Origin of the sequence: Afifella sp. H1R (genome assembly GCF_021462425.1) — a bacterium.
GTDB lineage: Bacteria > Pseudomonadota > Alphaproteobacteria > Rhizobiales > Afifellaceae > Afifella > Afifella aestuarii.
The window spans coordinates 57672-115342 of sequence record NZ_JAKEDY010000003.1; the positions used below are offsets into that span (position 1 = coordinate 57672).

The 57671-nt window shown below is 62.3% G+C and carries 47 protein-coding genes and 2 tRNA genes (1 of these 49 only partly in view); 28 read left to right on the forward strand and 21 right to left on the reverse strand.

Translation table 11 applies throughout. From position 1 onward, the window contains the following. From L0F51_RS17300 to L0F51_RS17325, 6 genes are all read left to right on the forward strand, one after another. On the forward strand, positions 1 to 690 hold the 3' portion of the coding sequence (locus tag L0F51_RS17300; RefSeq protein ID WP_234630438.1) for an ABC transporter ATP-binding protein. Its footprint begins 417 nt before the window's first position; the window shows 690 of its 1107 coding nt (coding positions 418–1107); its start codon lies off the left edge, out of view; its stop codon occupies positions 688 to 690. Continuing rightward, on the forward strand, positions 683 to 2497 hold the full coding sequence (locus L0F51_RS17305) for an ABC transporter permease subunit (protein WP_234630439.1): 1815 nt from the start codon (positions 683 to 685) through the stop codon (positions 2495 to 2497). Before L0F51_RS17300 ends, L0F51_RS17305 begins: the two co-directional genes overlap by 8 nt. A 111-nt stretch (positions 2498 to 2608) precedes the next feature. Then, positions 2609 to 3919 (forward strand): FAD-binding oxidoreductase, encoded by a 1311-nt coding sequence (locus L0F51_RS17310; protein WP_234630440.1) that lies wholly within the window; start codon positions 2609 to 2611, stop codon positions 3917 to 3919. Then, entirely contained in the window at positions 3916 to 4920 is a 1005-nt protein-coding gene (locus tag L0F51_RS17315) for an ornithine cyclodeaminase family protein (protein ID WP_234630441.1), read from the forward strand. Before L0F51_RS17310 ends, L0F51_RS17315 begins: the two co-directional genes overlap by 4 nt. Before the next feature lie 162 nt (positions 4921 to 5082). Beyond that, complete coding sequence (locus L0F51_RS17320) at positions 5083 to 6585, forward strand: aldehyde dehydrogenase family protein (RefSeq protein ID WP_234630442.1); 1503 nt, start codon at positions 5083 to 5085, stop codon at positions 6583 to 6585. A gap of 217 nt (positions 6586 to 6802) precedes the next feature. Then, entirely contained in the window at positions 6803 to 7810 is a 1008-nt protein-coding gene (locus L0F51_RS17325) for a DUF6625 family protein (RefSeq protein ID WP_234630443.1), read from the forward strand. A gap of 260 nt (positions 7811 to 8070) precedes the next feature. Here L0F51_RS17325 and L0F51_RS17330 read toward each other — a convergent pair. Then, positions 8071 to 8147, reverse strand: a tRNA-Pro gene (locus L0F51_RS17330). A 192-nt stretch (positions 8148 to 8339) separates the two neighbouring features. Between L0F51_RS17330 and L0F51_RS17335 the strand changes: the two genes are divergently transcribed. Beyond that, positions 8340 to 8414: transfer RNA gene (locus L0F51_RS17335), tRNA-Gln, on the forward strand. 141 nt (positions 8415 to 8555) lie between these two features. Continuing rightward, complete coding sequence (locus tag L0F51_RS17340; protein ID WP_234630444.1) at positions 8556 to 9512, forward strand: polysaccharide lyase; 957 nt, start codon at positions 8556 to 8558, stop codon at positions 9510 to 9512. Between the two features lie 19 nt (positions 9513 to 9531). On the opposite strand, the gene L0F51_RS17345 is transcribed toward L0F51_RS17340, so the two are convergent. Genes L0F51_RS17345 through L0F51_RS17370 form a run of 6 tightly spaced genes read right to left on the reverse strand, consistent with a single transcriptional unit; the run spans position 9532 to position 15975 of the window. Then, complete coding sequence (locus L0F51_RS17345) at positions 9532 to 10620, reverse strand: Stf0 family sulfotransferase (RefSeq protein ID WP_234630445.1); 1089 nt, start codon at positions 10618 to 10620, stop codon at positions 9532 to 9534. Beyond that, positions 10613 to 11392, reverse strand: coding sequence for a polysaccharide deacetylase family protein (locus L0F51_RS17350; RefSeq protein ID WP_234630446.1), 780 nt, complete (start codon positions 11390 to 11392; stop codon positions 10613 to 10615). Before L0F51_RS17350 ends, L0F51_RS17345 begins: the two co-directional genes overlap by 8 nt. Beyond that, entirely contained in the window at positions 11392 to 12534 is a 1143-nt protein-coding gene (locus tag L0F51_RS17355; RefSeq protein WP_234630447.1) for a glycosyltransferase family protein, read from the reverse strand. Before L0F51_RS17355 ends, L0F51_RS17350 begins: the two co-directional genes overlap by 1 nt. Then, positions 12534 to 13622, reverse strand: coding sequence for a glycosyltransferase family 4 protein (locus tag L0F51_RS17360; protein ID WP_234630448.1), 1089 nt, complete (start codon positions 13620 to 13622; stop codon positions 12534 to 12536). Before L0F51_RS17360 ends, L0F51_RS17355 begins: the two co-directional genes overlap by 1 nt. After that, positions 13619 to 14872, reverse strand: coding sequence for a glycosyltransferase family 4 protein (locus tag L0F51_RS17365; RefSeq protein WP_234630449.1), 1254 nt, complete (start codon positions 14870 to 14872; stop codon positions 13619 to 13621). Before L0F51_RS17365 ends, L0F51_RS17360 begins: the two co-directional genes overlap by 4 nt. Positions 14873 to 14895: 23 nt before the next feature. Further along, entirely contained in the window at positions 14896 to 15975 is a 1080-nt protein-coding gene (locus tag L0F51_RS17370) for a glycosyltransferase family protein (RefSeq protein WP_370642457.1), read from the reverse strand. Positions 15976 to 16500: 525 nt separating this feature from the next. Here L0F51_RS17370 and L0F51_RS17375 point away from each other — a divergent pair. The 10 genes from L0F51_RS17375 (at position 16501) to L0F51_RS17420 (ending at position 29937) form a co-directional block, all read left to right on the forward strand. Then, a complete protein-coding gene (locus L0F51_RS17375; RefSeq protein WP_234630451.1) occupies positions 16501 to 18417 on the forward strand; it encodes an ABC transporter ATP-binding protein in 1917 nt (638 codons plus the stop codon). Between the two features lie 92 nt (positions 18418 to 18509). Then, complete coding sequence (locus tag L0F51_RS17380) at positions 18510 to 20375, forward strand: ABC transporter substrate-binding protein (protein ID WP_234630452.1); 1866 nt, start codon at positions 18510 to 18512, stop codon at positions 20373 to 20375. A gap of 33 nt (positions 20376 to 20408) precedes the next feature. Next, positions 20409 to 21434 carry an ABC transporter permease gene (locus tag L0F51_RS17385; RefSeq protein ID WP_234630453.1) on the forward strand — a complete coding sequence of 342 codons (1026 nt, stop codon included), beginning with the start codon at positions 20409 to 20411 and terminating at the stop codon, positions 21432 to 21434. Next, positions 21431 to 22606 carry an ABC transporter permease gene (locus tag L0F51_RS17390; protein WP_234630454.1) on the forward strand — a complete coding sequence of 392 codons (1176 nt, stop codon included), beginning with the start codon at positions 21431 to 21433 and terminating at the stop codon, positions 22604 to 22606. Before L0F51_RS17385 ends, L0F51_RS17390 begins: the two co-directional genes overlap by 4 nt. Before the next feature lie 34 nt (positions 22607 to 22640). Then, on the forward strand, positions 22641 to 25310 hold the full coding sequence (locus L0F51_RS17395) for an ABC transporter ATP-binding protein (protein ID WP_234630455.1): 2670 nt from the start codon (positions 22641 to 22643) through the stop codon (positions 25308 to 25310). 16 nt (positions 25311 to 25326) lie between these two features. After that, positions 25327 to 25791, forward strand: a complete 465-nt coding sequence (locus L0F51_RS17400) for a Crp/Fnr family transcriptional regulator (protein ID WP_128292497.1) — start codon at positions 25327 to 25329, stop codon at positions 25789 to 25791. 2 nt (positions 25792 to 25793) lie between these two features. Then, a complete protein-coding gene (locus tag L0F51_RS17405; protein WP_234630456.1) occupies positions 25794 to 26648 on the forward strand; it encodes an MBL fold metallo-hydrolase in 855 nt (284 codons plus the stop codon). A 164-nt stretch (positions 26649 to 26812) separates the two neighbouring features. Next, entirely contained in the window at positions 26813 to 28009 is a 1197-nt protein-coding gene (locus L0F51_RS20220) for an adenylate/guanylate cyclase domain-containing protein (RefSeq protein ID WP_234630457.1), read from the forward strand. Positions 28010 to 28170: 161 nt separating this feature from the next. After that, positions 28171 to 28914, forward strand: a complete 744-nt coding sequence (locus L0F51_RS17415) for an SDR family oxidoreductase (RefSeq protein WP_234630458.1) — start codon at positions 28171 to 28173, stop codon at positions 28912 to 28914. A gap of 15 nt (positions 28915 to 28929) precedes the next feature. Next, positions 28930 to 29937, forward strand: coding sequence for an asparaginase (locus tag L0F51_RS17420; protein ID WP_234630459.1), 1008 nt, complete (start codon positions 28930 to 28932; stop codon positions 29935 to 29937). A gap of 330 nt (positions 29938 to 30267) precedes the next feature. On the opposite strand, the gene meaB is transcribed toward L0F51_RS17420, so the two are convergent. Then, the gene (meaB, locus tag L0F51_RS17425) at positions 30268 to 31254 is read right to left on the reverse strand and encodes a methylmalonyl Co-A mutase-associated GTPase MeaB (RefSeq protein ID WP_234630802.1); all 987 of its coding nucleotides are present in this window, start codon (positions 31252 to 31254) and stop codon (positions 30268 to 30270) included. Between the two features lie 58 nt (positions 31255 to 31312). After that, complete coding sequence (locus L0F51_RS17430) at positions 31313 to 31639, reverse strand: heavy metal-binding domain-containing protein (RefSeq protein ID WP_234630803.1); 327 nt, start codon at positions 31637 to 31639, stop codon at positions 31313 to 31315. Positions 31640 to 31876: 237 nt separating this feature from the next. Here L0F51_RS17430 and L0F51_RS17435 point away from each other — a divergent pair, with 237 nt between their 5' ends. The 3 genes from L0F51_RS17435 to L0F51_RS17445 all read left to right on the forward strand — a co-directional run bounded on the left by L0F51_RS17435 (position 31877) and on the right by L0F51_RS17445 (position 33798). Next, on the forward strand, positions 31877 to 32587 hold the full coding sequence (locus L0F51_RS17435) for a hypothetical protein (RefSeq protein WP_234630460.1): 711 nt from the start codon (positions 31877 to 31879) through the stop codon (positions 32585 to 32587). 133 nt (positions 32588 to 32720) lie between these two features. Next, complete coding sequence (locus L0F51_RS17440) at positions 32721 to 33410, forward strand: hypothetical protein (RefSeq protein ID WP_234630461.1); 690 nt, start codon at positions 32721 to 32723, stop codon at positions 33408 to 33410. Positions 33411 to 33459: 49 nt separating this feature from the next. Continuing rightward, positions 33460 to 33798: a hypothetical protein gene (locus tag L0F51_RS17445; RefSeq protein WP_234630462.1), complete on the forward strand. Its 339-nt coding sequence runs from the start codon at positions 33460 to 33462 to the stop codon at positions 33796 to 33798. 68 nt (positions 33799 to 33866) lie between these two features. Here the strand turns inward: L0F51_RS17445 and L0F51_RS17450 are convergent, their stop codons facing one another. From L0F51_RS17450 to L0F51_RS17475, 6 genes are all read right to left on the reverse strand, one after another. Continuing rightward, positions 33867 to 35144, reverse strand: coding sequence for an AGE family epimerase/isomerase (locus L0F51_RS17450; RefSeq protein WP_234630463.1), 1278 nt, complete (start codon positions 35142 to 35144; stop codon positions 33867 to 33869). After that, positions 35137 to 35997, reverse strand: coding sequence for a glucose 1-dehydrogenase (locus L0F51_RS17455; protein ID WP_234630464.1), 861 nt, complete (start codon positions 35995 to 35997; stop codon positions 35137 to 35139). The genes L0F51_RS17450 and L0F51_RS17455 overlap by 8 nt, the downstream gene beginning before the upstream one ends. Before the next feature lie 181 nt (positions 35998 to 36178). Next, the gene (gene scpA / locus L0F51_RS17460; protein ID WP_234630465.1) at positions 36179 to 38344 is read right to left on the reverse strand and encodes a methylmalonyl-CoA mutase; all 2166 of its coding nucleotides are present in this window, start codon (positions 38342 to 38344) and stop codon (positions 36179 to 36181) included. Then, positions 38341 to 39831, reverse strand: coding sequence for a methylmalonyl-CoA mutase family protein (locus L0F51_RS17465; protein WP_234630466.1), 1491 nt, complete (start codon positions 39829 to 39831; stop codon positions 38341 to 38343). The genes scpA and L0F51_RS17465 overlap by 4 nt, the downstream gene beginning before the upstream one ends. A 266-nt stretch (positions 39832 to 40097) precedes the next feature. Beyond that, positions 40098 to 40508 (reverse strand): DUF4332 domain-containing protein, encoded by a 411-nt coding sequence (locus L0F51_RS17470; RefSeq protein WP_307152890.1) that lies wholly within the window; start codon positions 40506 to 40508, stop codon positions 40098 to 40100. Between the two features lie 189 nt (positions 40509 to 40697). Beyond that, positions 40698 to 41162, reverse strand: coding sequence for a DUF2267 domain-containing protein (locus tag L0F51_RS17475; RefSeq protein WP_255701523.1), 465 nt, complete (start codon positions 41160 to 41162; stop codon positions 40698 to 40700). A gap of 146 nt (positions 41163 to 41308) precedes the next feature. Between L0F51_RS17475 and L0F51_RS17480 the strand changes: the two genes are divergently transcribed. After that, entirely contained in the window at positions 41309 to 42679 is a 1371-nt protein-coding gene (locus L0F51_RS17480) for a hypothetical protein (RefSeq protein WP_234630468.1), read from the forward strand. 814 nt (positions 42680 to 43493) lie between these two features. Here the strand turns inward: L0F51_RS17480 and L0F51_RS17485 are convergent. Continuing rightward, complete coding sequence (locus tag L0F51_RS17485; protein WP_234630469.1) at positions 43494 to 45053, reverse strand: DUF1963 domain-containing protein; 1560 nt, start codon at positions 45051 to 45053, stop codon at positions 43494 to 43496. Positions 45054 to 45354: 301 nt separating this feature from the next. Here L0F51_RS17485 and L0F51_RS17490 point away from each other — a divergent pair, with 301 nt between their 5' ends. From L0F51_RS17490 to L0F51_RS17510, 5 genes are all read left to right on the forward strand, one after another. Beyond that, on the forward strand, positions 45355 to 46077 hold the full coding sequence (locus tag L0F51_RS17490) for a glutaredoxin (RefSeq protein WP_234630805.1): 723 nt from the start codon (positions 45355 to 45357) through the stop codon (positions 46075 to 46077). Positions 46078 to 46234: 157 nt separating this feature from the next. After that, positions 46235 to 47629: a dipeptidase gene (locus L0F51_RS17495; protein ID WP_234630470.1), complete on the forward strand. Its 1395-nt coding sequence runs from the start codon at positions 46235 to 46237 to the stop codon at positions 47627 to 47629. A gap of 12 nt (positions 47630 to 47641) precedes the next feature. Then, complete coding sequence (locus tag L0F51_RS17500; protein WP_234630471.1) at positions 47642 to 48223, forward strand: TIGR00730 family Rossman fold protein; 582 nt, start codon at positions 47642 to 47644, stop codon at positions 48221 to 48223. Positions 48224 to 48239: 16 nt separating this feature from the next. After that, positions 48240 to 48476 carry a DUF1413 domain-containing protein gene (locus L0F51_RS17505; RefSeq protein ID WP_234630472.1) on the forward strand — a complete coding sequence of 79 codons (237 nt, stop codon included), beginning with the start codon at positions 48240 to 48242 and terminating at the stop codon, positions 48474 to 48476. Beyond that, positions 48473 to 49039 (forward strand): DUF1284 domain-containing protein, encoded by a 567-nt coding sequence (locus L0F51_RS17510; protein WP_234630473.1) that lies wholly within the window; start codon positions 48473 to 48475, stop codon positions 49037 to 49039. The genes L0F51_RS17505 and L0F51_RS17510 overlap by 4 nt, the downstream gene beginning before the upstream one ends. Before the next feature lie 116 nt (positions 49040 to 49155). Here L0F51_RS17510 and L0F51_RS17515 read toward each other — a convergent pair whose 3' ends face one another. From L0F51_RS17515 to L0F51_RS17535, 5 genes are all read right to left on the reverse strand, one after another. Further along, positions 49156 to 50442 carry a hypothetical protein gene (locus L0F51_RS17515; protein WP_234630474.1) on the reverse strand — a complete coding sequence of 429 codons (1287 nt, stop codon included), beginning with the start codon at positions 50440 to 50442 and terminating at the stop codon, positions 49156 to 49158. 15 nt (positions 50443 to 50457) lie between these two features. After that, on the reverse strand, positions 50458 to 51924 hold the full coding sequence (locus tag L0F51_RS17520; protein ID WP_234630475.1) for an RES family NAD+ phosphorylase: 1467 nt from the start codon (positions 51922 to 51924) through the stop codon (positions 50458 to 50460). A gap of 1007 nt (positions 51925 to 52931) precedes the next feature. Further along, entirely contained in the window at positions 52932 to 55181 is a 2250-nt protein-coding gene (locus tag L0F51_RS17525) for a xanthine dehydrogenase family protein molybdopterin-binding subunit (protein ID WP_234630476.1), read from the reverse strand. Next, entirely contained in the window at positions 55174 to 56262 is a 1089-nt protein-coding gene (locus L0F51_RS17530; RefSeq protein WP_234630477.1) for a xanthine dehydrogenase family protein subunit M, read from the reverse strand. The genes L0F51_RS17525 and L0F51_RS17530 overlap by 8 nt, the downstream gene beginning before the upstream one ends. Continuing rightward, positions 56259 to 56753, reverse strand: coding sequence for a (2Fe-2S)-binding protein (locus tag L0F51_RS17535; protein WP_234630478.1), 495 nt, complete (start codon positions 56751 to 56753; stop codon positions 56259 to 56261). The genes L0F51_RS17530 and L0F51_RS17535 overlap by 4 nt, the downstream gene beginning before the upstream one ends. A 184-nt stretch (positions 56754 to 56937) precedes the next feature. Between L0F51_RS17535 and L0F51_RS17540 the strand changes: the two genes are divergently transcribed. Beyond that, positions 56938 to 57516, forward strand: coding sequence for a TetR/AcrR family transcriptional regulator (locus L0F51_RS17540; RefSeq protein ID WP_234630479.1), 579 nt, complete (start codon positions 56938 to 56940; stop codon positions 57514 to 57516). The last annotated feature ends 155 nt before the right edge of the window (positions 57517 to 57671 follow it).

Consider the following 57671-nt stretch of genomic DNA (forward strand, 5'->3'; position numbering starts at 1 on the left):
CGTTATCCACGCCAGCTCTCGGGTGGCCAGCAGCAGCGTATCGCGCTCGCCCGCGCCCTCGTCTACGAGCCGTCGATCGTCCTCATGGATGAACCGCTCGGCGCGCTCGACAAGAAGCTGCGCGAACAGCTCCAATACGAAATCAAGCGTCTGCACGAGCGTCTCGGTCTCGCCATGCTGTACGTGACGCATGATCAGGAAGAGGCGCTCGTGATGTCCGATCGCATCTGTCTGATGCGGCAGGGCAGGATCGAGCAGATCGGCACGCCTGAAGAACTCTATTTCCGCCCGAAGACGCGTTTTGCTGCGGACTTCCTTGGCGAATCGAACCTTCTCCAGGGCGAGGTGACCGGCCGTGGGGAACGCGACTGCGCGGTCGTGCTTGCCGACGGCAGCACGGTGAGCGGTCCCACCACCACGGAGCTGAGTGTCGGCGATAAGGCCGTCGTGATGATCCGCCCCGAAGCCATCCGCATCAATGCTGCAGAGCCAGGCGCCAATTCCGTCACCGCCACCTTCATCGAGGCCGTCATGACCGGCGGGACGACGAAGTGCTTTTTCGAGGGCCATCAGGGGCAGCAGCTCAAAGCTCAGATCCTCACCGGCCAGTCGCGCGACGGCCTTGCCCCCAACAAGGAAGCGGTTCTTTCCTGGGAACCCGAATCCTGCGTGGTGCTGGCCCATGACTGACATGTCCAGCTCTGCGGCGCCGGCGCCCGCGCGTCCGCTTGGCCGAGCGCTTGCGACGTTGCGCGGCAGCTGGCCTCTGATCCCGGCGGCCCTCTTTCTTGCCGTCGCCTTCGTCTATCCGGTGGCGCTGTTGCTTGGACGCAGCTTCGTCGGCTCCGATGGCGGGCTCAGTGCGGAAAACTATGCCCGCCTCGGCGAATCCACCGTCGTTGTCCGGGTGATGCTCATCACCTTCAAGATTGCCGGCTGGACGACCCTCTTTGCCATCATCGCCGGCTATCCGATCGCCTATCTGCTCGCGACTTTGCCTCCCAGCCGGCGCAATCTCCTGGCGATCTTCGTTCTGATGCCGTTCTGGACGAGTTTCCTCGTCAGAACCTTTGCCTGGATCGTGCTTCTCGGGCGCAACGGTGCGCTCAATCAGCTGCTTCAGGCGCTCGGCGTCAGCGATCCGCCGTCTTTTCTCTACCAATTCTCCGGTGTCATGATCGGCATGGTGCATGCGCTGATGCCGCTTTGCGTGCTCACCATGCTGTCCGTCATGGAGAATATCGACAAGCGTCTCACCGATGCGGCGGGAACGCTCGGCGCTCGGCCGGCCGCGGCCTTCTGGCGGATCTATTTTCCCCTCTCTCTGCCGGGCGCTGCCGCAGGCGGGCTTCTCGTCTTCATCACCTCGCTCGGTTTCTTCATCACTCCGGCGCTCCTCGGCAGCGAGCGCGAGACCGTTATCGTCCAGCTCGTCATTTTCCAGATCAAGGAGATGCTGAATTGGGGCTTCGCCGGTGCGATCGCGATCATGCTTCTCGTCGTCGCGCTCGTCATCTTCTACATCTATGACCGGCTCGTCGGCCTTTCGACGCTTTCGGGCGGCGATGTGCGCGGGAGTTCCTCGTCGCGCAATCCGCTCTCCTGGCTCGGTTCGAAGGTTGGCAATCTTCTCCTGACCGTGATCTCGGAGATATCCGACGTCATCGGCCGCGCTCTGGGCGCTCTCGTGCCGGTTCGGCCGGACCGCAAGCCGTGCCGAATTGGCGGCAAGGTCTTACGCCTCGTCGCGCTCGCCGGTATCGCCTTTCTCGCCGTTCCGGCCTTCTTCGTCGTCCCGGTCTCGTTCAGCGAATCTCAGTTCCTCAGCTGGCCACCGAAAGGCTTTTCGCTGCAATGGTATCGCGAGGTCCTCGACAATCCCCTGTGGATCGGTGCGGCCTGGCGCTCCTTCGTCGTCGCGTTCAGCGTCGCCGTGGTGGCCCTCATCCTCGGCGTTCCGGCGGCCTTCTATTTGGTCCGGCGCGCCCGCCGCACGACAGCCATCATGGCCTTCCTAATCTCGCCACTGATCATGCCGCACATCATTATCGCGGTGGCGCTCTTCTATCTCTTCGCCCAGATCGGTCTCGTCGGGACGACCATCGGCCTCATCATCGGGCATACGGTCCTGGCCATTCCCTATGTCGTCGTCACGGTCGTGGCGGTTCTCAAGAACTACGACATCCGGCTCGATCAGGCCGCCTCGACACTCGGGGCGAACGGCGTGCGCACCTTCCTCAACGTGACCTTCCCGCTGATCCGTTCGGGGCTCATCGCCGCGTTCATGTTCGCGTTCATCATCTCCTTCGACGAGCTGACGATCTCGCTGTTCGTGACGGGCGGGCAGGTCACCACCTTGCCGAAGCAGATGTGGGACGATGCGCTTCTGCGTGTCAGCCCGGCGCTCGCGGCCGTCGCCACACTCATCCTCGCCTTCATGACTGCGGTGATCCTCGGCTCGGAGATCCTGCGCAGGCGCGGCGTTGCCAAACAATAGGGGAGACGGTGGGACGGTGATGGACGTGAGGTTGCCGCCATATCGCGAGCCGACGGCCTCCCACGTCGCCGTCCCGCGCGATTGTCGTCATGCTATCGAGGACGAACGGCAGTGACATCGTCCGATGCAAGTGTCGCCTCGCAGGGTCCGACAGAGAAGCCGCTCCGCACCGTCGTGATCGGTGCCGGTATCGTCGGCATTTTCTGCGCCCTGGAGCTCCAGAAGGCCGGTCACGATGTGATCCTCCTCGATCGTGGCCCTCCGGGGGGCGATCAGGCGGCCTCCTATGGCAACGGCGCGTGGCTCAGTCCGGCCTCGATCATGCCGATGTCGGTTCCAGGCCTGTGGCGAGACGTGCCGGGCTATCTTGCCGATCCGTCCGGCCCCTTCGTCATCCGCTGGCGCCACTTGCCGTCGCTTCTGCCATGGCTTGTCCGCTTCCTGCGCGCAGGAAGCAGCTGGCGGAAGGTCGAGATCTGTGCCGCGCATCGTTACCGCCTGTGCCGCAGGACGGTGGACTGGCACCTGAAATGGGCGCGGTCGGCCGGCATCGAGCATCTCATCGCCCACGAGGGGGTCTGGTTCCTCTATCGCGACCGTTCCGACATCGAGCGCGAGGCGCGAGAATGGAAGATGCGCAAGGAGCTCGGTGTCCGCTTCAGCGAACATGATCGCGCGGCGCTGATCGAGCGGGAGCCGGCGCTGTCGGAGGAGTATAACTTCGGGATTAGGGTCGATGAGGGGGCCTTCCTCCGCGACACGCGCAGCTATTGCGAAGGCCTTGTGGCGCATTTCTGCGCCGAGGGCGGCCGTCACGTCCGCAGCGCCGCTCGCAGCTTCGAGACGACGCATGGCCGTCTCACACATGTGGTGACGGGCGATGGACGCATTGCCTGCGACCGCGCGGTCATTGCCGCCGGCGCCTGGTCGGCCGAACTCGCGCGCCAGGCGGGCGACAATGTTCCGCTCGTCTCTGAACGCGGCTATCATGTGGTCCTGCCCGGGGTCATCGGCCATCCGCCGATGTCGGTCATGCCGGCCGACGGAAAGATGGCGGTGACGCCGACGGACCGTGGCCTGCGCATCGCAGGACAGGTCGAGCTTGCCTCGCTCGATGCCCCGCCGGACTGGCGCCGTGCCGACATCCTCCTCGCCTTCGGCAAGAAGCTGTTTCCCGGGCTCCACGGTGTGCAGTCTCCCGATCGCGTGGAGCGCTGGATGGGTCACCGACCGTCGACACCGGACGGCCTTCCTTCGATCGGCGCGGCATCGGCCTGCGCCGATATCGTGCACGCTTTCGGTCATGGGCATTCCGGTATGATCCAGGCGCCCGTGACGGCGCAGATCGTCTCGCGTTTCCTGACAGCCGGCGTGGTCTCCCCGGAGGATGCGGCTTTCTCTCCCCGGAGATTTGCCGCGTGAATGAAGCCCCCCGATTTCTGGGCGAGGCCGAGATCAGGGCGCTCGCCATCACGCCGGATGAAGCTCGGCGCGCCGTTGCCGACACCTTCCGGGCGGCCAGCGAAGACCGCGCCGTGAGGGCACCCAAGACGGCGCTCACGCTTGCCCCCGGGCACGGCTTCCAGGCGATGGCAGCGGCTTCGGCATCCACCGGCCTCGCTGTCGTGAAATGGACGGGCATCGCGACGGTGCCTCCGGGCGGCGAGGGGCCCGGTATCAACAGCCTCATCATCGCCAGCGATTATGACACCGGCAAGCCGATCGCCGTCCTCGACGGCAACGAGATCACGCTTATCCGCACGGCGGCGCTCTCTGCCGTCGCGGGCGCGTATCTCGCCCCGCCCGGCGCCCGCACGCTCGGCATGATCGGTTGCGGCCTGCAGGCCCACCAGCATCTCGCAGCCCTTTGCGCTCTCCGGCCTGGTCTCGATCATCTTCTCGCCTTCAGTCGAAGCGAGGCGTCAGCCGCGCGCCTCGCAAAGGCCGCGGAGGCGCGCGGTCTTGCCGGCGAGGTCGTGTCTTCGCCGCAGGATCTGCTCAAGCGCGCCGATATCGTCGTCTCGATGGTGCCGGCCTCGCCGGAGCTGGTGCCGTTCCTTGATGCGCGCGTCCTGAAACGTGACTGCTTCGTGTCCGCTGTCGATCTGGGCCGCGCCTGGCTGCCCGAGAGTTTTGCCGCTTTCGATGTTCTGGCGACCGACGATCTGGCGCAGGGCACGCATCCTTGGGACGTGAACGGGCGCGAGATCGACACGGCGGAGTTCGCCACCGACCTTCTGGCGTTGTGTCGGGAAACTGCGGTCCGGGAGGCGACAAGTCCTGCGACACGCGGCCGCCGGCTCTTCTGCTTCAAGGGGTCGTCCCTGGCCGACCTCGCCCTGAGCGCGCTGGTCGTAGAGAGGGCGTGGCCCGGCATCATCGCCAGTCACGCCAGATTTGCAGAGGTTTCCAAAGGAACATGAGGACTTGCGGCACTGTCCTGGAGGGGTGGACCGCCGATCGTTTCAGTCTGGCCAAAGCTTTCGCCCCCTGACGGCTCTTGCCCTTGGCAAGCGGGCATGTCGTAAGGAGGCATGGCCACTGCATTGCCCGATCACATCAAGAACACGCGGAGAATTCATTTCATGACGTATCAGACGCTTCTCGACGCTTGCGGGCTCTCGGCCGGGCAGACGTCCTCGGGCTCGCTCGTCGTTACCACGCCGGTTGACGGATCGGAGATCGCGCGCCTCGAAACCCACGCCCCCGGCGATGTCGAGGCAATGGTCGCGACAGCGAAGGCAGCATTCAAGGCCTGGCGGGACGTGCCCGCGCCGCGCCGTGGCGAGCTTGTTCGTCTCCTTGGCGAAGAGCTGCGTACTGCCAAGGAGGACTTCGGACGCCTGGTCGCGCTCGAATGCGGCAAAATCTATCAGGAAGGCCTCGGTGAAGTGCAGGAGATGATCGACATCTGCGACTTCGCTGTCGGCCTGTCGCGGCAGCTCTATGGCCTGACGATCGCATCAGAGCGTCCCGGACATTCGATGCGCGAGACCTGGCATCCGGCCGGCCCTTGCGCCGTGATCACTGCCTTCAACTTTCCGGTTGCGCCTTGGGCATGGAATGCCGCGCTCGCGCTGGTCTGCGGCGATCCGATCCTTTGGAAGCCCTCGGAGAAGACGCCCCTGACGGCGCTTGCCACGCAACGGATCTTTGAGCGTGCGCTCGCCCGTTTCGGCGATGCACCGGAGGGGCTGCTGCAGGTCGTCATCGGCGACGCGGCAGCCGGCAATGTGCTGGTGGAAAGCCCTGACGTGGCCGTGGTCTCGGCCACGGGGTCGGTGCGTATGGGCCGGGCTGTCGGGCCGAAGGTCGCTGCTCGCTTCGGCAAGCTCATCCTCGAGCTTGGCGGCAACAACGCCATGATTGTCGGCCCGTCCGCCGATCTCGAGCTCGCCGTGCGGGCCATCGTCTTTGCCGCGGTCGGCACGGCCGGCCAACGCTGCACCTCGCTCCGGCGGTTGATCGTCCACGAGGATGTCTACGACAAGCTCGTGCCGCGTCTGGCCGAGGTCTATGCCAAGCTGCCGATCGGCGATCCCTTGGCGGATGGAACGCTCGTCGGGCCGTTGATCGACGGTGCGGCGGCGGAGATGATGGACAAGGCGCTCAAGGCGGCCGCCGCCGATGGCGGCACCGTGCATGGCGGTGGCCGGGCGCTTGTCGATACCTATCCAGACGCGGCCTACGTACATCCGGCGATTGTCGAAATGCCGGCGCAGACCGACATCGTCCGCGAGGAGACTTTCGCGCCGATCCTCTACTGCATGAAGTATCGCGAACTCGACGAGGCGATCGCGATCCAGAACGACGTCTCCCAGGGCCTGTCCTCGTGCATCTTTACGACCGATCTGCGCGAGGCGGAGCGTTTCCTATCGGCGGCGGGCTCCGATTGCGGCATCGCCAATGTCAATATCGGCCCCTCGGGTGCAGAGATCGGCGGTGCCTTCGGCGGTGAAAAGGATACCGGCGGCGGCCGCGAGTCGGGTTCCGATGCCTGGAAGGGCTACATGCGGCGCGCCACCAATACGATCAATTATTCCAACGCCTTGCCGCTCGCTCAGGGCGTCTCGTTCGATATCGATTGATCAGCTTTTCGGCCAGCGGCGGTTTTCCCCGCCGCTGCCGATTGGTACCATTTACCTCAAAGTTGCGAGAGGCTTGCCGGCAATCAGAAGAAGGCGGATGGTGAGCGTGTGACGTGCCCTAGAAGGTTGCGGCACGTGAGGGCCAAAGATGTCCTACCATCCCCATATAGACGCGTTTAGTCCGGCCGAGGCGTTGCCGGTTTCCTCCGAGAAGCCGATGATCCTCATTCCTTTCCTCGGCAAACTGTCCGATTTCGCATTGCTTTCTCTGCGAATGCTGGGATGCAGCGCCGACCGGGCCGACATCGTCCTTCTTTCCGATCAGCCTTCACCGACTATTGAAGGTATCTCTCATGTCGATTTTCGTTCGGCCTTCGCGCCGGCGAACCCGCTTGGCATCTCCTATGACGCCTTGCTCGCTTATCCTTACAAGATCTGCGACCTGAAGCCTTTCTTGAATCTCATTTTCCCGCAGGTGGTCGGAGCCGCGCGCCGCTGGGGTTGGGCCGACATCGATTGTCTTTATTCGCGCCGTATTCTGGAGCCCCTGTCCGCGCGAGCGTCGAATGGTCCGCCCAGCATCTTCGGTCAGTTCGGCCATTTCCTCGTAGGTGAGTCCGACGCTTTCGACGTTACGCAGGCGGTGTTTCTCGAAGCGGATCGGCGCGAGCCGAGCTTTGCGATGTTCGACCCGCACCGGCACCTCGCGCTCGATGAGTTTCTCTTCCTTCATGTCGTGCTTACGGAATTGGAGAAGAGCGGCCTGATCGCCTGGGAACGACGTTTTCCGATATCGATCGGCGATGTTGAGCCCTTCCACCGTTTGCCGGTGGTCGGCGGTCAGAGATTTGCGAGCTTCCATGTCGAAGAAGGGCGGCTCTTCGGTCGACCTCTCGACGGCGAAGACGTGGAGTTCGACTATATCCACGTGCAGAAACGACGCGTGGAGATCGACAGGAACCTCGGGCCAGACGATGCGATGCTTTTCTATCCTGAGGCTGACGGCTGCATGCGGCTTGCGCGCGCCAGCGCCTCCACAGCCGTTTCAGCGGCACCTGATGCGCTTGCAGATCTTCGTTTCTTCCTGAAGTGCAACAGCAAGCGGCTGCGCCAGCGCTTTGCCAATCACGGTTTCGGCCCGCGTCCGCATTTGACCGCGGAAGGTGTGCGGTCGATCGTTCAGGAATTGCGCCATCATATTCCGGACGTAAAAGCTGCCGCTTGAACGATCTGGCGCGGTCGAATGCGTCGCAACCGACAGCGTCCTGCCGGATCGGGAGTCCCCGAATCGGCTGCAGCCGGCTCACCCGCTCGGCCGGCCGATAGGATCCGAATCAAAACTGCGATTCGCACCTTGAGCGGCGGTTCTGTCAGGGCTTGGGAGAAGAGACGTCGCGGTCTGGATCTTTGGCCCAGACTGGGCCGGCAGTATAGGCCGGCTAAAGCTAAGGGGCCGCGATCCCGCCCCAAAGCCTCGGGATAAAATGGTCGGAGTGGCAGGATTCGAACCTGCGACCCCCTCGTCCCGAACGAGGTGCGCTACCAGGCTGCGCTACACTCCGCCAAAGCGGGGTGGCTTATAGCCTTGCACCGCTTCAGCTTCAAGCCATCTTCTTAATGTCATGCAATGGATTTCGCATAAGAGGCCTGCAGCTATGTCGCAGGCTGCTTCGCAGGCTCTTGATGGGCTCGGCATGTTGCCCAATTTCGTCAAAGCCCTTATAGGCGCATTCACTGCTCTCGCGAGCGTGCATTGGGGCGTAGCCAAGCGGTAAGGCAGCGGCTTTTGGTGCCGCCATTCGCAGGTTCGAATCCTGCCGCCCCAGCCAATTCCCTCATGTTTCGTAGTCCTGCTGGTCGCTTTCCCCGAATCGGTCGCGGCCGGCTGTGGGTGGCAACCGCCCGCAGAGCTTGGATTGCGTGCGCAAACCGTGACCGGTAAGGCCTTGTGGGGATCCCTGCCTCTGGTGATGAGACCGATGCGCTTTTTCCTGCCGCTCCTTTTTGCCGGCCTTTGGTTCTCTCTCTTTGCATCCGCCGGACAGGCGAAAATGCTGCGAGAGGATTTCGAAAGCGGCGAACTCGATCCCGCCGTTCTCTATTACAAAGACAATTTCGAGCAGCGGGCCGGCAGCTACCGCTTCGTGCCGGGGGAGGGGCGGGACGGCTCGACCGCGATCGAGCTCACACTTGAGGAGCATTGTCCGCCACAGGCGGAAGATTGCAGCGAGCGTGCCGAATTGTGGGAATCGAAGAGCGCCCATCTGCCGTACGGAACGCCCGTCTGGTACCGCTTTTCGGTGCGTTTCGTCGGTCCCCGCCCGGACGGTGATCACCGGCACGTCCTGGCGCAATGGAAGCGTACGATCCCGAAGGGCGTCCCCGGCAATTCGAGCCCCTTCCTGGCTCTGAGACTGCGCGACGGGAAGCTCTTCTTCACCGTCGAGACCGAATTGCTGAAGCCGCTGCTTTCCGCTGACGGGACCAGGATCTCCCCGTGCCAGCCGGGCGAAATGGAGGTCTGGAACCGACCCTATGATGGTCAAAGCCGTGGCTGGGTGATTGCGGAGGGTGGCGATCGACCTGCCCGCCACGAAGAGTATGATGCCTGCACGGACGAGATCCATCTGACCCGTTTTGTGCCGACCTTGCCCGAAGCGGAGGATGGCTGGTTCGATATCATCGCTTTCACACGCGCCGGGCCCGACGGTGACGGCCGCATCGAACTCTTCGTCAACGGCGAGCGGGTGGCGCAGGTGACAGGCCGCATCGGCCATCACCATCTCGGTCCGAATCAGTATTTTAAATTTGGCCCCTACCGCGATGCCGGCGACGGCACGTGGTCGCTCTTATTCGATGATTTCGCGCGCAGCGAGAAATGCACCGATATGCTGGCGGAGGAGATTTGCCGCGAGCTCGGCTTGTGAGAACGCACAGCTGGCGGGTCTACGAGGAGGGCGTCTCAAGACCGAACTCTGCACGAAAGCGGCGTGCCATATCGTCGTTCACTTCGTCGCCGAGCCGCTGGTAGCGTGTTGGTGAAATCCGCAACGTGGGTGCCGTCGCACCCCCAAGAAAGCTGAAGATCTCGGCAATGCGTTCTTCCGGTGCTGCGAGAACGTCCTCGTAGACGACATTGAGTGCTGGCCTTCCTGTCCTGAAAAGCCAGTCGTCGATGGTGGCTTCGGCGGCGCTGTGCCGGCGATAGGAGGCGAGGATGCGCTGATAGTCGTAGGTGACGGCCTCTTTCGCCTCGCTGTAGGCGGCCATCGCTTCGCTGTTGCGCACATGCCAGACCTTTGTCGCTTCCGCGATATATTCCGACACCGCCTGGGCCACACGATCACGCCGACGAAAGCGGATGAAGCGCGTCTTCGCGGCAAGGCGCTGGACCACGGCCCGTTCGCTGGCATCGAGAAGCGGAGCAAGCGAAATGGCGAAATCGTCGATGACCTTTGTCCCGAAGACCCCGTTTTTCTGCTCCTGCCGCACAAGAAGGGCGAGCCAGCGGCCGAGATCCACCCCAAAGCGGCTTCGGTGACGTGCCATGAAAACGATCAGCGGGCGCAGATGCTCGGTGGGCCGACCGAGCCGTCCCGTTTCGCGCAGGAGATTGACGAACCAGGTGGAGCCAGTGCGGGGCCCGCAGATAACGGCATAGAGCCGGCTGGGCTCCGGCTCGCTGAGGATGCCGGTGTCGTCGGCAAGGGGATCGGTATGTGCCGCTGCTCTGAGAGCCGCATCGCCGATGAAGCCGGCGACGATCGTATCCGGAAACCGACCTGTCAGGCGATGTTTCAGACCTGCTTCATCATCGCACGAGACAGCGATGATCTGGCAGGGATGGCGAGCGGAGGCCGATGATCCTTCCTCGAGAAGAAGGGCGGCATGGGCACCGTTGCGGTAGCCTTTCAGGAATTCGGCACATGTGGGATCTGCCGCGATGCGAACATCTCCGGCATCCTGAAAACGCTGCAAGAGGCCGAGCTTCTTGACGGCGCGAAACAACTCCCGCGGGCTTGGCGGTTCACCCATGGGTCGTTGGGCATCCCGGCTCGCGGAGCGCGAAAAGCTCCTGAAGAGGTGGAAAGGCCGCGCCGGGATGATTTGCGAGGAGCGTCAGCAATTCGCGGGAGAAGGCCCAGCAGGCTTCGTCATGGGCGAGATGGTGAGTGAGCACGCCGATCGGTTCGCTGGCGCCTGCGAGCCGCCGCTCCGCCTCCTGAGTGAGAAGGCGGTAGGCCGCCTCTCGGCCGATGAAGCCGCGCGTGTGCCGCCATTCGATGATGTCGAGATGAGTGTTGCATTCCCCGCACGCGCCCTTCGTCGCACCAAATCGCGACAGACCCTGGATCCCGAGCGCAGTCAGCCCCTCCACAACGGGACGCGAGACGTTGTTCCATGGCGGCACAAAGACGGGGAGGAGCCTGCCGTCGAAAAGCTGCAGCAACCGCGTGCGACCGGTTTTGACATCGGCGAGACAATTCGTCAGCGGGCGTGAGAGCGGAAATTCCGACTTCTTTTCGCCTTCCTGCGCATGATTCCTGTGCGCCAGTCCGTGTTGCAGGATGGCGATATGGGGCTCGCGTGCGAGCCGGTCGACGAGCGCCGGGCGGGCGCCGTCCGGGATCACCGCGAGGCCGAGCGGTGGACGCCTGGCCTCGTCGAGCTCGCCGAAAAGCCCCGCCAGTCTGTCGAGCTCGGGCGTCGGTTCGGTGGCATCGTCGTCGCGCCACCAGAAGGAAAGCGCCCTTCCGGTCTCCGCCGCCGCGTCCAATCGCGCGCAAAACCGCTCCGCTTCTTCCATCACGATCCTCTTTTCGCCGCCGCGATCAAAAGCTTGGCGGTTTTTTGGGCGCCATCCAGCGAAAACGGCACAGCCATCGGTCTAAGCTGCATCGCCTGGTCCACTGCCCGGGCGAGGTTCTCCGCAGAAAGAGCTTCTTCTGGCACGACGACGGCAAGCCCATTGATGGCAAATAGGTCTGCACGCTGCGTTTGCTCGGTTTCAGATCCGGCCGCGAATGGAACGAAGAGCGCGGGCACCTTGGCCTGCAAGATGTCGACGGCGGTGTTGTAGCCAGCCTGGCTCACCGACAGCCGCGCACGTTTCAGGAGATCTGGAAAGTCACGCCTTGCTCGCTCCACAACGATGCCCGGCGGGGCAGCCTTCGCAAGAGCGGCAAAATCTGCGGAGCTTAGATGGGGACCAGCAAGCACCCGCCAAAGGCATGTGGCTGCATTGGAGCTATGCAGGCGCGCTGAAAGCGCAGCCCGCAGGATGGCTTGTCCCACCGCTCCACCTCCGCAAGAGACGATGACCTCGCCTTCCCCATCACCATCCGGTGCGGGCACGGTGGAACTGGAATTGACATAGCCCGTGTAGGTGACGAGCGGCGCGAGCCTTTCCGCTTCCCCGAAACTATGTTCCAGCCGCACGAGCTGCGGATCGGAATGGATCAGGAGCTTGTCATAACAGGCGAGGGCAAGATCGGCCATCGCCCTTTCTTTGTCGGCCGGCTTGCGCACCAGGATGTCACGAACCGAAGCGGCGATGATGGGTTGCCGGGGCTTCCCCCGTAACTTCTGAAGAAATGGGACGAGCTCTGTCCGAAAGGCGCGCCTTGCGAGCGGGAATGCCTCCGTCACCACGATGTCGGGATCGATCCGATCGGCGAGCGCGAGAAGGATGTCGCGTCGCCTTTGCCAGAAGGCATCATCCACCTTGCGGCCATTGTCATCGATGATGGCGCTGAAGGCCGGATCGGATGCCCGTGCCGCCGGTAAAGTCGTGACCTCGATGCCCTGTGTATCGACGGAGCCTGGCAGAGACGCCCCGGTTACGAGCGTGACGGCGACGCCTTCTTCACGAAGTGCGCGCGCGATCGCGCCAGCGCGGACCGCATGCCCGACGCCCAGAAGATGCTGAACCCAGATCAGCGCCCGCATCAGGCGGTCTCGCGGGCGGTGGCACCCGCTCGCGCGATGAGGGAGGACAATCCTGCCATGCCCGCCTCGAGGCTGTGCTTTTCGGCCGCGATCAGCCGACCCGCCGCGCCCATCCGCGCCCGCAGCCCAGGATCAGCGAGCCGGGAAAGCGCCGCCGCCACGTTCTGCGGCTCTTGCGGCTCGACGAGAAAGCCGTTCACACCGTCCTGCACCAGATCCGGCACGCCGCCGCCACGGCCTCCAATGATAGGAAGGCCGCTTGCCATCGCTTCCAGGAACACAAAGCCGAGTGGCTCTTTGCGAGCGGGCCACACGAAAACATCAGCCGCCGCGTAAAGAGCGGGCATCGCGTCGGGCGCGACCGCGCCGACGAAGCGTGTTTTGGCTTTCGGGAAGAGCGGTTCGAGCGTGGACCGTTCTGGGCCGTCCCCCACGGCGGTCAACGTCCAGTCTGCCTCCTCCCATGCCGCCAGTGCTCTGGCGAGGGCCTGGTATGTGGAGGCCTTGCTGCCTTCCCGCATCATGCCGACAGCAAGGAGCCGGAGAGATCCAGAATGCGGCTTGCTTTCGACGCGCAGAAACGGACTAAGCTCCATGAAGGGCGCGAGATGGGTAAGCCGCGCCGGCGGCACGATTTTGCGAAGTCCTGCAAGATCTTCAGACTGGATCGCCGCGACCATGTCGGCTTTCGCAAGCGCCGCCTCCGCAGCCGCAGCCCCCTCGCGCCAGGGGCCAGAACGCTGCTTTTCCGCGAAGCTTGCCTCGATCACGACATAGGGGATTCTGAGTCCTGCGCTGATCTCAGGTCCGAGCCAATCCGGCGCCTTGTGATAAAGGTGATAGGTAAGCCAAAGATCCGGAGGTGCGGTTTCGAGCCGGCCACGCACCGCCGCCCGTTCCGCCTCTGCGGCATGCGCGAGCGCGGTCTGTTCTTCAGGATTGCGGCACCAGCTGCGGAAGCGAGAAACCACCTCGACCTCGTGCCCAAGAGCCCTGAGAGCGGCAAGAATGGCGCGGGCAAAGGTTCTGTCACCGGATGCAACAGGATGGTCCGGAGGTTTCATCGGCGCGTAGAAAGCAATCTTCATCTGGCGCTCGCGGCAGATGCTTCTTGATCCTCCTGATCGCCAATCAAAGAAGACCGCAGCATCGCTGCCACCTTGTCGATCCCTGGCGTTGCGGCAAAATCGGAATGTGCTCGGCGGAAGGCCGCAAGACCAAGATGCCGTCGGAAGTCTCCGTCGCCCATCAAGGCTGTGATCGCTGCCGCAAGCTCCTCCGTGTCGCGTTGCGCCACGAGCCGGCCGGTGACGCCATCGTCGATGAATTCCGGGATCGCCGAGACACGGGTTGCGATGATCGGCAAGGCGAAGGCGGCCGCCTCCAGAATCACATTCGGCAGGCCGTCGCGATCGCCATCCGCGGTCACGCGTGACGGCAGGACGAACAGATCGGCCTGATCCAAGGCTGCGAGAACGGCGGCGCGCGGCTGCGGTCCGCGAAACTCGATACGTCCTGAAAGCCCAAGCCGTTCGGCTTGTGCCTTGAGTGGTGCAATCAGTGCGCCGCCGCCGATATGGACGAGCCGCCACCGGGGCTCCGCAGGCAGACGTGAAAGCGCCGTGAGAAGATCGTCGAAGCCTTTCTTCTCGACGGCTCGACCGACGGTGATGAGCGTGAAGCAGCTAGCGTCCGAAGGCTCACGGCGCGGCTCTTTGGGAAAGCGGGAAAAGTCGAGACCGTGATAGACGAGCTCGATCTTCTCGGGATCGTCCGTCAGGCTTCGAAGATACTGAAGATTCGCCTCGGTGCAGGTGACGCCCCATGCGGCGCTCGCGAGTTTGTCGGCGAGCTCCGCTGGTGGTGTTGTCCAGATATCCTTGGCGTGGGCCGAAAACGACCAGCCGATGCCCGTCATCAGGCTTGCATAGCGCACGACCGAAGCGGGGGTGTGCAGGAAGTGGCAGTGCATCCACCCGATATCATCTGGCATTTCTGCAGCAAGCACAGCCGCCTGTCCGAAGCGGCGCTGACGGTTGGCTGTCGGATCGCGGGCGAAGTCCTTCGCGAACTCAGCTTTTGCCGCTTCAAAACCCGGAAGCTTCTCCACCTTCCGCCGTGCCTGTGACACCCGTTTCGGATCGTCTTTGAGATATTCCGGAAGATAATAGCGCTCGGCTTCGATTTCGCGGTGGATGTCGTGTTCATAAGGATCGGTGGGATGGCGCAGCGAGACGATGCGTTGCGCGATGCCGCGCCGCTCCAGCCCTCGGATCTCCTGGGCGATGAAAGTCTCCGACAGGCGCGGATAGCCTTTGAGGATTGTCGCGACGCGCATTTTGAACCCGCGAGAAGCCTTGCTCACGGCAGGCTGCGCTTGAGGGCAGGGGCTTCCAGAAAGGGCGTGAGCAATTCGCGGATCGTCTCCCACCCATCGAGCAGGCCCGGAACGAAATGCTGCGATGGCAATGGTCGCTCTGGCAAATCCGCAAGCGCTTCGGTGATGGCGCTCACATCCGGGTAGTCGTCGATCGGCAGATGCGTGCACAGGCCGAGCTTCTCCGCCTGTTCGGCTCGGATCGCCTGCTCGCGCCTCGGAACGACACGTGGGATGAGAAGCGTCGGCTTGTCGAAGGAAAGAGCCTCGCAAAACGTGTTGTAGCCGCCCATGCCGACCAGGGCGACGGCATCGTTGATGAGTGGTTCGAGTTGCGGCGTAAAGCGCATCGTCTTGACGTTGCGTAGCGATTGTGCCCGCTCGAAGAACCCCAGCTGATCGTTATGCGCCATGAAAGGTCCGAGCACGATCAATGCGGGAAAGAGCGGCCGCTCCTGCGCCTCATAGGCGCGCAGCACCCAATCGACGAGCTCAATGCCGTCCGCTCCGCCGCCCGGTGTGACGAGGATGAAGGGATCGCCGTCGAAAGGCTGCGGATGGTTCGGATCGTGCCGCGGCAGTTGGCGCCGCAGATAGCCCGTGAAGACGATTTTGTCACGGACAGCGTCACTGATGGGCAGCCCGGCGAGTGGGTCATAGATGGAAGGCAGGCCATAGACCCAGATATCGTCATAGAGGTCGCTGAGGGCCCGGTAGGAATCCTTGCGCGCCCATTCCTGAGCGAGGATCTCCTGATCGTCGAGCACATCGCGGAGACCGAGTATCAGGCGCGTTCCCTGCCTCTTCAGGAGAGACAGCGTCGGCCGTACTTCGCCTCTCAATCCGTAGGGCTCTTTATCGACGATAAAAATGTCCGGTCGATAGATGGAGGCGGTATGCTCGATGATCGATGAGCGCAGCGACAACGTCTCGTCGATGTCGATCTTCGGATTAAGGGAGGTGTATTCGCCGTTCCTGAGCTTGATAACGCCCGGAACCCGAACGAAATCGACGCGCGAGCGGTACTCGAAGCTGCCGATGATCGGTGATCCCGACAGGATCATCACCGATGCATGTTCGAAATTCTCGACAATCGCCTCGGCGAGTCCCTGGCATCGCCGGAGATGACCCAGCCCAAATGTATCGTGGCTATAGATAAGAACGCGTGATTTCTGTGTCATGCCGCTGCCGAGCCCGCCGTACACGAAAGGGCATGACCATTCCCCAGTACCAACTTGCCCCGGAGAAAGGTATCGCGCCCGTTCTTGTCCAACAAGAGAGGGGGGGAAGGGCTGATTGCCCCGGCGCCTTGAAGCCTTCATTGGCCGCGCATGGCAAGCAAAAAGCAGCGCTGGCTTCATGATGATCGCCTGCAAGGCGAGTGAGAGCCCGTCGCCGGACGGCTTTCTATAGCGATCTTTGAGTGCGGAACCGGCTGGCTTTGCGGCGAAGTGGAGCCGATTTCCGGGCAGTTGGCCACGGCCGGGCTCTGCCGTTCTGGCATTTCTCTCCAGAGGCTCTTGCGTAGCCGTCTTGAAGCGCAGCGAAAGCGCTTGCCTGCCATTGAGGGCTCCGCCAAGCTATGAACCGTGGACGATGTAAAGGCTCCTCACTCTCCGTCGTTGCGTCTCGATGCGGCTCCCCGCCCGGTGCTCGAGATCACCGATCTCGTGGTGGAATTCGCCGGCGACGAGGGTCGCACACGCGCTGTCGATGGCGTCTCTTTGAAAGTGCCCGGGGGCTCCACGGTTGCTCTCGTCGGGGAATCCGGTTCCGGAAAGACCGTGATTTCGCAGGCGATTCTGGGAATAATGCCGCAAAAGGGCCGTATCGCAGGCGGGCGGATCGTCTTCACTGACCCCCGCGATGGCATCAGCGTGGATCTTGCGGTCAAGGACCCGCGCAGCCCTAAGATGCGAGCGATCCGCGGCGATCGTATCTCCATCATTTTTCAGGAGCCTATGACGGCGCTGTCGCCGCTTCACACGATCGGTGACCAGCTGGGTGAAGTGGTGCGGTTGCATCGTGGCGCCGGCCGGGCGGAAGCGCGGGCGCTGTCGGCCGAAATGCTGAGGCTCGTTCGCTTTCCGGATCCGAAGCGGGCATTGTCTGCGTATCCTTTCGAGCTCTCCGGAGGCCTCCGCCAACGCGCCGTCATTGCCATGGCTCTGATGTGCCGGCCGGCGCTCTTGATCGCCGACGAACCCACGACCGCGCTCGACGTCACCATCCAAGCCGAGGTTTTGAACCTCATCTGCACGGTGCAGGCCGAGCTCGACATGGCGGTGCTTCTGATCACGCATGATTTCGGCGTCGTCGCCAATATCGCCGACTATGTGGCGGTCATCTATCGCGGCCGCATCATGGAAACGGGGGCGAGCGAAACCGTCTTGCGTGCGCCAGAGCATCCCTATCTGCGTTCACTCCTGCGCGCTGTTCCCCGTTTCGATATGGGGCCGGAGGAGCGCCTTCAGCCCATCCGCCCGATTGAGGCCCAGCCGGCCACGTTTCTACACCGTCCCGCACAGGACAAGCGGGCGCGTGGCAACGAGCCGTTGCTTGAATTGCGCAAGCTCAGCAAAGTCTATCGGCTGCGCAAGATGGGAGACGCGCTGACCCTAACGGTGCGGGCGGTCGATCGGCTCGACCTGACCGTGAAATGCGGCGAATGTCTCGGTCTCGTCGGGCAGTCCGGCTCGGGCAAAACGACCACGGCGAAGCTCGTCCTGGGGGCCGAAACACCCGACGAAGGGCACGTGCTTTACCGCCTCGGCGGTGAGATGCGCGATCTGGCGCATCTTTCTAAAGCGGAACGCTTCGCCTTTCGTCGCAAAGTACAGATCATCTTCCAGGATCCCTTTTCCTCGCTCAGCCCGCGCATGACGGTGCGCGAGATCCTGACGGAGCCGTTCGCCATCCATGGCATCGGCACGGCGGCTGAGCGATACGAGCGGGTGAAGGAGCTTGTGCGCATGGTGGGGCTGAGCGTCAGCCACCTCCGGCGCTATCCGCATTCTTTTTCCGGCGGGCAGCGCCAGCGGATCGGTATCGCTCGGGCATTGGCGCTCTCTCCGGAACTTCTCCTTTGCGACGAGCCGGTCTCGGCGCTGGATGTCTCGGTGCAGGCGCAGATCCTCAATCTTCTGAAGGATCTGAAGTCCGAGCTGGGTCTCACGTTTCTGTTTGTCAGTCACAATCTCGCGGTCGTCGATTATATCGCCGATCGGGTGGCGGTCATGTGCGCCGGTCGCGTCGTGGAGGTCGCCGACAAGAAAGCGATCGTCGAGGATGCGCGTCACCCCTATACGCAGGCATTGTTGACCGCGATCCCGACGCCGAGCCTGGATCACAAGCTCGATTTCTCTGCTCTGGTGGAAAACGGCGCAAGCGAGCCGTCCTGCTGGCCAGAGCCCTACAGGCTTCTCCCCGGTATGGAACCGCGCCTGCGCGAGGTCGCGCCCGGCCATCTCGTCTGCCTTCCTGAATCCCACGATAAGGCCGCCTGATGCGCGTCCTTAGTTTTCTTTTGGTTGTTGTTTTTGCCGCGGCTTTTGTCGCTCCGGCTCATGCGCAGCCGCCGTTGATCGAGACGGAGACGTTGAGCAACACACATGACCCGGCGACGCTGCCTCCGATCGAAGAGCGCGTACCGGAGGAGCCTCTCGTCTATGATGACTTTCCCGAAGGCGGCGGGCCCGGTCGCCATGGCGGTGAACTCAAAACGATCATCACGCGGTCCAAGGATGTGCGGCTGGCCAATGTCTGGGGCTATGCCCGTCTCGTCATCTTCGATCGAAACCTAAACCTCGTGCCGGACATCCTGAAATCCGTGGATATCGAAGGTGATCGCATCTTCACCTTCCATCTCAGGAAGGGTCACAAATGGTCTGACGGGCATCCGTTCACGGCCGAGGACTTCCGCTATTATTTCGAGGATATCGCATCCAATCCGGAGCTGATGCCGACGGGACTTCCGAGCTTTCTCCTGGTCGACGGCAAGGGGCCGCGCTTTGAGGTGCTGGATCCGCTGACCGTGCGCTATTCCTGGGATGGCCCCAATCCCGGATTTCTGCAGAACCTCGCCAAAGCACGGCCGCCCTTCATTTATCGTCCGGCGCATTTCCTGAAGAAATGGCATGGGCGCTATGGGAATAAGGCATTCATCGAGAGCGAGATGGCACGCGACCGCAAAAGGAGTTGGGCGGCCGAACACAATCTCATGGACGATATGTACGGCAACGAGCATACCGGGATGCCGACCTTGCAGCCGTGGGTTATCCAACCCAGCTCAGGTCGCCGCTTCATTCTCGTCCGCAATCCCTACTATCACCGCATTGATCGCAACGGACGCCAGCTTCCCTATATCGATCGCGTCGTAATGGATGTCGCCGACGCACGCCTCGTCGCTGCGAAGGTGCATGCGGGCGAAGCGGACTTGCAGGCGCGCGGCCTGAGTTTTTCAGACATTACCGTGTTGAAAGACGGAGAGCAGGAGCGCCGTTATCAAACGTTGTTTTGGCCTGATGCTCGAGCTGCGCGGATCGCGCTCTATCCAAATCTCAATGTCGAAGACGAAGCTTGGCGAAAACTCTTTCGCGATGTGCGCTTCCGTCATGCGCTTTCGCTCGGAATCGACCGTGAGCTCATCAATCGTGTTCTTTTCTTCGGCCTCGCTGAACCTTCCAACAATTCCGTCACACCGCTGAGCCCGCTCTTTCGACCGCCCTATCGCAGTGCCTGGACCGAGTATGAGCCTAAGCGGGCGGAAGCTCTCCTCGAGGATATCGGGCTTACCGAGCTCCGCGGCGATGGCATTCGCATGCTGCCAGATGGACGGCCCCTGCAGATCATCGTGGAAACGGCGGGAGAGAGCCCGGAGATCGTCGACGCTCTGGAGCTCATCCGCGAGACATGGCGCGAGATCGGTGTCGATCTCGTCATCAAACCGTCTGAGCGTGACAACATCCGCCGTCGTGCCAATGCCGGGCTCGTGCAGATGATAGCCGATGCCGGCTTCGACAATGGCATTCCGACAGCTGACATGCCGCCTGACGATTTTGCGCCGGTCTCTTACGAAAGCTTCATCTGGCCCGCCTGGGGCGAGTATTATGCGCATCGTGGCGCCAAGGGAGAGCCGGTCGACTATCCACCCGCGAGCGAGCTCCTGAAACTCTATGATGCCTGGCAGCACACGGTGACGCTGCAGGAACGCCAAATGATCTGGAGGCAGATTCTGGAGATTCATGCCGCGGAGACGTTCTCCATCGGTATTGTCGCCGATGTTTTTCAGCCTGTCGTACGCTCCAACTATCTGCGGAATGTGCCTCCCGCCGGCATCTATGGCTGGGATCCCGGCGCCCAGTTCGGTCTTCACCGCATGGATGCGTTCTGGTTCGACGACAAGCCGAAGATGGTGGATGCGCCCCTCTTCGGCAGGACGAAAAGCCTTGCGTCAGGTGAGTGAAGCTCGCTTGATCGTCTGCGAGAGGAGGGGCTGATGCTGCGCTATATGCTCCGCCGCCTCCTGGGTATGATCCCGACGCTGTTCGTCATTTCGTTTCTGATCTTCTTGATCATCGAGTTGCCGCCGGGCGACTACCTCACCAATCAGATCGCCGCCTTGCGCGCTGCCGGCGAGGGGGCGAGTGCCGATAAGATCGCCTTCCTTCGAACCGAATTTGCGCTCGATCGCCCGTTTCTCGAGCGCTATTTCATCTGGATCGGCCTCTGGCCGGGCCCCACGGGCTTCTCCGGTCTTCTGCAAGGTGATTGGGGCTGGTCGTTTGAATATAACGCTCCTGTCGAGACTGTTATCGGCCCGGCCTTGCCGCTCACCATTATCTTGAATTTCGCGACGATCCTTTTCGTCTATGCGGTGTCGCTGCCGATCGGCGTCTATTCAGCCATGAAGCAATATTCATTCGGAGATTATTTTTTCACGTTTCTTGGCTATATCGGCCTTGCGACGCCTAATTTTCTCTTGGGGCTCGTTCTTCTCTACTATTTCAATGTCTGGTTCGGCATGTCGATCGGCGGCCTCATGGATCCCGTGTATGTCGACGCGCCGTGGTCACTCGCCAAGGTCGGCTCACTGCTGTCGCATCTGATCGTGCCGACAATCGTCATTGGCACGGCCGGCACCGCCGGGATGATCCGACGGCTGCGGGCGAATCTTCTCGATGAACTCGACAAGCAATATGTGCAGACCGCTCGTGCCAAGGGCCTGTCGGAGGAACGCCTGGTCGCGAAATATCCGCTCAGGATGGCGCTCAACCCCTTTGTCGCCGATATCGGCAATCTCATTCCTTCACTCGTCTCCGGCTCGGTGATCGTCTCCGTGGTGCTCAATCTGCCCACCGTCGGGCCGATCCTCCTCGATGCGCTGCAGTCACAGGACCAGTTCCTGGCAGGCTTTATCCTTCTCTTCGTCGCGATCCTCACTTTGATCGGCATGCTCGTCTCTGACCTCCTGCTCGCCGTGCTCGATCCCAGGATTCGGCTTGGCGGGACCGCCCGCAAATGAAGAAGCGGCCATCTTCCGAGGGTGAAGTCTTTCCGCGCTACGTCGATCAGGCGCCCTTTGATCCGTCTGTGGCCGAAGTTCTGACGCGCGAACAGGAGCGGTTTTATGCGGCCTCCGCGGCCCGCATCATGTGGTGGAAGTTCCGCCGCCACCGCCTCGCCGTCTTCGCAAGCCTCGTTCTCTTTATCTTTTATCTGACGGTGCCCTTCGCGGAGGTGATCGCGCCTTATGCGCCCAATGAGCGGCATGTCGATTATCTCTATGCTCCGCCCCAGGGTGTGCAGCTCTTTCACGACGGACGGCTCATCGGCCCCTATGTCCATCCCTATATCGCCAATGTCGATCTTGATCGTCTGCGTTGGGAATACACCCGCGCTCCAGAGGAAGTGCAGAAGCTGCGCTTCTTCTGCCAGGGCGAACCTTACCGTTTCTGGGGCCTGTTTCCTGCGCGCTTTCATCTCGTTTGCCCGCCGGTGGGCGGAACGCTCTTCCTCGCCGGCACCGACCGCCTCGGACGCGACGTCTTCTCGGGTCTCGTCTATGGCGCCCGCATCTCTCTGACCGTCGGGCTCGTCGGCGTTGCGATCTCTATGCTGTTCGGCGTCGTGATCGGCGGAGCCGCTGGCTATTTCGGCGGCTGGGTCGATGCCGCAGCCCAGCGCGTGATCGAAATTCTTCGCTCCCTACCGGAGCTTCCGCTGTGGATGGCTCTGTCCGCGGCGCTCCCCGTCACCTGGAGCCCGATCTTCATTTATTTCGGCATTACCATCATTCTGGGGCTTCTCGACTGGCCGGGCCTGGCGCGCGCCGTGCGCTCGAAACTCCTGGCATTGCGCGAGGAGGAATATGCCAAGGCGGCAGTTCTCATGGGCGCCTCGCCCACCCGCGTCATCGGCCGCCATCTCGTCCCGGGCTTCATGAGCCATTTGATCGCGAGCGCCACTTTGTCGATCCCGTCGATGATCTTGGGCGAGACGGCTCTCTCCTTTCTCAATCTGGGACTGCGACGCCCGATCATCTCCTGGGGGGTGATGCTCAACGAGGCGCAGTCCGTGACGATCATCACCGTTTATCCATGGCTGGTTGCACCCGTAGTACCGGTGATCATCGTCGTGCTAGCATTCTCCTTCTTTGGAGATGGTTTGCGGGATGCGGCGGACCCATACAAATAGCCCTGGGCCGGACGCGGCAAAGCGGGAGAGAAGCGTGCGGGACGGCGGGCTCGACCGTAATTTCTTTCGCTATATTTGGCGCTACTCCAGGCGTCAGCAGCTCGTCATTCTAGCGATCACGCTGGTTTCTTTCCCGATCCTCTATGTCACGCTGGAGCTTCCCAAGACGATCGTCAATCAGGCGATCGGCGGCAAGGACTTCCCGAAGATCGTCTTCGGGAGAGAGTTTGATCAGATCGAATATCTGATCCTTCTCTCCTTCGGCTTTCTCTTCGCCGTCGGTCTCAACGGCGTCGTTAAGTACGTGATGAACGTCTATAAGGGGCTCGTCGGCGAGCGCACCTTGAGACGCCTGCGCTATCAGCTCTTCGAGCGTGTTCTGCGTTTTCGTCTGCCGCACTTCTCGCGTGCGTCGTCGGGTGAGATCATCGCCATGATCGCTTCTGAGGTGCAGCCGCTCGGCGGCTTCATTGCAGATGCCATCGCCGTGCCGATCTTTCAGGGCGGCACGCTCCTCGTCTATCTCTTCTTCATCTTCATGCAGGACCCGCTGCTTGGTGCTGCGGCTGTCTCACTCTACCCGTTCCAGGGCTGGCTCATTCCGCGCTTGCAGAAGCGTGTGAACATGCTGGCACGCGAGCGCGTACGCAATCTGCGAGAATTGTCGGAGGATGTCGGAGCTTCTATCGCCGGCATCCGCGATATCCATGCCAACAACACGGCCGCGTACCATCTCGCCGAATTCACCAATCGGCTGCAGAGAAATTTCGACATCCGCTACGAGATATTCAAGCGGAAGTTCATGATCAAGTTCATCAACAATCTGATGAATCAGATCACTCCCTTTTTTTTCTATGCCGTCGGAGGATATCTGGTCATCAAAGGGCAGATCTCCTTCGGCGCGCTTGTCGCCGTGCTCGCGGCTTATAAGGATCTTGCATCTCCGTGGAAGGAGCTTCTCGATTATTATCAGAATTTTGCCGATACCCAGGTGAAGTATGTCGCCGTCGTCGAGCAGTTTGATCCGCCCGACCTTTACCCGGTGGAGCGTCTGCACGCCGACCCGGAACTCGATTTTTCAGCTGCGCAAAGCCTCGTTCTCACCCATGTCTCCTATTCGGGTGAGGGAGTCGGGCAGGAAGTGAACGACGTTTCGGCGGAAATTCCGCTCGGTGAAAAGCTCGCGGTGCTCGGTTCTGAAGCGAGCGGTCGCACACAGCTTCTGATGATGATGGCGGGCCTTCTGTCGCCCACCGCAGGGCGAATCGAGATTGGTGGATATAACCTTGAGACGCTGCCTCAATCTGTGCTCGGCCGGCGCGTCGCCTATGCCTCGGCGCATCCGTACATTCTCAATGAGACGATCCGCTTCAATCTGGTTTATGGGCTCCTGCATCGCCCGATCGCGCCGTCCGATGGTGTCGACGAGGCCCTTCTGAGAGCTCGTCTTACCGAAGCCGAACTGACCGGTAACGCATCCTACGAGTATCTGAGCTCATGGGAAGATCTGGCCGAAGCGGGGGTCGGTTCGGTGGAAGAACTCGACCACCGCATCATTGAGAACATCGAAGCCTTCGGCATGAGCGACGAGGTTTATCGCCTCGGCCTCCAGGCGCGTTTGCCGGAGGCGCTCGGCGAGGAGGCCCGCGAGCGTATTCTTTCGGCTCGCAACATGATCGCGGAGAAAGTGATGGCGGGTGGGGCCAAAGCGGATTTCGTCGAGTTTTGGCGCGAAGACAGCTTCAATCGCAGTGCCACACTGGCGGAGAATCTGCTCTTCGGAGTGCCGCGCGACCCTGACGTGACGACCCGCGAGTTGGCGGACGTCCCGGCCTTTCGCGAGGCTGTAAGAGAGGCGGGGCTCGAGGATGTTTTGGTGGCTGCGGGCCGTGATCTTGCCGCCGCCATGGTGGAGCTCTTTTCGAACGTCAGCGGACAGAGCGATGCTCTGGCGAATTACTCCTTCATTCCGATGGACGAGTTACCGGAAGTCGCGCCGGTTCTGCGGCGGGCTAAAGATGGGATCGGCCGTTTAAAGCCGCGCGACCGCGCCCGACTGTTGGGTTACGCGCTGCAACTTGTCCCGGCGAAGCATCGGCTAGGTATCGTCACTCCTGAACTTGAGGCTCGCGTTGTCTCCGCCCGCCCTGACCTCGTGAGAGCGCTGCGGCGCAAAGCGCCCGGTGTCTTCCATTTCTTCTCGCGAGAATCCTTCAACGAGGCTCTGACGGTGGAACAGAACCTCCTCTTCGGGCACTTGCGCGCCGATCGCAGGAAAAGTCGTGAACAGGCGGAAGCTGTCATTGCCGACGCTGTCGAGCGTTTCGAGCTCCGTCCTCCTATTCTGCGGGCGGGGCTTGATTTCCGCGTCGGTATCGGCGGATCGCGTCTGTCTTCGCTGCAGCGGGTCAAAATCGGATTGCTGCGCGGGTTGATGCGTCGTCCGGAGATCCTCGTTGTCGACGATCTTTTCAAAGGCAATGGCGAGGAGGGCGAAGATGCGCGCCTGGGCAAGCTCTTGCAGATGATGGAAGGTCGCACGGTGATTGTCGGAATGACGGGAATGTCCCTCTTAGATCAATTCGATCATTGCCTTAGCTTGCGTGGTGGCGCAATTCTTGCCGATGAGCGGCCTCCGTCACGCTCTCGGTCAGGAACCCGCGGCCGGAACGAAGACGATCCAGATGCGGTCGCTGCCGAATGATGAGGAACGCGCGGTCATGAGCATGGACGAGGAAGTCAGGGCCCTTTCGCGGGTGCCGATTTTCGCTAACGTCGATGTCGCGAAATTGAAGCTTCTCGCTTTTATCAGCGAGCGCGTGGTCTTCCACCCCGGAGAGGTCTTGTGCCGGCAGGGCGAGGAAGGCGACACGGCGTTCATCATCCTGTCCGGGGATTGTGACGTGCTCGTCGATACCGGTCAGGGGCGGAAGAAAATTGCCGAGCTTGGCAGCACGGACATTGTCGGCGAGATTGCCGTCTTGTTTGAGGTGCCGCGCACGGCGACGGTTGTCGCGACGCACACGACCGAGGCCCTGGCTTTGTCGCGCGATCAGATGTTCTCGCTGCTTCGGGAATTTCCCGATGTGGCCTTCGATATCATGCGTGTGCTCGCCCATCGCCTGGAGCGCACGACGCAGGATCTCGCAGAACTGAGGGGGCGGCTGGCAGGCGAAGCGGTGTAAAAATGGAAAACCATACGGGGCTTTCGATCCGTTTCTGGGGCGTGCGGGGCTCTTACGTGGTGCCGGGCGCCAAGACCGTGCGCTATGGCGGCAATACGTCATGCATGGAAATCAAGGCAGGCGGGCAAAGCCTCGTTGTCGATTGTGGGAGCGGTGTGCACGACCTCGGCGAAGCTTTCCTGAGGGAGGGAAAACGTCGAACGACCGTGCTTTTTACCCATACCCACCTCGATCACATTTGCGGTCTGCCTTTTTTCAGACCGGCATACTGCAGGGATTTCGAGGTCCGTTTCGTGGCGGGTCATCTTCTCGCGGATATCAAGCTTCGTGACATCTTTGAACGCTTGATGGATCCCGTGCTCTTCCCGGTTCAGCCGGTCGTCTTCAAAGATTGCGCGTTTCACGATCTGAGTGTTGGAGAGGAATTGGTTTTCGCGGACGGCCTGCGTGTGACCAGTGAGTGTCTCAATCACCCGGGGGGTGCGCTGGGTTACCGCTTCGACTATCGCGGCTCTTCCATCGCCATCATCACCGATCATGAACACGGCGACCAAAGCAAGGACGAGGCCGTGGAGCGTTTCGTCCGCGGCTGCGATATCATGGTCTACGATGCCACATACACGACCGCGGAGTACCGCGACCACGTTGGTTGGGGGCATTCCACCTGGCAGGAGGGGGTGGCGCTTGCGCGCCGAGCCGGAGTCTCCCGGCCCGTGATGTTTCATCACCATCCAGAGCGCTCGGATGACGCTCTTGACCTTCTGCGTGCGCAGATGCGGAAGGTTTATCCGGCTGCAGAAATCGCCTGCGAAGGCATGGTGCTCCATGCTGGGGAGGTGACGGCGCCGGTTGCATGAGCCGAACAACGAAGGCACTCCCGCCTGGCCTCAAACGGCGGATCGACGAACTCGATGAACGAGCCGAGATCCGCATTGGCTGGGCGCAGCTGGCTCTCATCGTCTTTTTCGGTTCGGCTTACGCTTTTCTGCCCCGTGCGGAAGGCTCGGCAGGCTTCAACTTCGTGCCATACGCCCTTGCTGCCTACGCCGTGTTCACGGTCCTCCGGCTTGGTTTGGCTTACCGGCGCCGGCTTGGAACTTGGCTGATCGTCGCCTCGATCGTCTTTGATGTGGCGCTCCTAACGGCAATTATCTTCTCGTATCATGTTCAATATGACGAACCCGCGGCCTTCGTGCTCAAGTCGCCGACAGTTCTCTATTTCTTCCTTTTTATCGCACTGCGAGCGCTGCGCTTTGATCCGACCTTTCTTATCTTGACGGGGGCACTTGCGGTCGCAAGCTGGGTGTCTCTCGTCATCTATGCGATCTATTTTGACCCGGATTTCGCGGGGATCACCCGCAATTACGTGGAATACACCAATGGCTCGAAAGTTCTCGTGGGGGCCGAGCTCGACAAAATCATCGTCATCTCCGCCACCACCTTCCTGCTCGCCTATGTCTTGATGCGCTCGCGCGCACTTCTCGTTTCGGCGGTTCGCGACCACGTGATTGCCGGCAATCTTTCTCGCTTCTTCGCTCCGGAGATTGCCCGCAATGTTGGTGAACAGGAGCCGACGGAACTCGTGTCGGGCGTAGCAACGACGCGCGATATCGCTGCACTCTTTATCGATATTCGCGGCTTCACCGCCCTGGCGGAGGCAATGCAGCCCTCAGACGTGATGGCGCTTCTGACCGGCTACCAGAGTGCGATGGCGACCGTTATTGGTCGCTTTAACGGCCATATCGACAAATATCTGGGTGACGGCATTCTGGCGACTTTCGGTGCGGTGGATGTTTCTCCATGTTACGCCGCCGATGCGCTTCACGCTGCATTTGGCGTCTATGCCGCGGTCGATGCCTTGAATGAAGAGATGGTAAGGGAGGGGCGTGCTGTTCGCCTGCGGGTCGGCTGTGCAGTTGCCGCCGGATCCGCTCTTGTCGGCGTTGTTGGTGGTGCGGAGCGGCTTGAACACACCGTCATCGGCGTGCCGGTCAATCTGGCGGCCAAACTGGAAGATGCCAATCGCGTCGAGGGCACTGCCGGCCTTACCACAAGATCGACGCTCAAACTCGCCAAGCGCCAGGGCTTCGTGACGCCGCAACGCCTTGAGCTCCGCAGAAAGCGACAAGTTGCCGGCCTATCGGGGAGCGTCGACCTAATCGTTCTGAAGAGCGCTCCGATGAGGGCAGAGACGGCCCCGATCAGGGCTTTATCGTAAAGGGGAACGGCCTCTCGCATGCCGCAACTCCGCTGGGAACCTCACTTGTCTGCCGAATAGCGGCGCTTTAACCTCAGATGCATGAGCTGGTGGTTGGCGGCACTAATGAAAGAATGGTCGGAATCGAGCGGACGAGAGGCGCTTCCGCCTGGAGACAGGCTGTGAGCGGCCATGTCGTTGTGGCTGGAGGTGCCTCGGGCATTGGGCTCGCAACCGCCCGACTTCTCGCTCACAGCGGCTTCCAAGTCAGCGTGCTTGATGCCAGCCGCGATTCCCTTGCCGGGGCCGATGCCGAACTCCGGGGCGGAGATGCCCTTCTTCTGGAAGCCGATATCACCGACGAAGACGCTGTCGAGGAGGCGTTGGACGAGGCGGAGGAGACTTTTGGCCCACCGGTGGGACTTGTCAACTCGGCCGGATTTGCCCGCGACCTTTCCTTTGAAGCGACTGATGCGGAAGGTTTTCGCGAGGCACTCGAAATCAATCTCACGGGGTCTTTCATAACCGCCAAGGCCGTCGTGTTGCGCATGGTCGATGGGGGAGCGGTCGTCAATGTCTCCTCGGTGTCTGGACTGCGGGGCTTCCCTGGACGCATCGCCGATGCCGCAGCCAAGGGCGGCCTTATTGCGATGACGCAGGCGATGGCGGCAGAACTTGGCCCCAAAGGTATTCGCGTCAACGCCGTTGCTGCCGGTGCCATCGATACGCCTCATGTCCATCATTTGCACGATGCAGAGATGCGCAGATTGTGGCGCGACCACATTCCTCAGCGCCGCTACGGGGAGCCTGCAGAGGTCGCGGCAGCCGTCCACTTTCTGTTGTCGGAGGCGGGCGGCTACATCAACGGCCATGTCCTTTGTGTCGACGGCGGCTTTCTGGCTGCTGGTATTCTGCGTCCCGATTAGGCCGTGAGCTGAACTATGGAAGATCCCATTCTCGTTGAAGTGACGCGCGGCGGGCGCGTCGAAAGCCGTCACCGTGGTGCATTCGTGGTGTGTGATGCGCAGGGAAGCATGCGCGCCTGCGCTGGTGATGTCGAGCAGGCTGTGTTTCCGCGCTCGGCGGTGAAGGCGCTGCAAGCCTTGCCGTTGGTGGAGACGGGGGCGGCAGATGCCTATGGCTTCGGGCCAGCGGAGCTGGCGCTTGCTCAGGCCTCACATGGTGGAGAGCCCGCCCATGTGGCGCTCGCCCGCGCCATGCTGGACCGCTGCGGCCTGACGGAGGCGGCGCTTTTGTGCGGTCCGCAATGGCCGAGCCACGAGGAATCGATGCTGCATCTCGCCGCAAGCGGCGGCATGCCGAGCCCCCTTCACAACAATTGCTCTGGCAAACATGCCGGCATGCTTGCAGTCGCTGTCGGTTGTGGCTTTGACCCCGCCGGATACGTGGAGCCTGATCATCCTGTTCAGCGTCTTGTCCGCGAAGCCTTGGAAGGCGTGACGGGCGTCGCCCATCCCGTAGAGCGGTCGGGCATCGATGGCTGTTCGTTGCCGACCTATGCCGTGCCTTTGCGCGCCCTCGCGCATGGCTTTGCCCGTTTCGGCACCGGTGCAGGTCTGTCGCCCGAGCGCGCCGCCGCGGCCCAGGCGCTCTTTGCCGCCGCCACCGAGCATCCCTGGTACGTCGCCGGGACCGGCCGTTTCTGTACTCTTTCCATGCAGGCACTCGGCGGGCGTGCGCTCGTCAAGACAGGCGCCGAAGGCGTCTTCTGCGCGGCTTTGCCCGAAGTCGGCCTCGGTATCGCTCTCAAGGTCGATGACGGTGCGACACGCGCCTCAGAAGCCGTGATGGCGGAGATTCTGGCCCGCCTCGTGCCGGAATGTGCGGCCTCATTCGCACCTTGGCGTCCTCGAGAGCTCGTCAATCGCCGCTTGATTCCAACGGGCCATGTGGGCGTGATCGAAGAAGCTTTCGTCGGTCTCAGCTGAGCCGCTTTTCCGCTCCGCGGGATATCTCAAAATGCCGGGCGTCGCGGAAGATCGTCGGCGTCTGCCAGTTCTTCGGCGACTGCACACCCTCTTGCGCTGGGGCGATCGGACCACGCAATTCCGCCGGCGCCTCACCGTGCGGTCCGGGCAAGAGAGTCGCGGGAAGGACTGCGAGGGCTGTGAGGAGCAGCCGGTGAGAGAAAGACGGCTTTTTCATCCGCGCGATCATGGCCCAAGATGTCCCGCGCCAGTCACTTTTGGTTAAGATAAAGTTAATGCAAGGCCGCAAGTTCGCGACGTTGCCTGTGTGCTCGGAGCTTGAGGAGAATCTCATCGCAGCAGGCGCGCCATCGCCTCTTCGGCCGCGGCGGCCGCGCTCTGTCCGCCTCCTCTGACCGTATCTTCGAGTCTTGTGATCTCGTCTTCGAAGCCCGCCAGGACACGTTCGCGGATGCGCTCGTCGAGAATGGCGTGAAACCAAATCACGGCCTGCCGCCTGCGCCGCGCGGCGAGGCTGCCGGTTGTCTCACCTTGTTTGCAGAAGCTGTTGATCGTCTGCCAGAGTTCGTCGAGCCCTTCATTGGCAAGCCCCGAAATTGCCAGTACCGGAACAACCCAGCCATCCGGCCTTGCCCCGAGAATGCGCAAAGCCGACTGCAGATCGCCGGCCGCCTCGCGGGCGCGCGCGGCATTTGTTCCCTCCGCCTTGTTGACGGCAAGGATGTCGGCAATCTCTACGACGCCCTTCTTCAGCCCTTGCAATTCGTCACCCGAGCCGGGCAGGGCGAGAGCCACGAAGACATCGACCATGTCGGCCACGGTCGTTTCTGACTGGCCGACGCCCACTGTCTCCACAATGATGACGTCAAACCCAGCTGCCTCGCAGACGAGCATGGCTTCGCGCGTGCGGGCCGCAACGCCGCCGAGTGTGCCGCCGGTCGGTGAGGGACGGATGAAAGCGTTCGTGTCCTGCGCCAGCCGGCCCATGCGGGTCTTGTCGCCGAGAATCGAGCCACCGGTGCGCGTCGAGGTCGGATCGACGGCAAGGACGGCGACCTTGTGGCCCGCTGCGGTCAGATTGCTGCCGAAAGTGTCGATGAGGGTCGACTTTCCGGCGCCCGGTGAGCCCGTCATGCCGATGCGGATACTGCGCCCGGTTTTTGGCCGGAGTTCTTCGATGAGCAGGGCTGCCTCGCGACGATGGTCCTCACGCCGAGATTCTACAAGCGTGATGGCGCGCCCGAGTGCCCGCCGTTCGCCGGCAACGACGGCCTGTGCAAGAGTTTTGATCGCCTCGGTCTGGTTCTTGTGCCCCATGGTGCTGTGGTAGCTGCCGGGCAGACATGGGTCCATGCCCTCGCGGATGTCTTACCCGTTACTCCACCAAAACCGCGGTGCCGGAGGCCGAGACCATCATCATGCCGCCGCGATCGCCGGTTGAAATTGTTTCATAGTCGATGTCGACGCCGATGATCGCATTGCTGCCGAGTGCCCGGGCTTCCGCCTGCATTTCGGCAAGCGCTGTTTCGCGCGCTTCGCGCAGAGCGTTCTCGTATGCTCCGGCACGTCCGCCGACAATGTCGCGGATGCCGGCAAAGAAGTCACGAAAGACGTTTGTTCCAAGGATGGCTTCGCCGGTAACGACTCCGAAATATTCGCGGATGCGACGGCCCTCGATTGTGGGCGTGGTGGTGACGAGCATATCGGGCTCCTTCAAGCGATGACCGCAATCTGCCGTAAGCGCTGCCAGCTGAGAAGCCCGAGTTTCCCTGGTGTGGGCAGGTGACCGGGATTCGTTCCAATTCAGAGTGTCGTCGAAAGACAACGTTCACGCTTGCAAATGCTGTGTCTATGCAATCATAAATTGCAATAGTAGCCTAAGAACGTCGCCTGGGAGATGCGGCGACCACAGGTTCGGACCTGTAAAACGGAGGATAAAATGGCTGAATATTCAATCACTGTTGAAATGGACCAGAATACCGTCAAGGCCCTTAAGGATTCCGGGTACTATATGTATGGCTTCAAAGCTGTGCGCGGGCAATCCTCAGGCATGCCGACGGTCTGGTTCTCGAGTCAGAACTTCCTCACCGACACAACGCTGACCTGGGAGGAGAACTACCAGGCCTATATCTCGAACGATCAAATCGAATCGAACGTCGTGATCCACGCCTCGGCTAAAGCCGACATCGATCTCGGCCAGACGATGAATGTCGACAATGTCGGCAATGTCAGCGTGACCGGCGAGGGGACGGCCGGCGCGATCTCGATCATGAACAATTCGACGACGCAGTACACCTGCGGCATGTCTCAGCAGAACCCGAGTGGCGACTATACGACCCTGTGCGCCTTCCCGCTCTATGGCAATGGCCTCGATCTGATCGTGCCGATCGAGACGGTGCTGCTCATGTTCGCCACCAAGCCGGTCAAGACCGCGACGGTGATTGCCCAGGCCTTCGCACAGGGCGCTCTGATCGACCTGACCGGTGTGAGCTCCCGCTCGCTGACCTTCGACATCAACAAGGGCTGGGATGCGTCGAGCGCGACGTGGATGAAGAAGATCGCAGCCAACAGCCCCCTGCAGCCTCTCCTGATCCTCCCCCAGGTCAGCGAGAGCAAGGCCGCCAGACGGCTGGTTGCAGCTGCCGCTTGAGCTTCTGTGGCATTTCGCGACAGCTTGGCGGACTGCGATCGGGAGGGGGCGATTGCGCCCCTTCCTTTTTCTCCTGCGAAGCTGAGATTCTCGCCTGGTTGCCAGGTGCCGGGCTTTCTAAGCGGATAATGGCATGGCCTCGCGTAACGTCACCATCGAACTCGATAACGCGACGCTCTCCCAGCTGAGCAAGCAGGGTGCCCGGCTTTACGTGCTCCGTGCCGTGACCTCGGCCGATAGAACCGGCCAACCCACGGTCTGGTACACGAATTCGACGCTTCTCGCGTCCAACTACGTCAGCTGGGACGCGACCTATGAAGCCTATATCTCGACCGATCCACTGACCGCCTACGAGGTGGTTCGTCCCCAATCGAAAACCAAGATCGCGCCCTCGCAGGTGGCGGTCATCTCGGAGCCGGGCACGCTCACCACCCAGACCGGCGATCTTGAGGGGCGGTTCCAGATCGAGAATTCGAGCAAGACGGCCTACACTTGCGGCATCATCGGGGATTCCGCTGTCGGCGGCAATTATTGCGCCTTTCACGTCACTGTCGGTGGCCTCGTTGTCATCACGCCGACCGACAAAGTGTTCTTCATGTTTGCGTCTCAGAAGTTCGATGTCGGGACGATCATCTTGCAATCGTTTGGTGCAGGAATCATTGTCGATGTACCTGCTGGAAATACAAATCTGAATTTCAATATTAACTCGGGATGGAGTGCGGATACGTCTACAAACTTCGAGTTGGTCGCTGCCGGAGAAAAACTTCAAGAAAAGTTAATCATTCCAAGTCAGATGATATTTGCTAGTCAGATGCAGAATTAAAGTATAGATGAAAAAATTATTGTCACATAGGAGAAATAGAATATATTGGATGTTGCAAGTTAACTTGCAGGATGAAGGAGATGCGGAAATGAAAAAACATGTTGTTTCCGGCTTTGCCGCTCTCGCGATGTTGGCCGCGATGGCTGCGCCAGCGGTTTCCAGCGAGACTCAAACCAACGGTTCGACACAGGTGGTAACGGAAGCGTTGAAGAAGCTCGCCCAGGCCGACGATGCGAGTGCCTGCGCCAACATCCCGACGAGCGAACTCGGCCGGTGCACGCTCGACAATCCGCCGGAGGTCCTCAACAACCTCAATTGCCCGGCCTGTTGTGCGCACCGCAATGCGCTGACGTGGATCTCTGCCAACCACAACGTGGCCTGCCAATGAGATAGGCGGCTGAGCACGGCTGTTTCGCTGCTTGAAAAACGGAGGCGGCGGCATCTGCGTCGCCGCTTCTACTCTTGCCCAAATCTGTCCACTTGCTGCGCGAGCGCGACAGCGATGCTCGGCGTTGCGGGCAGGAGGGGCGTCAGCGTTGCCTGATACGCGTGATAGAGATCCGGCTTGCCTTCGTAGATGCGCTCGCTGTCGCGCCCTTCGGCATCGACTTCGTTGAGCCATCCACCGCGTTCGCGGTCAATCATGGCAAGGTCGATATAATCCCAAAGACGCCGGTACCATTCGCCATAGATTTTTCGCCCCGTCCGCTTGAAGAGCGTGGCCGCGGCAGTGATCGCTTCCGCGTGCACCCAATGAGCGCGTTCGGGGACGCTGGGCCTGCCGTTCCAATCGAGCGTGTAGACGAGGCCTGGCCGTTCATCGGCCGCCCATCCGAGATGCATCGCGGTCTCAAACAGAGCAATGGCATCCTCCAGGAGCCAGCTGGGCGGTGTCTCTCCATGGGCTAGAAGTGCTGCTTCCAGCTTGAGAAGCAGATGCGACCATTCCAGAGAATGTCCCGGCGTCGTGCCATAGGGGCGGAGATCGTCTTCCGGTTTGTCGCGATTGTAATCGCGCAAGATCTGCCAGTTTCGGTCGAAATGCTCTGGAATGCAGTAATCATTGGCGCGTGCATGGTCGTGGATCAGGCGTTCGGCGATGCGAAGCCCGCGCTCGCGCCATTTCGGTGCATCGAGGGCGTCCGCAAGCGCGAGGCACATTTCCAGGGAGTGCATGTTGCTGTTGGCGCCGCGATAGTCCTCTTCGTTGCTCCAGTCTGAGGCGAAGCTCTCTCGCATCGCGCCTTCCGCGTCATCCCAGAAATGCGTCTCGATCACGTCGATCGCCTCTTCGAGCAGCTCCTTTGCAGCCGGTCGCTTTGCGACGAACGCTGTTGAGGCTGCGAGCGCCACAAAGGCATGCGCGTAGGCCTGCTTGCGTCTCGGGGCGCCAGCATCCGGGTCCCGCAGCCACCAGCCGCCGTTTTCGCCGTCACGTAACGGCCCCGATGCGAGCGAAGCCAAGCCGTGATCGACGAGCGGAATGCATCCGGGAAGGCCTTGCAGCATGCCGAGCCCATAAGAATGCACCATGCGCGCGGTCACGATGGTTTCGGCGACCGGCTTATCCGGAAGGCGTCCATCGAGATCGAGCGCAGCAAAGCCGTGGGCGACAAGCGACGGCTTGGAAAAGTCGAGAAGTTTGCGACCTTGCGTTCCGAGCCAAGCCTGGTGCTGGCGTTGGACGAGCCAGTTGCCCGGCTCCGGTCCGAAAAGTGCAAGAGGATCAAGCATTGACGATCATGCCGCCGTTCACGTGGATCGTCTGACCGGTAATGTAGGAGCCGTCTTCGCTTGCCAGATAAACGAAGGCGGGGCCGACTTCAGAAGGCTGGCCGATCCGGCCCATCGGCGTATCCTTACCCATCTCGGGCATGCTCTGCGGATCCACGCGACCCCAGCTGGCGGGCTGAATGGGCGTCCAGACTGGGCCTGGCGCAACCTGGTTGACCCGCACGCCTCGTTTGGCGACTTGCTTGGCCAGAGCTCGGGTAAAACCGGATATAGCCCCCTTGGTGCTCGAATAGGCGAGGAGATCTTGGTCTCCCAGGAAGCCATTGACTGAGGAGCAGCTGATGATCGAGCCGCCCTTGCTGAGATGCGGCATTGCGGCCCGGCTCAGATAAAAGATCGAATGAATGTTGACGTCGAAATGCCAGTTCCAGTCGGCATCGGAGATCTCGGTCACATCCTTGGCCACTTTCTGAATGCCGGCGTTCGGTACCAGAATGTCGAGGCCGCCGAAGGCGGCAACAGTCTTTTCGACCGCCTCCTGACAGAAACCCGGATCCCGCAGATCGCCTTCAATCGCTATGGCGCGCGTCCCCTCTGCCTCGATCCGGCGGATCGCCTCTCGCCCGTCATCGGCTTCTTCCGGCAGGTAGACGATGGCGACATCCGCTCCTTCGCGAGCAAAATGCAGTGCCACGGCGCGGCCGATACCGCTGTCGCCGCCGGTAATGAGCGCGCGCTTCCCGGCAAGGCGTCCGGCTCCTTTGTAGCTGTCTCGGATATGTTCGGCCGGCGGCGTGAGTTCGCTCTCGCGGCCCGGCATGCGGTCTTGGCTTTGCGGTGGGATCTCGGTCAAGGGATCGCCCTCCGTTGTTTATGGGATCAATAACGCAACGGAGAAATGCCGAGCCCGTTGCATGATCGCTGTCATGCTCGGCGATATCTGCGGGTCGGCGCGCGTGGGCGCTCGACTTGGTTTTCAAGAGGCTTGCGGGGCGGCGGGAAGCCGCCCGCAGTACCTCGTCAGACCCGAGGCTTTACTCGGCCGCTTCCTGACTGTGATAGCCGCGCCGATGATTGAGCTCATCCAAAAGCTTCGCCGCCGATTCCGCAATCACGGTTCCGGGAGGGAAAATCGCCGAAGCTCCGGCCTTCTTCAGCGCCTCGAAATCCTGCGGAGGGATCACGCCTCCGACGACGATCATAATGTCTTCGGCCCCCTCGCGATCAAGCGCCTGCCGCAGCGCCGGTACGAGCGAGAGATGGCCCGCAGCGAGAGACGAGACACCGACGACATGCACGTCGTTTTCGACCGCCTGGCGCGCCACTTCGTCCGGCGTGGAGAAGAGGGGCCCGACATCGACATCGAAGCCGAGATCCGCGAAGGCCGACGCGATCACCTTCTGGCCCCGGTCATGCCCGTCCTGACCCATCTTGGCGACGAGGACACGCGGCCGCCTTCCGTCGGCGCGCTCGAACTCGGCCGTCATTTTTAAGACTTTTTCGACCGCTTGATTCATCGAGCCGACCTCGCGTTTGTAGACGCCCGACAAGGTCTTTACCTCGGCCATGTGGCGGCCGAAGACCTTCTCCATGGCGTCGGAGATTTCGCCGACCGTGGCGCGTGCTCTCGCGGCCTCGATGCTGAGGGCGAGGAGATTGCCTTCGCCGCTTTCGGCCGCTTTCGTCAAATTGGCGAGGGTTTCCTGCAGTTTCGTCGGATCGCGCTCCGCCTTGAGGCGGGTGAGTTTGTCGATCTGCTCGCGCCGCACGGCCTCGATGTCGACCTTGAGGACGTCGATCTCCGGTTCTTCGTCGCTTGGGTAGAGATTGACGCCGATGACGGCCTGCTTGCCGGAATCGATGCGCGCCTGCGTTTTCGCGGCGGCTTCTTCGATGCGGAGTTTTGGCAGGCCAGCTTCAATGGCCTTGGTCATGCCGCCGCGGGCTTCGACCTCTTCGATATGGGAAAGGGCGCGCCGCGCGAGATCGTCGGTCAGTTTCTCGATCGCGAACGAGCCGCCCCACGGGTCGATCGTATCGGTGGTGCCGGATTCAAGCGCCAGGATGAGCTGCGTGTTGCGGGCGATGCGGGCGGAGAAATCCGTTGGCAGCGCAAGGGCTTCGTCGAGTGAATTCGTATGAAGACTTTGCGTGCCGCCTTGCGTCGCTGCCATCGCCTCGATCGCCGTGCGCGCGACATTGTTGAAGACGTCCTGCGCGGTCAGCGACCAGCCGGAGGTCTGGCAGTGGGTGCGCAGCGACAAAGAGCGCGCATCGGAGGGAGAAAAATTCTCCTTGATCAGCTTCGCCCAGAGGAGGCGGGCGGCCCTAAGCTTCGCCACCTCCATGTAAAAATTCATGCCGATGCCGAAGAAGAAGGAGAGCCGCGGTGCAAATTTGTCGACGTCGAGCCCGGCTTTGACGCCGGCGCGCACATATTCGATGCCGTCGGCGAGCGTGTAGGCGAGCTCAAGATCTGCCGTCGCCCCGGCTTCCTGGATGTGGTATCCAGAAATAGAAATCGAGTTGAAACGAGGCATATTCTCCGCAGTGTAGGAGAATATATCAGAAATGATGCGCAGAGACGGGGTCGGCGGATAAATATAGGTGTTGCGCACCATGAACTCTTTCAGGATGTCATTCTGGATCGTTCCTGAAAGATCCTTCTGCGCAACACCCTGTTCTTCCGCCGCGACGATGTATAATGCCATCACCGGCAGGACGGCGCCGTTCATCGTCATCGACACGCTCATCTTGTCGAGCGGGATGCCGTCGAAGAGTTCCTGCATGTCGAGAATGGAATCGATGGCCACGCCCGCCATGCCGACATCGCCGGAAACGCGTGGATGATCAGAGTCATAGCCGCGATGGGTGGCGAGGTCGAAGGCGACCGAAAGGCCCTTCTGACCGGCGGCGAGATTGCGGCGGTAGAAGGCGTTCGATTCCTTCGCCGTGGAGAAGCCGGCATATTGGCGGATGGTCCAGGGCTTCTGCACGTACATGGTGGGGTAGGGGCCGCGGAGATAGGGCGCGATACCCGGGTAAGTCTCTAGAAAATCGACGTTTTCGACGTCGGCCGCGCCCGGGCGGGGGGAAAGCGTGATCTCTTCCGGTGCGGTCCAGGAGCCCTGTTCGTGAGTTTTCGGCGCGGTTTCGGGCTTTTGCCAGGCGATCTGGCGAAAATCGGGAAGCGGGCTCATGCCGACACCTTTTCGTTGGCCGTCAGGGCCGTGATTTCAGCCGCAGAGAGCGGCGTGAGAAGACCGGATTGTTGTGGAATTTGAGAGGCTTCCACGGCAATCTCCGGCTCCTTCGGATTGGGGTAGAGCGTCGCCCCGACAAAGGGCGAGGCGCCGTCCGCGATCTTTTCAAGCAGCGCCTTGCGCGCCTTCGCGATGCGCCCGGTAAAGGCCTGATCGATAAGGCTTTTCAGGATTCCGCCCTCGGCTTCGATCGCCTGAAATTCTGCCCAGCTTTTCTCACAAAGGGCGTCCGTGAGGGCTTCGACGGCGCCGGATCCGGCGGCGGGATCATCAAGATGATGTATGCCGGATTCCGCCATCAACAAATGCTGGATGTTGCGGGCATAACGGCGCGCGGCGCGGTCGGGCAGCCCGTGGGCGGAAGAAAACCCAAGCACACCAAGGGTTTGTGCCCCGCCGGCGGCCGCCGAAAAGGCCGCGATCGTGGTGCGGATGAGGTTGTTGTGGGCGTCCGCCGCCATCATCATGCGCGACGCCGTCTCGCCGTGAAGGCGCGGGGAAAAGTCCGACACACCGCAGACTTCGCCGAGCCGGCGGGTAAGAAGCGACACAGCGCGGAATTTGCCGATGGTGGCGAACTGGTCGTGCCCGGCCGCGAGCGTAACGCCGATTTTCGGCAGGACTTCGCCGGGCGAAAGCCCCTCGGCCGCAAGACCGCGAACAAGGCCCGCGATCGTCGCCACGACGGCGGCGAGCTCCTGCGCCTCGCTCGCGCCGGCGGAATGATAGATGCGTCCGTCCGCTTCGAGGACCGTACCGGCAAAACCGGCTGTCTCGAGTTCTCTCAAAAGAACAGCGAGAGCGAAAAAATCGACCGACGAGATATCCCCGCCGAAACGGGCGAAGCGGCCGATCGGATCGATGCCGAAGGCGATGGAGCAATCGGCCGGGGAGAAGTTCATCTTGGCGACCAGCGCGGCGACGCGGCGCGCGGTTTGAACCGCGTCCGCCCCCGGTTCGAGACGAAGATGAATGGCCGGGAGCTCGACGCCCTCGAGCGCGGTGGCGATCGCCTCCTCGCTCTCCGGCAGTCCGAAGCCGGCGGCGGACGGCGCACCCGCGAAAACGAGGGCGAGCCCATCGGCGCCGCCCGACAGATCGGCGAGCGCCTGGCGCGAGGCGGCGGTCGGTTCGGGATGGTCGATGCGCTGCACGATCCGCCAGGGACCGCTGCGTGCAGCTATCGGCGCGGCATCGGCGGCGCGGGGATAAAGCGGCTCGATCGAGATGCCGTCGCGCGTCTCTGAGCGCAGCGAGGCAAACTCCGCGCCCTTCAGCGCCTTGTCGGCGAGTGTGCGCCAGTCTTCGGCGGCGGGCTGCGGAAAGATGTTGAGCGGCGGGCGCTGCTGCCCGGTTCCTGATGCCCCGGTTCCTAGCGAAGAAGGACCGGGCGAAGAGGCCTCAGATGAACGGCTCGATGACATGACAAATCCTCCCGGCCTTTTTGGTTCGGCCGTTTTACTCTTGGGCGAAGCGAGGGGGCAAGACAGGCGGGGATTTCGCCCGCACATCGACGCCGCTTTCGCCACACCGCTTTTGGCTGGCGTCTTACCGGCTCGAAAGCCTGGCGCCCATTCGCCAATAGTCGTTGCCGCTCAAGCGCCTCGGCGGTGAGGGGCAGGGAAGGGCGCGGATGGCGCTGAGATGTGCCGGAGTGCGCGCGCGTCGGGCGCGCGGCCAGGCGGGACCCTCAATAGGTCATCATTACGGGCAGGCTTTTGGCTTCCTCGACCCAGCCGGCGACGCGCTTTTCGCTCGGCAGGAGCTGCACCATCGGCCGCGCCGCGTTCGCCTCCTGCATGCGCTTGACGAGATTGGCGACGTTGCGCCGTTTCAATTCCTTGACGGTGTCGACGCCCGCGGCTTCGAGAAGCTCCGAATATTCCTCCGCCACGCCGCGAATGCGCATGAGATCGGCCATATTTGCGAGGCGCAGGATGAATTTTTCCGAGATGCCGGTTTCCTGGGCGAGCATCCGCCGCCCCTTCGGCGTCGACGCACGCTCCAGGAGTTTTGCGGTCGTGCGAACGCGCACGCGCTTCAACGCGGCGCATTCTTCAGGCGACAGGCATTCCATGGCGGAGATGGAATAGGACGGCACGCTCTTCCTCCAGCAGCCCCCCTCTGCCATCATTTAGACGCATTTTCGCCCGCAACGCCAGCGCCGAGATCACGTGGGTGTGAGCGGCCCCCGGTCGCGCCCCGGATGACGGCCTGGACGACGGCCCGGACGACGGCGCGTGGCCGGCCCGAGCGACGAGCCCGAACGCAGGTGTTTGAAGGTCCGGCTTCAGAGAAACTGGGAAAGCCCCGGCGTGCCGCGCACCAGTCTGTCGGTCGTTTCCGTGCCGACCTTTTCGCGGGCAAAGCCGAAGATTTCCTCGCCGAGCGTCTGGATCTGGCCGATGTCGAGGCCGAGCCCCTGCAAAGCGCCCAGAATTTCCATGATGCCGCCGCCCATCAGCCCGCCGAGACCGCCGAGCGTGACCGCATCCTGATCGGGCGTCGGCCCGACATAGTCTTCCGCCCCTTCGATGGCCGCGACGAGCTTCGCCATCTCCGCCTCGGGGCCCTCCCGGTTGAGGAAGGAGAACACCGCGCGGATGGCAGATTGCGCCGTCTCCGCGTCGACACCAAGGGCGCGCCTGACGCGCTGAACGAGCTCTTCCATGAGGGTTTTCCCGGGACGTTTTCGGCGAGGGGTTATGGCCGCGGGGCGGAGGGGAGGCAAGGGGGAGGGGAGGCTAAGTATCATGGGGCCGAAAAATACGAAGTTGCCTCCGGTCGCACTTCCCGTCTTATCCTGGAGGGATTACTATTCGTTCAACTAGATATGAGGGTTTTGTACAATCGCAAACCGTTGATACGAGTTTGGCTAAACCAATAAGGCGGTGTGTCGTTGTGAATTCAGATAACAATTCAAATATAGAAAATTGGGTCCGTATACGCCCCTTATCCGAATTAGAAGACATAGATAGTGTGATAAGAACGGCCGGAGGTCGACGAGCTCATGAGGATTCGGATAAAAGGAAAGAAAAGAACGCAGATTACCTGATAGGAAACAATATCATAGAGCTAAAAATGCTCGATGATGAGCGTCTCGAAAAGCCGGAAGCTCAGGCAAAAATTGCATCACTTTTTGGGAGCGCTCAGCCGGGGCGTCCGGTGGTAGTCATAGATCCTCATACTTTAAAGCGAAATGACAGATTATTGTATGCGTCAATTATGCAAAGCCCAATAAAAGGAGCCGTAAGATCGGCAAAGAATCAATTAAAACAAAGCAGAAAAGAGTTTGGTAATTCATATAATACATTATTATTTGTTGTAAATAATGGATTTACAGCTCTGACACACGAGGAAATTTTAAATCATGTTGTAAAGAGGGTGCGCAATGACACTTCGGAGATTGATGGTGTCGTAGTCTCCGGATGCTACATGCACGGAGATGGTTTCGACGCCTATGCTCTGTGGCCGATAGATTATGTGCCGATAAATGATGGCTGTCGATTTGGGGAATTTGAAGCTCTGAAGTCGGCGTGGGGCGACCTTGCGCAACGACATATGTCTGGGTTCGTGAGGGGCGAACACGGTCCTGCTGCCGCGAAGGGGGTGCAGAAAGACCTCGTCTTCGATTGGGAAGGGCGCACCTTTGTGAAGCCCGCTATCCCTATTGGCCGCGAGAGTGCGTTTTTCGGGAGGCGCCGGCCGCGGCTCCATCGCCTTCCTTTTGATCGCGTGAGGCACGTAGCGCTCACCATTCCTCAGCTTTCGGCAGTAGAATACCGCAGGGTAAGAGCTGCACTTAAGGATGAACCGTTGTTGGAGAGTTTGGAAACTTGGGAGGCTCATGTGGAAGAGGCATTGTCCCATAGTACTCCTCTCAAGCCGGTGGTCCCAGTCGATATCTCAAGGGGCGGATGGGAAGCATGGAAGCGTCGAAATCCCGACTCCAATGGGCTGCACTCCCTTCGACTTGCGGCTAATGAACGGTACGGCGTTAAGGCGAGCAAGCTAGTCCATGCGGCCAAGGAGTATGTCCCGGGTGCTGCGCTTCCGAGAAGATATATTGCGGTTGTCGTTGAGATTATTGGGCAAGATGAGGAGAACGACATTTCCCATATTGGTATAGCTAAGCAGAACGAAATCGAATGGATCATTGAAAACGAAAGGGTGCCGCATTTTCATGCGCTATCTCTTGCTGCCGCACATGCAATTAAGCTTGATATAAATGACGTTTTATGGAGACACGATCTAAAATACGCGTGGCAATAGAGAAATTATAAGAAATAAAATTATAGATTTTTAGTTAGAAAGATATTTTTTCAAGGCTCTCGGTGTGCGCGAAAGCTGCCTTCGCCCTCGATCGCTGCTTGGCGCGACCTTTCGCCGAGGGCGAGCAACAGACCGTGCCGCGGGTGATGCCGTGCTTGCTATCAAGTTCCTTTTCCCGCCGGGCCTGGCACCCGCTTCCGACCTTTCAGCTCGCGGAGAAGAGGGGAGGCCGTGCCGCTGGCTGATGGCGCGCTCGACAATCGGCGCCACCCCTCACCCGCCGCTTCGCGGCGACCTCTCCCCACGGGGGAGAGGAACAGGCCGTGCCGCGCGCCGGGGCGGTGGCTTCACTCGTGCTTTCCTGGTTTGTCGTGACCTGTGCCGAGCTCCGGTTGCGGCCGACGGATGGGTGAGGGCGTGTGTTCGGGCACGGCGGAGTTCCCCTCCCCCTTGCGGGGAGGGGTTAGGGGAGGGGTGTCGGCGGCTTTTGCGCGTTTGGCGCGGCGGTGCCCTGAGCTGGCTCGGAGTGACCCCTCACCCGGCTGCCTTTGGCAGCCACCCTCTCCCCGCAAGGGGGCGAGGGTTGGGCCATGCCGCGGGTGATGGTTTGCTCAATAATCGGCGCCACCCCTCACCCGCCGCTTCGCGGCGACCTCTCCAGCCTGTGTTCCTTTGGGGGGAGAGGAACAGGCCATGCCGCGGGTGAGGCCGTGCGGGGCCGCCGTTTCCCTTCAGCTCGGGGATTGTGCCGTGTTCTCCGGTCATCTCCGGCGGGCGAGGGCTCATCACGCAGGTCTCCGGCCGCGACCTGGCGTCATCCAGAGACGACGAAGGCGTGGATGCGGGAGAAATCGCCTTTGCGGGTGTCCTGGCGGTTGGCCATGTAGATGAAATCTCCATGGTCGAAGAAATCGAAACCGACCTCTCCGCCGGATGCGATCTTCAAGAGAAGGAACCAGTCCTGAGCGGTCGTGAGGTCGTGCCAGCTCGCACGGCGGGCGTGTTTCGCCGCCGCGTCCTGCAATGTTGGAAGGTCGCGCACGCCCGTCACGCCGAACATCTGGTGTTGGGGGCCGTCGCCGACGTCGAAGGCTTCGCGGATGGCGGCATAGAAGTCGTACGGGTCTTCGAGCCCGACTTCCACATAGGCCTCGGGCAAAGAGCCGGGCAGGCCGAAGGGAACGCTCAGAGCGCGATCGAACCGCAGGAGCTGCCGCGAGCGACTGATCTCATACTCCGACGCCAGCACGACGACGGGCTCGCCATCGCGCAGAAACGCCAGGCGCCCGGTGACGTCGGTGGCCGCGACGAGATCTTCCTCGCCCTTTGAGGTGGCGACCATACGATCGGTCGCCTCATCCCATTCCACCATGTTCATGGCCCGGCTGGCGGTCTCCTCCGCATCCGAAGGCAGGTCGTGCGCGACCAGCGCCGTGTCGCTTTGGGTGTAGAGGACAGTCCCGTCCGACATATCCGTGCCGCTGAAGAAGGATAGAAGCCCGGCGGCTGGCAGGTCATCCGGCAGATCGGCGGTCAGATCGTGCGGCAGGTCGGCGAGATTGATCTGGGCAAGAAAGTTGAGATGGAAACCGCTGCGGTCGCGCGGCCATGCGCTCGCCTCGGCGAGGTCGGGGCCGCCGCCGACGCGGCTCTGCCCCAGGCCTTCGCCGTTGCTTTCGCCCGCTTCCGTCAAGACGAGCGTCGGCAAGGCGATCCGACGAAGCGCCTCGCGTCGATCGCCGAGGCCTGCGGATTGAACGGCTTCGTCGAAGCGCGTTTCGACATCTCGGACAGGCGGCGCGGGCTTTTCGCCGGGACCCGCCGGGCGGGCTGTCTGCCGCTGCACAGCGGCCCTGCTTCTTTCCATCGCCCGGGTGAGGAGATCGTCCATTTCCGCTCTGGCTTCGGCGCGGGCCGCATGCGCGCTCTCGCCTTCAACCTTCAGTCGCATCGACTGGAGAACCCGGAGGAATTCGCTCTCCACCGCCGGAAGATCCTGCCCATCGCACATGGCTGTCGCGTGGTACCAGGCGGACCCCTCCGGTGGGACGAGAAGAACGCGCAGACGATGCCAGGGGCGGCTTTCACCGGTCTCGGGGTCTTCCAGGCGGTCATCGACCCGGCTCCACTCGCCGGACAGATCGGCGAAGGCGACGGGCCGGCGCTCGGTTACGGGCCGGGCGCCGGAGAGCGTTCTCGTCAGCCAGTCTTCGGGCGAAATCCCCTCGGATGGATCGCTCGTCCAAACGCTCATCTGAGCGGAGAACATCGTTCTCGGCTGTCTGAGGAAGAAGATCGATCCCGCCAGAGCCGTGACGGCTTCGAAGAATTGCCCCTTATCGACGGACAATTCTCCGGTTCCGATTCTGTCCATGCGTTGAGGCCCCCCGACCGATGGCAGCTTGGAGAGAGCTTATGCTAGAAGCCGCCCCCGCACTTTCAAGCGGCAACCGCCTCTTCATCGCTCCTTTCTCCGTCCGCGCTTGAACCCCAATGCGCTCAGGGCGTTGGCCCCGCAAGAAGACTTGAAACACGTGGGAAACGGCATGTCGGAGACAGCGGAAAGAGTGGCCCCGGAGAGAGCGGTGGAGGGCCGGGCGCCTGAGAGCGGGGTGTCGGGAAGTGCCAACGGACAGGGGCGTGCGAGCGGGGCGAAGGAGGCTGCCGTTTATCGCATGGTGATGGAGGAGCATGTCTGCCCCTATGGCATCAAGGCGAAGGATCTGCTCGAACGCGAGGGGTTTGCGGTCGAGGATCACTGGCTCGAAACCCGCGAGGAGACGGACGCCTTTCAGCGCGAGCATGATGTTGAGACGACGCCGCAGGTCTTCATCGCGGGCCGCCGCATCGGCGGCTATGACGAATTGCGCGAGCATTTCGGCCAGCATGTGACGAAGGAAGGCGAGACGAGCTACCGGCCGGTGATCGCCATCTTTTCCGTCGCCTTTTTGATGGCGCTCGCCGTCAGCTTTGCCGCCTTCGGCACGATTTTGACGGGGCGCGCGCTCGAATGGTTCATCGCCATTTCGATGTGCCTGCTGGCGGTGCAGAAGCTGCAGGACGTGGAGAGCTTTTCGACCATGTTCCTGAACTACGACCTGCTCGCGCCGAAATATGTGCGCTACGCCTACTTTTATCCCTTCGGCGAGGCGGCGGCCGGGATCTTGATGATCGCCGGGGCGCTCACCTTCATTTCCGCGCCGATCGCGCTCTTCATCGGCGGGTTGGGGGCGGCCTCCGTCTTCAAGGCCGTCTATATCGACAGGCGGGAGCTGAAATGCGCCTGCGTGGGCGGCGGCAGCAATGTGCCGCTCGGCTTCGTGTCGCTGACGGAGAACCTGATGATGCTCGCGATGGGGATCTGGATGCCCTACCGGATGCTGGTTCTGGGCTGGTGATCGGCGCACGGCTTTTCTGCGGGTCCGCCATGCGCCTGTGATTTGCCGAGCGGGGGCGCGATCGGCTAGGGACGGGGGAACCCTGGCGCGCCCGGGCGGGGGAGGCATCGTTCGTGGGATGCCGCGATCGCAACGCCCGTCCGGCCGGCGCGAAAACATGAAGGCTCACATGCTTCAAAACACCCTTGCCCGCATCGATTCCGCCGTTTCCGGCGAGGCGCTGGAGCGGCTCTTTCAGCTGATCCGCATCCCGTCGATTTCCGCCGACCCGGCCTATGCCGCCGCCTGCCGCAACGCCGCCTCCTGGTGCGCGACGCAGCTGAACGAGATCGGCTTTGAGGCGTCCGTGCGCGACACGATCGGCCATCCGATGGTGGTCGGCCATTACAAGGGCGCGGGCGCGGACAAGCCGCATATCCTCTTCTACGGCCATTACGACGTGCAGCCGGCGGACCCGCTGGAGCTGTGGGAGACGCCGCCGTTCGAGCCACAGGTGGCGGGCGAAGGCGATGAGGCGAAAATTCTCGGCCGCGGCTCCTCCGACGACAAGGGCCAGTTCATGACCTTCATCGAGGCGGCGCGCGCCTTGATGGAAGAAGAGGGGACGCTGCCGGTCAATGTGACGGTGCTTCTGGAGGGCGAGGAGGAATCGGCGAGCCCGTCGCTGCTGCCGTTCCTCAAAGACAATGTCGAGGAGCTGAAGGCCGACGTCGCCTTCGTCTGCGACACCTCGCAATGGGACGCCAATACCCCGGCGATCGCGACGCGCCTGCGCGGGCTTCTCTATGAGGAGGTGTTCATCGAGGGGCCGTCCTATGACCTCCATTCCGGGCATTACGGCTCGGCGGCCAGGAATCCGATCCATGTCCTGACGAAGGTGCTCGCCGATCTGCGCGATGACGAGGGGCGCATCCAGATCCCGGGCTTTTACGATGGCGTCGCCGAGCTGACGGCGGAGGAAAAGGCCGAATGGGAGAGCCTCGGCTTCGACCCGCAGGCGTTTCTCGCCGAGATCGGGCTGAAGGAGCCGGGGGGCGAAAAGGCCTATTCGGTTCTGGAACAGATCTGGGCGCGGCCGACGGCGGAGGTGAACGGCATCATCGGCGGCTATACCGGCGACGGCAGCAAGACGGTGATCCCGGCGAAGGCCTCGGCGAAAGTCTCCTTCCGGCTCGTCGGCGAGCAGGAGCCGGACAAAATCCGCGAGGCGTTCCGCGCCTTCGTGGCGGCGCGCGTGCCGGGCGATTGCAAGGTGACGTTCAAGAGCCATGGCGGCGAGGGCGCCATCACCCAGCCATCCGACAGCGAATGGGTGTCGCGGTCGCTGACGGCGCTTTCAGAGGAATGGGGCACGGAGGCGAAACTCATCGGCATGGGCGGCTCGATCCCGATCGTGGCGCAGTTCAAGCGCGTGCTCGGCATGGACACGGTGCTCGTCGGCTTCGCGCTCGACGACGACCGCATCCACTCGCCGAACGAGAAATACAATCTGAAGAGTTTTCGCCACGGCATCCGCTCCTGGGCGCGGATTCTTTCGGCGCTCGGGGCGTAAGCGGGGCATATTATGCAGGCGATCTGCGTCTTCTGCGGCTCCAATGCCGGAGCGCGCGCCGATTATGCGCGCGTGGCCTGCGGTCTCGGCGCGGCGATTGCCGAGGCGGGGCTGCGCCTCGTCTATGGCGGCGCGCGCGTCGGGCTGATGGGGGCCGTCGCCAACGCCGCGCTGACGGCGGGCGGCGAGGTGATCGGCGTCATCCCGCATGCGCTCGTGCAAAAGGAGGTGGCGCATAAGGGGCTCACAAAACTCCACGAAGTCGGCTCCATGCATGAGCGCAAAGCGCTGATGGGCGACCTCTCCGACGGGTTCGTGGCGCTGCCGGGCGGGGCGGGCACGCTCGAAGAGCTCTTCGAAGTGTGGACCTGGGGCCAGCTCGGCTATCATCAGAAGCCGGTCGGGCTGTTGAATGTGGCGGGGTTTTACGACGGCCTCGCCGCCTTCCTCGACCACCAGGCGGCGGAACATTTCATGCGCCCCGAACACCGGGCGATGCTGATGGTGGAGGCGGATCCCGGCACGCTTCTCCACCGCTTCAAGACCTATCAGCCGCCGCAGGTGGAGAAATGGATCGCCGGCCGCGAGAGGTGAGCGTGGCATGAGGGGCATGGGTTTTGACGAGGCGGAACGCGCGCGCCTTGAACGGGCGCTTCAGGCCCGCGCGCCCGGCGCATTTCACTTCCCCGAAATCTATGGGGACGCCTGGGGCGGGCTTTATATCGGCGACCGGGTGAAGCTCGGCCGTACGTTCTTGAACGCCGTGCGCGCCGGCGACTTTCCGGGCGTCGAGGATACGGGCCGCAAGACGGACGGCGGCCGGGTCTATCGATGGACCGGGCGATGAGCCCGCCCGTGGACAGGGAAAACCGCACCAAAGAGACCTCCGAGGGCGAAGGCCCGGCGGGGGAGGGTGCGGGCGCCCGCGCGGGGGGCGGCGATGCGGACGCCGGCGATGCGGCCGCCGGCGGTGCGACCGAAGTGGAGCTGCGCGCCCACCATCTCCTGTGCATGCTGACCTTTGCGGGCAAAGGCTATTCGCCGGGCTTCGTCGCCCGCTTCGAGGAGGTGGCCGCGGCGATCAATGCGGGGGCTGCCGTCAAAATCGTCGACGGCCCCGACCCGCTCTGCGCCTGCGTGATCGCGGCGGAAAAAGAGCCGCATTGCTTCAAGGCCTCGGTGACCGAGCGCGACCGCAAGGCCGCCCGCGATGTCGGCGAAAACCTCGGCCTGACGATTGAGGCCGGCACGGTGATCCCGCTCTCCCGCGCGCGCGTCGACGAGATGCGCGCCTGGTTCCACCAAGGCACCACCCGCCCCGCCTGCACCGGCTGCGAATGGGACACACTCTGCACGCGGCTGGCGGAAGGTGGATTTGAGGGGTGCCGGGTGAGGGGGGTGTTCCGATAAGAAAATGCCGCAAACGGCAGGAAGGAGACGGTCCGGTTTTGCCTAAAAAAGCGGACACCTTCCATTCGCATCGCGATGGGCCAGTTCACAACCCACATCGAATTGCGCGGGCTTTATTAGTCCCAGAGTGGCTTCAGGATCTCGCCACCCGCTCGCCGAATTCCCACACAATCCGAGCATAGCCGCAGCGAGGGAACTCCGGGCATCATTTCTGCGGCATTGACCAGCAAATAATCCTCCGAAGGATCGCCACAGACGGAGCAGACTTCGAGTAACTTCATGTGGTCAATCGACAGCCGGGCAATCTGACCGAGGGCGGGCTCGACCCGGTCGACGATTGAGAACCATTGTTCCGAATGCGGCACTATCCGTTCGAGACTGTTCTTCGCATTGTCGGGGAAGTGGTGCCGGAGCCAAGCCAGCGCTGTGTCGCGTCGCAGCCGGTCGTTGTGCACGAGCCGCTCATAGAGCTTTACGAGTTGCTCGGTCGTCCGCCGACTGTAGGCGCGCAATGCCTCTCTGTAGTGAACGAGATTGACCGCATAGCGTAGGCCGCCTGAATGGAATTCGCGGATTGTGCCGATGCAATAGTCGCGTAGATCGTCGATTGTGGAAGCCGTTGTCAGCGCTTCCATTTCGGCCAGAGCGTAGTGCCAGGGATTGACCCGAAAGTCGGTCTTCCACAGGTTGAGATAGCCAGAGTCCCGAAAGGCCTTTGCGATTTCGTCATCCCATTCTGGGTGGGTTTGCACCAGCCGGTCGAGATCGGTGAAGTTCTCGACTGTGGAATCGAGCCGGCGTGCCGCCGCCAATATCGCGTTTTGGCTCTCCTGCATTTCCGCGATCGGATTCGGACGCGCTGCCCAGGCGGCGATCTCCTCTTCCGAGACCGGCTCGGTCATGTCTTCGAGTTCGATGAGCAAGGTGCTCCGGCGCAGCTCGTCCGGCGTACAATAATCCGCATCCGCGACAAGCTGGATACCTGCATGGGCATAGGCCCGGGCGACAAGGCGCGAGCAGAATAGCTGGCGATTTCGTGGCCTTGGACCGGCGAGGACCGATCTCGTTGCCTCGATCTTCGAATAGCGCGCGCCGACCTCGGAGCGCGCGAAGTCGAGGACGGCGCCAAGCCGGAACGCGCTCAGCGGTTCGCGCAATCGAAAGACCTGCACTCGGTCATCCGCTGCGTAGCGCTCGCGCTGGATATTGTGAGCCTGAACGCCGAAATCGGTCGAATCGATGATCGAGCCGCTCTGCACGCAGATCATCGCATGCGAGACCGCGCCTTTACTCGCCAATCGTACCAGCGTGCTGGTCTTGCCCTCATCGGCCGTCAGCACGATGTCTCCGGGTTCGAGCAACTCAACCTTGATCCGCTTGACGCTCTCGGCCGGCTCACTCATCTCGGCGGTCTCTTCTCAAAACGGGAGCTTGCGCTTCTCGGAACGACGCCGGCGAACCTCGAACTCGTCGACATCGAAGGTAACACCCTTGACGTGATGTACGCTCACTTGCGCGGTATCGACCCGCAGGAAGTCTTCTCGAAAGTCCGCATCCTCTGAGAAAGCGAAGTCGGGTGGCTCAAGCATCGCGTTAAGACCGAAGAAGCCGTCTTCTTCTTCCTCCTCTTCGTCGGCCGCCTCTTCCGGTTCGGGAGGCGTTTCCTCCCAAACCCAGTAATCGGACTCGGGTCCGTCCTCTGTCTCGTCATACTGGTGGGCACTCAGCTCGGTACCCTCGGGAAATTCCAGTTCCGCGACTTTAGACGCATGATTGAAAAGCACGACATTCTGATGCTCGCCTGGGCGTTGCACCGAGCGGAAGAGGATCCCGTCGAGCCCAGGCTCAGGACGCCTTGCAAGATAGTCGGCGATCGTCTGCGTGATCAGATATTCGGTCGGCTCGTCGTCGGGCATGACCGGCATGGTTATGCGATCGCTCAGGCGTCCGAGGAACTTGGCGAGCGCAAGCTGTTCGACATAGGAGGGGTCGAAAATGCTCCCTTCGGCATAGACCGAGCGCAGGGCCTCGACATCGAGCAGGCGCACCGGGCACACAAGCTCGAACCGACCGACCAGTGCGCGGCTGCCCACCGGCGGACGCACTTCGGCCAGCGCGACGCCCGGATCGGATGCGCCGTAGAATACCGAAATACCGTGCGCGTTCATCCGTCCGGCGCGTGCAATCCGGCTCGGAGGCGGTCCCAGATGAAGATCGGGCCGAACGAGTGCCTGGTCCAGCTCCTCGCTGTGATGGAATACGCGAGCCCGGAAGAAGCCCCGAATCTTCGCGTCCGGTCCCGCGGTAACGATCACCGGCCGACCGTCGCCCGCGGTACGCCCGTCGAGATCCGCGAAAATCCGGTTCAGGAATTCTTCGGCCCCCCGGTTGAAGAAGCGCGCTTGTGACTTCAGTGAGCGTTCGATGGCCCGAAATTCGAACGCAAATTCGTGGTCCGCAATGGCCTTCTCTTCGTAGTGGCTGTCGGCATCAAACTCGCATTCCTCGCCCATCTGCGCGGACTCGAAATCCGAGTATTGTTCTTTTAGGATGTCGAGCACATCCTGCGCCGGCTCTTCGTCGATCAAGGCTGCGTCGCCTATCGCATAGAGTACCGGTTCGCCATGCCGTTCGAAATCGTAAGCCAGCTCCTTGTCGCGTAGGAGCATAGATTCGTAACCGTCCGGGTCGGGAGAGGTCCGGTCGTAATGCCGTTCAAAGGCTCCATCGATATGGCCGGCCAAGTCCTCAATCGGGATGCACGGCTCCTCGTCGTCCTTGCAATAGCTGCAGGCGCCGATTTCACCCTCGCGTTCGATCAGCGCGCTTAGATAAGCCTCGCCGACGCAATTATGGCAGATATTCCGTTCATCGTTCTCAAGCACATCTTTCCGTCCTGTCCAGCCTCAGCATAGCACCCTTAGGTAGTTAGATTGCTGAAACAGCCCAGAATCTCAATATGGGGAGGTGCGATCAGTCTCGCATCTGCTTGCAAATGCCCTTCTGGCTGCGATGCACGGCGCTTGCCGATGCTGACGGAATAGCACTCGGCCTCCAGCACGCAGCAGTCCTGCCGCACCATGGAGGCGTCGATTGATGGTCATCGGCGATGCGCAGGGGAGGCTAGACGACTTCGTTTCGTTCGATGATCGCTTTCTGGAAAGGAGTGGGGCGGCGTGGCCGGTCTGCATGGCGTTTCTTCCAGAATAGCCAGACGAGGATGCTATCACTATCAACCTCGTTGGTTACCTCGCCAAGGACGCGGTGGTGTGTCGGCTGTGCCACTGGGTCGAATATCAGTTCGAGCCGTTCGGGCTCGCGACTGACGGCTCGAAATACAGTAAAGGCATCATCGATTTGGCTGTGCTCTTCGACCGGGATCGAGGGAGATACCTGGCCTATGAGTGCAAGCGGCTCAACGTAATCAATAGCGGAAGCCGCAGTTCCTTAGCGACTGTGCACCTCACTCAGGGCATGATGCGTTTTCTTACCGAGTAACTGCCCGTGGGATGCATGCTGGGCATGTGTTCGGCGGCGGCGTGCCCTTTGCGCAATCTCGGATTACGGACGCTATTGGCAACTATATTCCTCTCGCACTGACTGAAGAACCTAAACCGCTTGCCGGAATTGAATCGACTGCGGGCTTTTTCACCAGCCACACCCGCCCAACCTTATCTCAAATTTAACTGCGCCACGCGGTACGTTCAAAACCGTGAGCAGCCGCGCCAATTGCCTAACGTCCGCTTGCGGCCCTCCGCGCACGTTGTCCAATGTCCGAAATTAGGGCGCATAGCGGTCGATCGTCACTACTTTTTGTCCTTAAGGACCTTGTAAAAGAAAAAGGGCGCGAGCAGGCGGCCCGCGCCCGATGTTTCTCTCAACCTCCCGCCTCCTACAACACCTCCGCCAACCCAATCGGAAACCGCCGCACCCGTTTTCCCGTGGCGTGGAAGATGGCGTTGGCGAGGGCGGCGCCGGTGCCGGTGATGCCGATTTCGCCGACGCCTTTGATGCCGAGCGGGTTCACATGCGGGTCTTCTTCCGGCACCAGGATCGCTTCGAGCCCCTGAATGTCGGCATTCACCGGCACGCTGTATTCGGCGAAATTGGCGTTGACGATGCGCCCGGTGCGGCGGTCGTGGACGGCTTTTTCGTGGAGCGCGAAGGAGAGGCCCCAGATCATGCCGCCGAGATACTGGCTTTCCACCATGCGCGGATTGATGACGCGCCCGGCGGCGAAGGCGCCGATGAGCCGGGTGACGCGGATCTGGCCGAGCTCCGGATCGACGGCGACCTCGGCGAAGACGGCGCCATGGGCGTGCATGGCATAGGCCTCCTGGGCGGCCGCATCGCTCCCCGCCTGGCCTTCGGCCGCGATCTCCTCAAGGCCGGCGCGCGTTAAAATGTCGGCAAAGCTCTCGGTTGCCGTCTCGTCGTCGCGGCGGGTGAGGCGGCCTTCGCGGGCGACGACCCCGACATTGCCGGCGCCGAAGAGGGGGGAGCGCTCGTCGGCAACCGCGAGGGAGGCGAGCTTGTCGATGACGGCGGCGCCGGCGCGGTGGATGGCGTTGCCGGCGGTGGCCGTGTGGCTCGAGCCGCCGGCGAGGCCGGCATCGGGGAGGTCCGACGTGCCGGAGCGGAAATCGACCGCCTCGACCGGCAGGCCGAGAGAATCGGCGGCGATCTGGGCAAACGCCGTCCAGGCGCCCTGGCCCATATCGTGGGCGCCCGCCTCCATCACGCCGGTGCCGTCGCGGCGGAGAACGGCGCGGGCATTGCCCTGGAACATGAGGGCGGGAAAGATCGCCGTCGCCATGCCCCAGCCGAGAAGGCGGCCCGACGGGTCGCGCATCTGGCGTGGCTGGAGCGGCCGGTCCGACCAACCGAAGCGCTCGGCCCCTTCGCGGTAGCATTCCTTGAGCGCTTTCGAGGAGAAGGGTTTTCCGGAGATCGGCTCGACCTCGGCATAGTTTTTGAGGCGGAAGGCGAGCGGGTCCATGCCGGCCGCGTAGGCCGCCTCGTCGATGGCGCTTTCAAGGGCGATCGAGCCCGAGGCCTCGCCCGGCGCGCGCATGAAGGAGGGCGTGCCGATATCGATGCGCACGCCCTCATGCGCGGTGTGGAGCGCCGGCACGTTGTAGAGCGACTGGCCGACGCCGGAGGAGGGCTCCAGAAACTCGTCGAAGCGGCTGGTGGCGGCGCGGGTGAGGTGATCGAGCGCGGTGAGGGCGCCCTCTGCGTCGATGCCGAGACGGACCGTCTGGCGCGTCTGGCCGCGATGGCCGACGGGGCCGAACATCTCTTCGCGGGCGAGGACGAGCTTCACCGGGCGCCCGGTGAGTTGCGCGGCGAGAATGCCGAGCGCTTCCGGGCTCGACACGGCGCCTTTCGAGCCGAAGCCGCCGCCCAAGAACGGGCTGCGGATACGGATGTTCTCAGGGTTCAGGCCGAAAAGGCCGGCGATGCGCATCCGCGACATGGCAAGGCCCTGAGTCGGCATGTCGAGGAAGAGGCTGTCGCCGTCGAAGCGGGCGACGACGGCATGCGGCTCCATGGCGTTGTGGTATTGCGGCGGCGTCTCGTAGACCGCCTCGACCACCTGGGCGGCCGCGGCGAAGCCCGCATCGACATCGCCCTTCGTGGCCTCCGCCGGCTGGCCCGGGCCGACGGCTTCGGGCGTGTAAGGCTCGGTATCGAGGGTGACTTCAGGGGTGTCCGCCTCGTAGCGCGGGGCGAGGAGGGCCGCACCTTCTTTCGCCGCTTCCAGCGTCTCGGCGATGACGACGGCGATCGGCTCGCCCGCATAGCGCACCGTCGGGTCCGACAGGAGATGCATGCGGAACATGAGCGGGTTGGACTTTTCGTAAGGGTCCATGGCGAGCGGCGGGCGGTTTTCCGGCGTCATCACCTCGACGACGCCCTGATGCGCCCTGGCGGCGGCGACATCGAGCGAGGTGACGCGGCCGCGGGCGATTTTCGCCGGCACGATGACGGCGTGGAGGAGGCCGTCCGGATGGTTGTCGGCGGCATAGATGGCGGCGCCGGTGACTTTGAGGCGGCCATCGGCGCGGGTGAGCGGCTGGCCGATATTGGAGCCGTGGCGCTGGCGCGGGCCGGGCGTGAGCTGTGCGATCTCAGACATGGGAGGCACCTTCTGGCTGGACATCTTGCTGGATGAAGCCGTCGGGGAGGGCGGCAAAGGGCGAGGCGGGGAGCGCCGGCATCTCCTCCGGCGTGCCGGCGGCGGCCATCGCCAGCGCCCGCACGACGAGGCGGCGGCCGAGCGCGATCTTGTAAGAATTGTCGCCGGAGGGTTTTGCGGCCGCGAAGGCGATCTCGGCGGCCTCTTCGAAGGTGGCGCGATTGGCGGGGCGGCCGGCAAGGCGCGCTTCGGCCTCTTCCGCGCGCCAGGGTTTTGCTGCGACACCGCCCAGCGCAAGGCGGGCCTCGGTGATCGTGCCGTTCTCGAGTGTGAGCGCGGCCGCGGCCGAGACGACGGCGAAGGCATAGGACGTGCGCTCGCGGACCTTGAGATAGCGCTGGTTGGCGGCGAAGGCGGCGGCTTCGGCCGGAAGGCGCAGGGCGACGACCATCTCGCCCGGGGAGAGCACGTTTTCCCGCTCGGGCGTGTCGCCGGGCAGGCGATAGAAGTCGGTGATCGGCACCTCGCGGCGGCCTCCCTGTCCCTCGATCTCGACGATGGCGCCGAGTGCCGTCAGCGCGACGCAGAAATCGGAGGGGTGGGTGGCGATGCAATGCTCGCTGAAGCCCAGAACCGCATGGCCCTCATTGGCGCCGCCGAGCGCGTCGCAGCCGGAGCCGGGCGCGCGTTTGTTGCAGGCGCTGGCGGTGTCATAGAAGTAGGGGCAGCGGGTGCGCTGCAGGAGATTGCCGCCGACGGTCGCGGCGTTTCGGAGCTGCGCCGAGGCGCCGGAGAGAAGCGCTTCGGCGACGGCCGGAAAGCGGGCGGAAAACGCCGCGTCATAGGCGAGCGCGGAATTCTTGACGAGCGCGCCGATGCGCATGGCGCCGTCCGAAAGCGTGTCGATGTCGCCGAGACCCGGCAGATGCGTGACGTCGACGAGGCGGTCGGGGCGCGCGACGCCGCCCTTCATCAGGTCGAGAAGATTGGTGCCGGCGGCGAGATAAGCGGAGCCGGGCTCGGAGGCGGCGGCGACGGCCTCGGCGATGGAGGCGGGACGGAGATAGTCGAAGCGGTTCATGCGGCGTCCCTTTCGCGGCTTGCGAGCTTCGCTTCGGCCTCGAGCACGGCCTCGGTGATGCCGCGATAGGCGCCGCAGCGGCAGAGATTGCCGCTCATCAATTCGCGCACGCGCTCGGGATCGCCGTGCGCATGGCCCTCGGCGATGAGGCCGACGGCGCTCATGATCTGGCCGGGGGTGCAATAGCCGCATTGAAAGCCGTCATGGGCGATGAAGGCTTCCTGCACAGGATGCAGGCGGCCTTCTTCGGCGAGGCCTTCGATGGTGGTGATTTCGGCACCGTCATGGCTGAGCGCGAGCGCCAGGCAGGAATTCACCCGCGCGCCATCGACGAGGATGGTGCAGGCGCCGCACTGGCCGCGGTCGCAGCCCTTCTTGGTGCCGGTGAGATGCAGGCGCTCGCGCAAGAGATCGAGGAGCGTGACGCGCGGATCGTCGATTGCGACGGATCGTGGCTCGCCATTGATGGTGAGGCTGATAGAGAGGGTCATGCGGCCACCTTTGGACAAGAGGTCGGGCCGGAAACGCCGTCGCGGCTTGAGCGCATTCGGCGGTTTTCCGTCGCGCAGGCCGGAAGGCGCACTGCGCACTGCCGGGCCTGGCTCGCATGAGTTATATGGAGGGTGCCTCCGCTTTCAAGGGAGGTGCCGTCGAAAGATTGGCGTAAAAGATTAGATGGAACGGAAAACCGAACAGCCAAGGCGCAGGCCGCGCGCCGATTATCTGCGCAACCGCGAGCGGCTTCTCACCGCCGCGGCCGAGGTGTTTCGCACCCATGGCGGGCAGGCAACTTTGGAAGGTGTGGCGAAGGCGGCGGGGCTGGGCATCGGCACGCTCTACCGGCATTTCCCGACGCGCGAGGCGCTGTTCGAGGCCGTCTATCGCCGCGAGATCAACGAGATGGTGGCGCTCGCCGAACGGCTCGAAGGCGAGGCAGACCCCGTGGCCGCACTGCGCCAATGGGTGCACGCCAATATCCGGCTGATCGCCACGAAGCAGGGCATGCTGACCGCGCTGGCGCTCGCCGTCGACAAATCCTCGGAGATCTACACCTATTCCTACACGAGCCTCACCGGCGCGATCGCGCGCCTGCTGACCCGCGCCAAAGAGGCCGGGCGCATGCGCGAGGACGTGACGCCCGAGGATCTGCTTCTGACCCTCATCGGCATGTGCCTGGTGCGCACGGGGCCGGAGTTCGAGGACGATGTGACCCGGCTTGCGGATCTGTTTTTGGACGGGCTGACGCGGGGGTAGGGGGATTCTGGCGGGGTGTAGCAGGACGCGCTCTGCCTGAGATGGGTTGAGGATGCGGTAGGGGATTAGATGCTCAGGGTCTCTTTTCTTTGGGGAGGAATGACTGCAATGGGCCGATACCGGACGATCCGCTTCGGAGCGAGAATGGAGGAAAG

What these genes read in the sequence shown, in the direction of transcription:
- L0F51_RS17390 (WP_234630454.1), top strand. Translation starts at nt 21,431, where the DNA reads ATGAAGAAGCGGCCATCTTCCGAGGGTGAAGTCTTTCCGCGCTACGTC.
- L0F51_RS17345 (WP_234630445.1), bottom strand. Translation starts at nt 10,620, where the DNA reads ATGGGTGAACCGCCAAGCCCGCGGGAGTTGTTTCGCGCCGTCAAGAAG.
- L0F51_RS17325 (WP_234630443.1), top strand. Translation starts at nt 6,803, where the DNA reads ATGATCCTCATTCCTTTCCTCGGCAAACTGTCCGATTTCGCATTGCTT.
- L0F51_RS17485 (WP_234630469.1), bottom strand. Translation starts at nt 45,053, where the DNA reads ATGGACAGAATCGGAACCGGAGAATTGTCCGTCGATAAGGGGCAATTC.
- L0F51_RS17540 (WP_234630479.1), top strand. Translation starts at nt 56,938, where the DNA reads ATGGAACGGAAAACCGAACAGCCAAGGCGCAGGCCGCGCGCCGATTAT.
- L0F51_RS17365 (WP_234630449.1), bottom strand. Translation starts at nt 14,872, where the DNA reads ATGCGCGTCGCGACAATCCTCAAAGGCTATCCGCGCCTGTCGGAGACT.
- L0F51_RS17505 (WP_234630472.1), top strand. Translation starts at nt 48,240, where the DNA reads ATGGGTTTTGACGAGGCGGAACGCGCGCGCCTTGAACGGGCGCTTCAG.
- L0F51_RS17535 (WP_234630478.1), bottom strand. Translation starts at nt 56,753, where the DNA reads ATGACCCTCTCTATCAGCCTCACCATCAATGGCGAGCCACGATCCGTC.
- L0F51_RS17450 (WP_234630463.1), bottom strand. Translation starts at nt 35,144, where the DNA reads ATGCTTGATCCTCTTGCACTTTTCGGACCGGAGCCGGGCAACTGGCTC.
- L0F51_RS17405 (WP_234630456.1), top strand. Translation starts at nt 25,794, where the DNA reads ATGGAAAACCATACGGGGCTTTCGATCCGTTTCTGGGGCGTGCGGGGC.
- meaB (WP_234630802.1), bottom strand. Translation starts at nt 31,254, where the DNA reads ATGGGGCACAAGAACCAGACCGAGGCGATCAAAACTCTTGCACAGGCC.
- L0F51_RS17475 (WP_255701523.1), bottom strand. Translation starts at nt 41,162, where the DNA reads ATGATACTTAGCCTCCCCTCCCCCTTGCCTCCCCTCCGCCCCGCGGCC.
- L0F51_RS17400 (WP_128292497.1), top strand. Translation starts at nt 25,327, where the DNA reads ATGAGCATGGACGAGGAAGTCAGGGCCCTTTCGCGGGTGCCGATTTTC.
- L0F51_RS17510 (WP_234630473.1), top strand. Translation starts at nt 48,473, where the DNA reads ATGAGCCCGCCCGTGGACAGGGAAAACCGCACCAAAGAGACCTCCGAG.
- L0F51_RS17420 (WP_234630459.1), top strand. Translation starts at nt 28,930, where the DNA reads ATGGAAGATCCCATTCTCGTTGAAGTGACGCGCGGCGGGCGCGTCGAA.
- L0F51_RS17355 (WP_234630447.1), bottom strand. Translation starts at nt 12,534, where the DNA reads ATGCGGGCGCTGATCTGGGTTCAGCATCTTCTGGGCGTCGGGCATGCG.
- L0F51_RS17320 (WP_234630442.1), top strand. Translation starts at nt 5,083, where the DNA reads ATGACGTATCAGACGCTTCTCGACGCTTGCGGGCTCTCGGCCGGGCAG.
- L0F51_RS17305 (WP_234630439.1), top strand. Translation starts at nt 683, where the DNA reads ATGACTGACATGTCCAGCTCTGCGGCGCCGGCGCCCGCGCGTCCGCTT.
- L0F51_RS17360 (WP_234630448.1), bottom strand. Translation starts at nt 13,622, where the DNA reads ATGAAGATTGCTTTCTACGCGCCGATGAAACCTCCGGACCATCCTGTT.
- L0F51_RS17445 (WP_234630462.1), top strand. Translation starts at nt 33,460, where the DNA reads ATGTTGCAAGTTAACTTGCAGGATGAAGGAGATGCGGAAATGAAAAAA.
- L0F51_RS17385 (WP_234630453.1), top strand. Translation starts at nt 20,409, where the DNA reads ATGCTGCGCTATATGCTCCGCCGCCTCCTGGGTATGATCCCGACGCTG.
- L0F51_RS17495 (WP_234630470.1), top strand. Translation starts at nt 46,235, where the DNA reads ATGAAGGCTCACATGCTTCAAAACACCCTTGCCCGCATCGATTCCGCC.
- L0F51_RS17370 (WP_370642457.1), bottom strand. Translation starts at nt 15,975, where the DNA reads ATGATCCTGTCGGGATCACCGATCATCGGCAGCTTCGAGTACCGCTCG.
- L0F51_RS17430 (WP_234630803.1), bottom strand. Translation starts at nt 31,639, where the DNA reads ATGCTCGTCACCACCACGCCCACAATCGAGGGCCGTCGCATCCGCGAA.
- scpA (WP_234630465.1), bottom strand. Translation starts at nt 38,344, where the DNA reads ATGAGCCCGCTTCCCGATTTTCGCCAGATCGCCTGGCAAAAGCCCGAA.
- L0F51_RS17440 (WP_234630461.1), top strand. Translation starts at nt 32,721, where the DNA reads ATGGCCTCGCGTAACGTCACCATCGAACTCGATAACGCGACGCTCTCC.
- L0F51_RS17525 (WP_234630476.1), bottom strand. Translation starts at nt 55,181, where the DNA reads ATGTCTGAGATCGCACAGCTCACGCCCGGCCCGCGCCAGCGCCACGGC.
- L0F51_RS17340 (WP_234630444.1), top strand. Translation starts at nt 8,556, where the DNA reads ATGAGACCGATGCGCTTTTTCCTGCCGCTCCTTTTTGCCGGCCTTTGG.
- L0F51_RS17350 (WP_234630446.1), bottom strand. Translation starts at nt 11,392, where the DNA reads ATGGAAGAAGCGGAGCGGTTTTGCGCGCGATTGGACGCGGCGGCGGAG.
- L0F51_RS17515 (WP_234630474.1), bottom strand. Translation starts at nt 50,442, where the DNA reads ATGAGTGAGCCGGCCGAGAGCGTCAAGCGGATCAAGGTTGAGTTGCTC.
- L0F51_RS17435 (WP_234630460.1), top strand. Translation starts at nt 31,877, where the DNA reads ATGGCTGAATATTCAATCACTGTTGAAATGGACCAGAATACCGTCAAG.
- L0F51_RS17490 (WP_234630805.1), top strand. Translation starts at nt 45,355, where the DNA reads ATGGTGATGGAGGAGCATGTCTGCCCCTATGGCATCAAGGCGAAGGAT.
- L0F51_RS17500 (WP_234630471.1), top strand. Translation starts at nt 47,642, where the DNA reads ATGCAGGCGATCTGCGTCTTCTGCGGCTCCAATGCCGGAGCGCGCGCC.
- L0F51_RS17465 (WP_234630466.1), bottom strand. Translation starts at nt 39,831, where the DNA reads ATGTCATCGAGCCGTTCATCTGAGGCCTCTTCGCCCGGTCCTTCTTCG.
- L0F51_RS17530 (WP_234630477.1), bottom strand. Translation starts at nt 56,262, where the DNA reads ATGAACCGCTTCGACTATCTCCGTCCCGCCTCCATCGCCGAGGCCGTC.